The sequence below is a fragment of the Acinetobacter sp. BSP-28 genome (genome assembly GCF_044130285.1).
GTDB lineage: Bacteria > Pseudomonadota > Gammaproteobacteria > Pseudomonadales > Moraxellaceae > Acinetobacter.
This window is the reverse complement of sequence record NZ_JBIQOB010000018.1, coordinates 1-57,671: the sequence shown is the minus strand read 5'-3', so window position 1 is coordinate 57,671 and position 57,671 is coordinate 1. Positions and strand designations below refer to the sequence as shown.

55 protein-coding genes and 1 pseudogene are annotated in these 57,671 nt (G+C 42.6%); 20 read left to right on the top strand and 36 right to left on the bottom strand.

Translation table 11 applies throughout. The features are described from left to right. Window positions 1-611: 611 nt before the first annotated feature. The 3 genes from ACE01R_RS13215 to ACE01R_RS13205 form a co-directional block, all read right to left on the bottom strand. Window positions 612-1,940: a DcaP family trimeric outer membrane transporter gene (locus tag ACE01R_RS13215; RefSeq protein ID WP_395551674.1), complete on the bottom strand. Its 1,329-nt coding sequence runs from the start codon at window positions 1,938-1,940 to the stop codon at window positions 612-614. Window positions 1,941-2,048: 108 nt separating this feature from the next. Next, window positions 2,049-3,422 (bottom strand): aromatic acid/H+ symport family MFS transporter, encoded by a 1,374-nt coding sequence (locus ACE01R_RS13210; RefSeq protein WP_395551671.1) that lies wholly within the window; start codon window positions 3,420-3,422, stop codon window positions 2,049-2,051. 299 nt (window positions 3,423-3,721) lie between these two features. Further along, window positions 3,722-4,636: a LysR substrate-binding domain-containing protein gene (locus ACE01R_RS13205; RefSeq protein ID WP_395551666.1), complete on the bottom strand. Its 915-nt coding sequence runs from the start codon at window positions 4,634-4,636 to the stop codon at window positions 3,722-3,724. A 115-nt stretch (window positions 4,637-4,751) separates the two neighbouring features. On the opposite strand from ACE01R_RS13205, the gene ACE01R_RS13200 reads away from it, so the two are divergent. The 12 genes from ACE01R_RS13200 to pcaD all read left to right on the top strand — a co-directional run bounded on the left by ACE01R_RS13200 (window position 4,752) and on the right by pcaD (window position 15,985). After that, entirely contained in the window at window positions 4,752-5,861 is a 1,110-nt protein-coding gene (locus ACE01R_RS13200; protein ID WP_395551665.1) for a muconate/chloromuconate family cycloisomerase, read from the top strand. Window positions 5,862-5,876: 15 nt separating this feature from the next. Then, window positions 5,877-6,167: a muconolactone Delta-isomerase gene (gene catC / locus ACE01R_RS13195; protein WP_395551664.1), complete on the top strand. Its 291-nt coding sequence runs from the start codon at window positions 5,877-5,879 to the stop codon at window positions 6,165-6,167. A gap of 142 nt (window positions 6,168-6,309) precedes the next feature. Then, a complete protein-coding gene (gene catA / locus ACE01R_RS13190; RefSeq protein WP_395551663.1) occupies window positions 6,310-7,230 on the top strand; it encodes a catechol 1,2-dioxygenase in 921 nt (306 codons plus the stop codon). Between the two features lie 81 nt (window positions 7,231-7,311). After that, complete coding sequence (gene benA / locus ACE01R_RS13185) at window positions 7,312-8,697, top strand: benzoate 1,2-dioxygenase large subunit (RefSeq protein WP_395551661.1); 1,386 nt, start codon at window positions 7,312-7,314, stop codon at window positions 8,695-8,697. Then, on the top strand, window positions 8,694-9,185 hold the full coding sequence (benB, locus tag ACE01R_RS13180; RefSeq protein ID WP_395551660.1) for a benzoate 1,2-dioxygenase small subunit: 492 nt from the start codon (window positions 8,694-8,696) through the stop codon (window positions 9,183-9,185). The genes benA and benB overlap by 4 nt, the downstream gene beginning before the upstream one ends. 87 nt (window positions 9,186-9,272) lie before the next feature. Beyond that, complete coding sequence (gene benC / locus ACE01R_RS13175) at window positions 9,273-10,289, top strand: benzoate 1,2-dioxygenase electron transfer component BenC (protein WP_395551659.1); 1,017 nt, start codon at window positions 9,273-9,275, stop codon at window positions 10,287-10,289. A 17-nt stretch (window positions 10,290-10,306) separates the two neighbouring features. Further along, window positions 10,307-11,092, top strand: a complete 786-nt coding sequence (benD, locus tag ACE01R_RS13170) for a benzoate diol dehydrogenase BenD (RefSeq protein ID WP_395551658.1) — start codon at window positions 10,307-10,309, stop codon at window positions 11,090-11,092. Between the two features lie 59 nt (window positions 11,093-11,151). Continuing rightward, window positions 11,152-12,366: a benzoate/H(+) symporter BenE gene (benE, locus tag ACE01R_RS13165; RefSeq protein WP_395551656.1), complete on the top strand. Its 1,215-nt coding sequence runs from the start codon at window positions 11,152-11,154 to the stop codon at window positions 12,364-12,366. A 43-nt stretch (window positions 12,367-12,409) separates the two neighbouring features. Next, window positions 12,410-13,096 (top strand): 3-oxoacid CoA-transferase subunit A, encoded by a 687-nt coding sequence (locus ACE01R_RS13160; RefSeq protein WP_395551655.1) that lies wholly within the window; start codon window positions 12,410-12,412, stop codon window positions 13,094-13,096. 22 nt (window positions 13,097-13,118) lie between these two features. Then, on the top strand, window positions 13,119-13,775 hold the full coding sequence (locus tag ACE01R_RS13155) for a 3-oxoacid CoA-transferase subunit B (protein WP_395551654.1): 657 nt from the start codon (window positions 13,119-13,121) through the stop codon (window positions 13,773-13,775). A 134-nt stretch (window positions 13,776-13,909) separates the two neighbouring features. Continuing rightward, window positions 13,910-15,112: a 3-oxoadipyl-CoA thiolase gene (gene pcaF, locus ACE01R_RS13150; protein ID WP_395551653.1), complete on the top strand. Its 1,203-nt coding sequence runs from the start codon at window positions 13,910-13,912 to the stop codon at window positions 15,110-15,112. 93 nt (window positions 15,113-15,205) lie between these two features. Further along, window positions 15,206-15,985: a 3-oxoadipate enol-lactonase gene (pcaD, locus tag ACE01R_RS13145; RefSeq protein ID WP_395551647.1), complete on the top strand. Its 780-nt coding sequence runs from the start codon at window positions 15,206-15,208 to the stop codon at window positions 15,983-15,985. An 18-nt stretch (window positions 15,986-16,003) separates the two neighbouring features. Here the strand turns inward: pcaD and ACE01R_RS13140 are convergent. Then, window positions 16,004-16,208 (bottom strand): annotated as a pseudogene (locus ACE01R_RS13140) (IS5/IS1182 family transposase); the annotation flags it as partial. A 177-nt stretch (window positions 16,209-16,385) separates the two neighbouring features. On the opposite strand from ACE01R_RS13140, the gene ACE01R_RS13135 reads away from it, so the two are divergent. After that, window positions 16,386-16,985: a hypothetical protein gene (locus ACE01R_RS13135; RefSeq protein ID WP_395551636.1), complete on the top strand. Its 600-nt coding sequence runs from the start codon at window positions 16,386-16,388 to the stop codon at window positions 16,983-16,985. 121 nt (window positions 16,986-17,106) lie between these two features. On the opposite strand, the gene ACE01R_RS13130 is transcribed toward ACE01R_RS13135, so the two are convergent. The 9 genes from ACE01R_RS13130 to ACE01R_RS13090 form a co-directional block, all read right to left on the bottom strand. Beyond that, on the bottom strand, window positions 17,107-18,474 hold the full coding sequence (locus ACE01R_RS13130) for an amidohydrolase family protein (protein WP_395551631.1): 1,368 nt from the start codon (window positions 18,472-18,474) through the stop codon (window positions 17,107-17,109). Window positions 18,475-18,500: 26 nt separating this feature from the next. Further along, complete coding sequence (locus ACE01R_RS13125) at window positions 18,501-19,421, bottom strand: ABC transporter permease (RefSeq protein ID WP_395551608.1); 921 nt, start codon at window positions 19,419-19,421, stop codon at window positions 18,501-18,503. 27 nt (window positions 19,422-19,448) lie between these two features. Beyond that, window positions 19,449-20,543: an ABC transporter permease gene (locus ACE01R_RS13120; protein ID WP_395551604.1), complete on the bottom strand. Its 1,095-nt coding sequence runs from the start codon at window positions 20,541-20,543 to the stop codon at window positions 19,449-19,451. An 18-nt stretch (window positions 20,544-20,561) separates the two neighbouring features. Further along, window positions 20,562-22,160, bottom strand: a complete 1,599-nt coding sequence (locus ACE01R_RS13115) for an ABC transporter ATP-binding protein (RefSeq protein WP_395551597.1) — start codon at window positions 22,158-22,160, stop codon at window positions 20,562-20,564. Between the two features lie 63 nt (window positions 22,161-22,223). After that, window positions 22,224-23,324, bottom strand: coding sequence for a BMP family ABC transporter substrate-binding protein (locus ACE01R_RS13110; RefSeq protein WP_395551595.1), 1,101 nt, complete (start codon window positions 23,322-23,324; stop codon window positions 22,224-22,226). A gap of 400 nt (window positions 23,325-23,724) precedes the next feature. Next, on the bottom strand, window positions 23,725-24,708 hold the full coding sequence (locus ACE01R_RS13105; RefSeq protein WP_395551594.1) for an isopenicillin N synthase family dioxygenase: 984 nt from the start codon (window positions 24,706-24,708) through the stop codon (window positions 23,725-23,727). A 98-nt stretch (window positions 24,709-24,806) separates the two neighbouring features. Continuing rightward, window positions 24,807-25,889 carry a BMP family ABC transporter substrate-binding protein gene (locus ACE01R_RS13100; protein ID WP_395551593.1) on the bottom strand — a complete coding sequence of 361 codons (1,083 nt, stop codon included), beginning with the start codon at window positions 25,887-25,889 and terminating at the stop codon, window positions 24,807-24,809. A 176-nt stretch (window positions 25,890-26,065) separates the two neighbouring features. Further along, a complete protein-coding gene (locus ACE01R_RS13095) occupies window positions 26,066-26,554 on the bottom strand; it encodes a nucleoside deaminase (RefSeq protein WP_395551592.1) in 489 nt (162 codons plus the stop codon). Between the two features lie 82 nt (window positions 26,555-26,636). Continuing rightward, window positions 26,637-27,692 (bottom strand): Rieske 2Fe-2S domain-containing protein, encoded by a 1,056-nt coding sequence (locus tag ACE01R_RS13090; protein ID WP_395551591.1) that lies wholly within the window; start codon window positions 27,690-27,692, stop codon window positions 26,637-26,639. Window positions 27,693-27,960: 268 nt separating this feature from the next. On the opposite strand from ACE01R_RS13090, the gene ACE01R_RS13085 reads away from it, so the two are divergent. Both ACE01R_RS13085 and ACE01R_RS13080 read left to right on the top strand, forming a co-directional pair. After that, on the top strand, window positions 27,961-28,890 hold the full coding sequence (locus ACE01R_RS13085) for a LysR family transcriptional regulator (RefSeq protein ID WP_395551590.1): 930 nt from the start codon (window positions 27,961-27,963) through the stop codon (window positions 28,888-28,890). Window positions 28,891-28,952: 62 nt separating this feature from the next. Then, window positions 28,953-30,305 carry an 8-oxoguanine deaminase gene (locus ACE01R_RS13080; RefSeq protein ID WP_395551589.1) on the top strand — a complete coding sequence of 451 codons (1,353 nt, stop codon included), beginning with the start codon at window positions 28,953-28,955 and terminating at the stop codon, window positions 30,303-30,305. 67 nt (window positions 30,306-30,372) lie between these two features. On the opposite strand, the gene ACE01R_RS13075 is transcribed toward ACE01R_RS13080, so the two are convergent. Together ACE01R_RS13075 and hpxO are read right to left on the bottom strand one after the other, a co-directional pair. Beyond that, on the bottom strand, window positions 30,373-31,260 hold the full coding sequence (locus tag ACE01R_RS13075; protein WP_395551588.1) for an EamA family transporter: 888 nt from the start codon (window positions 31,258-31,260) through the stop codon (window positions 30,373-30,375). 169 nt (window positions 31,261-31,429) lie between these two features. Next, a complete protein-coding gene (hpxO, locus tag ACE01R_RS13070) occupies window positions 31,430-32,587 on the bottom strand; it encodes an FAD-dependent urate hydroxylase HpxO (protein WP_395551587.1) in 1,158 nt (385 codons plus the stop codon). Window positions 32,588-32,799: 212 nt separating this feature from the next. Here hpxO and alc point away from each other — a divergent pair, with 212 nt between their 5' ends. Together alc and ACE01R_RS13060 are read left to right on the top strand one after the other, a co-directional pair. Continuing rightward, window positions 32,800-33,807 carry an allantoicase gene (alc, locus tag ACE01R_RS13065; RefSeq protein ID WP_395551586.1) on the top strand — a complete coding sequence of 336 codons (1,008 nt, stop codon included), beginning with the start codon at window positions 32,800-32,802 and terminating at the stop codon, window positions 33,805-33,807. 11 nt (window positions 33,808-33,818) lie between these two features. Beyond that, complete coding sequence (locus tag ACE01R_RS13060; protein ID WP_395551585.1) at window positions 33,819-34,316, top strand: ureidoglycolate lyase; 498 nt, start codon at window positions 33,819-33,821, stop codon at window positions 34,314-34,316. Window positions 34,317-34,374: 58 nt separating this feature from the next. Here the strand turns inward: ACE01R_RS13060 and ACE01R_RS13055 are convergent, their stop codons facing one another. From ACE01R_RS13055 to ureE, 14 genes are all read right to left on the bottom strand, one after another. Beyond that, entirely contained in the window at window positions 34,375-35,088 is a 714-nt protein-coding gene (locus tag ACE01R_RS13055) for an outer membrane protein OmpK (protein ID WP_395551584.1), read from the bottom strand. A gap of 125 nt (window positions 35,089-35,213) precedes the next feature. Beyond that, the gene (locus ACE01R_RS13050) at window positions 35,214-36,572 is read right to left on the bottom strand and encodes a nucleobase:cation symporter-2 family protein (RefSeq protein ID WP_395551583.1); all 1,359 of its coding nucleotides are present in this window, start codon (window positions 36,570-36,572) and stop codon (window positions 35,214-35,216) included. 31 nt (window positions 36,573-36,603) lie between these two features. Beyond that, window positions 36,604-36,924 carry a hydroxyisourate hydrolase gene (gene uraH / locus ACE01R_RS13045; RefSeq protein WP_395551582.1) on the bottom strand — a complete coding sequence of 107 codons (321 nt, stop codon included), beginning with the start codon at window positions 36,922-36,924 and terminating at the stop codon, window positions 36,604-36,606. Continuing rightward, window positions 36,921-37,424, bottom strand: coding sequence for a 2-oxo-4-hydroxy-4-carboxy-5-ureidoimidazoline decarboxylase (gene uraD, locus ACE01R_RS13040; RefSeq protein ID WP_395551581.1), 504 nt, complete (start codon window positions 37,422-37,424; stop codon window positions 36,921-36,923). The genes uraH and uraD overlap by 4 nt, the downstream gene beginning before the upstream one ends. 142 nt (window positions 37,425-37,566) lie before the next feature. Continuing rightward, window positions 37,567-38,529, bottom strand: a complete 963-nt coding sequence (gene puuE, locus ACE01R_RS13035) for an allantoinase PuuE (protein ID WP_395551580.1) — start codon at window positions 38,527-38,529, stop codon at window positions 37,567-37,569. A 122-nt stretch (window positions 38,530-38,651) separates the two neighbouring features. Then, complete coding sequence (locus tag ACE01R_RS13030) at window positions 38,652-39,521, bottom strand: DUF2971 domain-containing protein (protein ID WP_395551579.1); 870 nt, start codon at window positions 39,519-39,521, stop codon at window positions 38,652-38,654. 119 nt (window positions 39,522-39,640) lie between these two features. Next, window positions 39,641-41,341: an urease subunit alpha gene (gene ureC, locus ACE01R_RS13025; protein WP_395551578.1), complete on the bottom strand. Its 1,701-nt coding sequence runs from the start codon at window positions 41,339-41,341 to the stop codon at window positions 39,641-39,643. Window positions 41,342-41,374: 33 nt separating this feature from the next. Beyond that, the gene (locus ACE01R_RS13020) at window positions 41,375-41,686 is read right to left on the bottom strand and encodes an urease subunit beta (RefSeq protein WP_395551577.1); all 312 of its coding nucleotides are present in this window, start codon (window positions 41,684-41,686) and stop codon (window positions 41,375-41,377) included. Between the two features lie 9 nt (window positions 41,687-41,695). Then, the gene (ureA, locus tag ACE01R_RS13015) at window positions 41,696-41,998 is read right to left on the bottom strand and encodes an urease subunit gamma (RefSeq protein ID WP_291357286.1); all 303 of its coding nucleotides are present in this window, start codon (window positions 41,996-41,998) and stop codon (window positions 41,696-41,698) included. Window positions 41,999-42,218: 220 nt separating this feature from the next. After that, window positions 42,219-43,094 carry an urease accessory protein UreD gene (locus tag ACE01R_RS13010; protein ID WP_395551576.1) on the bottom strand — a complete coding sequence of 292 codons (876 nt, stop codon included), beginning with the start codon at window positions 43,092-43,094 and terminating at the stop codon, window positions 42,219-42,221. Window positions 43,095-43,131: 37 nt separating this feature from the next. Next, window positions 43,132-43,698 (bottom strand): HupE/UreJ family protein, encoded by a 567-nt coding sequence (locus tag ACE01R_RS13005; protein WP_395551575.1) that lies wholly within the window; start codon window positions 43,696-43,698, stop codon window positions 43,132-43,134. Window positions 43,699-43,712: 14 nt separating this feature from the next. Continuing rightward, a complete protein-coding gene (ureG, locus tag ACE01R_RS13000; RefSeq protein ID WP_291357280.1) occupies window positions 43,713-44,327 on the bottom strand; it encodes an urease accessory protein UreG in 615 nt (204 codons plus the stop codon). An 81-nt stretch (window positions 44,328-44,408) separates the two neighbouring features. Further along, the gene (locus ACE01R_RS12995; protein WP_395551574.1) at window positions 44,409-45,074 is read right to left on the bottom strand and encodes an urease accessory protein UreF; all 666 of its coding nucleotides are present in this window, start codon (window positions 45,072-45,074) and stop codon (window positions 44,409-44,411) included. Further along, window positions 45,061-45,543: an urease accessory protein UreE gene (ureE, locus tag ACE01R_RS12990; RefSeq protein ID WP_395551573.1), complete on the bottom strand. Its 483-nt coding sequence runs from the start codon at window positions 45,541-45,543 to the stop codon at window positions 45,061-45,063. Before ureE ends, ACE01R_RS12995 begins: the two co-directional genes overlap by 14 nt. Before the next feature lie 248 nt (window positions 45,544-45,791). On the opposite strand from ureE, the gene ACE01R_RS12985 reads away from it, so the two are divergent. Next, window positions 45,792-46,496 (top strand): phospholipase D family protein, encoded by a 705-nt coding sequence (locus ACE01R_RS12985; RefSeq protein ID WP_395551572.1) that lies wholly within the window; start codon window positions 45,792-45,794, stop codon window positions 46,494-46,496. 85 nt (window positions 46,497-46,581) lie between these two features. Here the strand turns inward: ACE01R_RS12985 and urtE are convergent, their stop codons facing one another. The 6 genes from urtE to ACE01R_RS12955 form a co-directional block, all read right to left on the bottom strand. Continuing rightward, the gene (gene urtE / locus ACE01R_RS12980; protein WP_395551571.1) at window positions 46,582-47,280 is read right to left on the bottom strand and encodes an urea ABC transporter ATP-binding subunit UrtE; all 699 of its coding nucleotides are present in this window, start codon (window positions 47,278-47,280) and stop codon (window positions 46,582-46,584) included. 10 nt (window positions 47,281-47,290) lie between these two features. Further along, window positions 47,291-48,109, bottom strand: coding sequence for an urea ABC transporter ATP-binding protein UrtD (gene urtD, locus ACE01R_RS12975; protein WP_395551570.1), 819 nt, complete (start codon window positions 48,107-48,109; stop codon window positions 47,291-47,293). Continuing rightward, window positions 48,106-49,179 carry an urea ABC transporter permease subunit UrtC gene (gene urtC / locus ACE01R_RS12970; RefSeq protein WP_395551569.1) on the bottom strand — a complete coding sequence of 358 codons (1,074 nt, stop codon included), beginning with the start codon at window positions 49,177-49,179 and terminating at the stop codon, window positions 48,106-48,108. The genes urtD and urtC overlap by 4 nt, the downstream gene beginning before the upstream one ends. 4 nt (window positions 49,180-49,183) lie before the next feature. Beyond that, complete coding sequence (urtB, locus tag ACE01R_RS12965; RefSeq protein ID WP_395551568.1) at window positions 49,184-50,824, bottom strand: urea ABC transporter permease subunit UrtB; 1,641 nt, start codon at window positions 50,822-50,824, stop codon at window positions 49,184-49,186. A gap of 99 nt (window positions 50,825-50,923) precedes the next feature. After that, entirely contained in the window at window positions 50,924-52,207 is a 1,284-nt protein-coding gene (urtA, locus tag ACE01R_RS12960; protein WP_395551567.1) for an urea ABC transporter substrate-binding protein, read from the bottom strand. A 388-nt stretch (window positions 52,208-52,595) separates the two neighbouring features. Continuing rightward, window positions 52,596-54,794, bottom strand: a complete 2,199-nt coding sequence (locus tag ACE01R_RS12955) for an OsmC domain/YcaO domain-containing protein (RefSeq protein ID WP_395551566.1) — start codon at window positions 54,792-54,794, stop codon at window positions 52,596-52,598. A 418-nt stretch (window positions 54,795-55,212) separates the two neighbouring features. Here ACE01R_RS12955 and ACE01R_RS12950 point away from each other — a divergent pair, with 418 nt between their 5' ends. Both ACE01R_RS12950 and ACE01R_RS12945 read left to right on the top strand, forming a co-directional pair. Continuing rightward, window positions 55,213-55,671, top strand: coding sequence for a hypothetical protein (locus ACE01R_RS12950; protein ID WP_395551565.1), 459 nt, complete (start codon window positions 55,213-55,215; stop codon window positions 55,669-55,671). Window positions 55,672-56,148: 477 nt separating this feature from the next. After that, on the top strand, window positions 56,149-56,589 hold the full coding sequence (locus tag ACE01R_RS12945; RefSeq protein ID WP_395551721.1) for a DUF2147 domain-containing protein: 441 nt from the start codon (window positions 56,149-56,151) through the stop codon (window positions 56,587-56,589). A 154-nt stretch (window positions 56,590-56,743) separates the two neighbouring features. Here the strand turns inward: ACE01R_RS12945 and ACE01R_RS12940 are convergent, their stop codons facing one another. After that, window positions 56,744-57,082, bottom strand: a complete 339-nt coding sequence (locus ACE01R_RS12940; RefSeq protein ID WP_395551564.1) for a hypothetical protein — start codon at window positions 57,080-57,082, stop codon at window positions 56,744-56,746. Between the last annotated feature and the right edge of the window lie 589 nt (window positions 57,083-57,671).

Sequence of the window (57,671 nt, the reverse complement as noted above, 5' to 3'; positions counted from 1 at the left end):
TTTTTTGAAAAGCCTGATGAACCTAAACCATGACACTATGGTGGTGGTCGGCCAGTTGTAAATTGGCTATTATTCGAATGAGTAATATAAAGATAAACGAAAAATAACTCCGCTTACAGCTTCATTCGCACTCTTGAATACTTTTAAATTCATAAAATAATTTATCATAAGCCGAATAGCCCCCAAAATTCTAGCCAGACATAACCATCTTTTGGACTGCAACCACTCTACTAGACAAATTTTGTCTATTCTTTTTGTACAGGAGAAAACTTCATAAAGAAGAGCGAGATATCCAAAAGTGAAAACACTGTTATCACGTGGCCTTACAAGCCTGCCAGAGTAAAATATCCGTTTAGCCTTGAATATAAGTCAGCAATTTAAGATGAAGAAGATATGTCGAGTTTAAAAGATTGCTCGTGCTGGCTATTACGCCAGGCTGCATGAGCCCGAACCGGACAGAACTATGACAGATGAAGCAGTCAGGACAATTGATTCGGTTTACTGATTTTGCTTATGGTACCCGTGATGGCATTTATACTTGTTAATGGGAAATTAGACATAAAAAAAGCCTGACTATAGGTGATATAGTCAGGCTTGTGATTTACGGGCAGTTAGAAATTATAGATTGCAACCGCATTTAAACGATTGTCTTCACCTGTTTTACTGCCATTTGGTGCTGCACCAAACGCTTCACGTTCGCCATAGACATATTCAAGGCCAAAACTTAAAGGCTTGGTTGGGCTATAGAAAATATTTGCCCATGCCTGCCAAAGTTCTTTGTTGGCTTTGGTTTTATCCGCAAGAGCATCAATATAGTTTTGGTCTTCATCAAAACTCATATAGCCATAGCCTAGCGTGCCATGCACTTTGTCACCGAATTTTTGCGTGATTCCTAGCATGATCGAGTCAAATTCACTTTGAACCAGACTACCATCCGTCTGAGCAATTACACCGCTATTGGTAAATGATACAAAGCTGCTATCGCCTTTCACATGGTAGTAATCGGCTTTTAGGGTTGTACCTGGCACCACATCATACTTGGCACCCACACCTACACCCCATGCCATTTCTTCTTCAGAATTGACACGCTTTTCATGGCCCATGGCACGTGCGCTGACGTTCAAGCTATCGGTAAATTGATGGTTTAAACGCGCAGTTAATGCAGGCAAGCGCTGGCTGATTGAACTATCTTTAGGGTCTTCAGCTGCAACGACTAAATTGGTTTGTGGATTAAATTTAGTGGTATAACGAACTTGCGGTGTACGTTTTACAGCACCACCGACAAATGCTAAAGCATCAATCGTTTCTGGCATATAATCTGGAATGGCAAAGTTTGACCATGTTTGACCCATTAACCAGTTGCCATAATTTAAGTAGGCATGACGAATACGTAAGTTATCGAGGTTAGCTCCACCCAAGAAATCTACTTCGATTTTACCTTTTACGTCTTGGTCACCCACAGGGCTTTTGAAATCTAAACCTAAACGTGTTGCAGAAAGCGTTGATCTTAAACGATCACTTTGTTCTATATTGCCTTCAAGCGGTACGCTGTTAATTTGATTATACGGCATATCTTTAGCACCGCCTTCTGCCTGATAAGAGGCATCTAAACGCACATTACCATATAAATTAAACTCGGCACCTTTGGCAGTTTTCAGTACAGGTGTTGCCGTAGCCACAGGCGCTGGGCGTTGAACCGCAGCAATAGCAGTTGCAGTCTGTGCATTTTGTACTTTTTGCTGCTCAACCAAACTGCGTAAAGCCTGAACTTCCTGTCTAAGTTGTTCAATTTCATTTTGCTGTTGGGTTTGTGCTTGAGCTGCAACACTCATACCGCCCATGCTTAATGCAATCATGCTCATCATGAGCGTACGCTGCATTGTTGGTCGAACCATTTTAAATTGTAAATCAGTTGTTTGGGTTAATGTTTTCGCGTTCATCCTAAACTCGCTTGTTGTTGTGCAATCAAATTCTAGCAACAGATCACCATCGCTTACGATGGCGATCTATATCATTGTTGATAGTAAATTAATGGAAAGGTAAAGAAATTATTGGGTTGCTTTTTGTGCTGCTGGATTGTTGTTCGCACCAGACTCTGTAAGCGCTTTCGCATCTACAGAAGCTTTTAAGTTCACCATGAGGATTGCTAACGCTGCAATTACACCTGGAATCGCAATAGCAAAGAAGTTCATTTGGTGAGGTAAATTCATGGTTAACAATGCACCTGTCAATACCGGTCCAACGATTGCACCGATACGACCGATACCTGACGCCCAGCCCATACCTGTAGAACGTACAGTTGATGGGTAGTACTGTGCTACGAAGGTATATAACAAGATTTGTGAACCAATCGTTGCTGCACCTGCTACTGCAATTAAGGTATACAACACGATTTGTGGGCTGTTGAAACCAAGTAAAATCAACGCTGCCGCACCGCATACAAACATAATCGTGAGTACTTTTTTGATATGGAAACGGTCAGCCAATGCACCACCACCAATCGCGCCAATCATGCCGCCAATGTTCAAGGCAAACAGGAAGATCATACTTGCACCAAGTGAGTAACCTGCTTGGATCATGAGTTTTGGTAACCAGCTGCCTAATGCGTACACCATCAATAAGCACATGAAGAATGCAATCCAGAACATGAAAGTACTGAAACTGCGGCCTTGCTGGAATAATGCTTTGAGTGGAGCTTCGTCGCCTTTTAACACGTCATTAAGGACAAATTTCGTATCCTGCTGAATGTTCAGTTGAGGCGCAATTTTCTGGATAATGCCATGCGATTTTACGGTCTGATTTTTCGCGGTTAAATACATCAACGATTCAGGCAGGAACATCCAGATAACCGGCAAAAGTAATAATGGAGTACCGGCAAGAAGGAACATGATTTTCCAGCCAAACTGCGGTACCAACCATGCACCCAATAATGCAGAGGACATTCCACCAATTGCATAACCACTAAACATCAGGGCAACGAGCGTGCTGCGGATACGTTTTGGTGCATATTCGGTCATGAGGGCGACCACGTTTGGCATTACACCGCCAATTCCCAAACCGGCCAGGAAGCGCAGAATACCGAACTCCGTAGGGTCGCTGGCAAAAGCACCTAAAAAGGTAAAGCCACTGAAAAGTGTTACACAGATCATAATGGTTTTTTTACGGCCAATTTTATCGGACAGGGTTCCGAAACTCATGGCACCAAACATCATGCCAAATAATGCAGTACTGGCCAGTAAACCCGCCTGTACGGTATTGAGTGCCCACTCCTGCATTAACAAGGGTAGCGCCACTCCATAGATCACCAAATCATAACCGTCAAAGATAATGATCATGAGGCACCAAAATAAGACGCCCCAATGAAATCGGGTAAATTTTGCTTCATCAATCAGCGTATTTATATTTACTTTATTTGTAGACATCTCCACCTCCTTACTGTGAAGTTCTGTTTGTGTGATCACAATGCAGAAGATGCGAAAAAATGTCCAAAACCGATTGCATATATATTCATACCTTAAAAGTTGAGTGTTCATTTCTTGAAATGGGTGGAATACTTTAAAGATATCTGCAAAAAATAGAGTTCAGCCTGGCTGATTTTTTAGTCCTTATTTAAAAAAAAATGCAGACCATCACCCCAATTAGGATGAGTCTGCATAATGGAATGCTGCTGAAAATTTTCAGTTAATTCAGCCAGGAATTTGCAATAAATGCCGGTCGATATTCAGATTAAGCTGCGGTCATAAGCAATGGCTTCCAGGTCATAGACCTGATAAATACAGTCAAACAGCGAACGGATATGTTCACTTTCATCCATGCTGCGGATGGCCAGAAAGATGGGACTAACCGCGGCATCATCCAGCAAGGGAATATAATGCAGATGTGGTAACTGAATGGTTTTGGCACTTTCCGGAACAATACAGATACCTTCTCCAGCAGCCACCAGACCCAAAGCCAGCTGGATCTCACGCACTTCCTTCAAGCTTTTCGGATCGAGGCTATATTCTGAAAACAGCGATCTGACCTGGGTAGAAAAATTCGGTTTGGGATGGCTGGGATACAGAAACAGGTTTTCATCAACAATATCTGTCAGGAATACTCCCTTTTGCTTTTGCACGAGCGGATGGCTGGAATGCATGGCCACCATCAGCGGCTCTTCACGCAACAGGATGCGCCGGACCGCCGGATCGGAAATTCTTAGACGACCAAAACCGACATCTATGCGGCCTTCTTTCAAAGCCTGAATCTGCTCTTTGGTGCTCATCTCAATCAGTTCAATTTTTAAATGCGGCTGCTGCTGGCGAAACAGATAGACAATTTTGGGCAATAAACCATAGAGCAAGGAACCGACAAAACCCATAGTGACTGTCTTTTCAGCCATACCTACACGTTGAGTCATGGCTTTAATTTCTTCGGCATTAGACAAAAGTTTAACCGCATGCTGATAGAAGAACTGACCGGCCTCCGTAGTCAATAATGGCCGGCTACCACGCTCAAAAAGTAGTATACCTAGTTCAGCCTCAAGGTTCTGTATCTGGCGGCTTAAAGGTGGTTGAGCAATAAACAGTTTTTCTGCCGCCTTGGTGAAACTCTGCTCTTCTACAACTGCTACAAAATAGCGTAAATGTCTCAGTTCCATAATCATTCATACCTTTAAAGCATATTAAAATGCAAATTTGATCTTAGACAGCCAATAACTATTCTTTTAAGGTATACCACAAGACAAGCATAAAGCAAGATCGAGAATTTTAAAGATGTACAAATCCATAGAAACGTTGCTGGTTGAAATCCCAACTATCCGTCCACACAAGATGGCGGTGGCAACGATGCAAACTCAAACTCTAGTACTGGTCAAAATCACCACAGAAGATGGTGTGATTGGTTGGGGTGAAGCCACCACAATTGGCGGCTTGGGCTATGGGGAAGAAAGTCCTGAAAGTATTAAAACCAATATTGAAACCTATTTTGCACCGTTATTAAAAAGCCTTGCCGGTCTAAATATTGCTCAAACCTTTGCCGCAATTAAACGCAACATCAATGGCAACCGCTTTGCCAAATGTGCGATTCAGACTGCACTCCTGGATATTCAAGCCAAGCGTTTGGGCCTCCCCCTCAGTGAACTGCTTGGTGGCCGTTTACGTGACAGTGTACCAGTACTTTGGGTATTGGCGTCAGGTAATACTGAAAAAGACATTGCTGAAGCACAGAAAATGATTGAGGCAAAACGTCACAACATTTTCAAACTGAAAATTGGCTCACGTGCAGTCGAAGCCGATGTTGAACATGTATTAGCGATTAAACAGGCGCTTGGAAAAGATGTTTCCATTCGTGTCGATGTCAACCGTGCCTGGTCAGAGTTAGAAGCCATTAAGGGTATTCAGCTGTTGCAAGATGGTGGTGTGGATCTGATCGAACAGCCTTGTGCGATTGACAACATTGATGCCATGCAGCGTCTGACCCGTAGATTTGATATTGCGATTATGGCTGATGAATCTTTGATGGGTCCTGGTACCGCTTATAAGCTGGCTAAAACCAATGCAGCGTCTGTCTTTGCAGTAAAAGTGGCTCAGTCTGGCGGTTTACTGGAAGGCTGTGATGTTGCCACTGTGGCTAATCTTGCCGGTATCGATTTGTATGGCGGCACCATGCTGGAAGGCCCAGTAGGCACGATTGCCTCTGCACATACCTTCTCGACTTTTGCCAATTTAGCTTATGGAACCGAACTGTTTGGACCACTGCTACTGACCGAAGAAATTCTAAAAACACCACTGCAATACCAAAACTTTGAGCTTGCTGTTCCAAAAACAGCTGGCCTCGGTATTGAGCTGGATGAAGACAAAATTGACAACTTGCGTCGAAAGTAATTAAAGGAGTTTCCCATGCTTTTCCAAGTACGAATGGATGTAAATATTCCACTGGATATGCCAGCGGAAAAAGCCAACGAAATTAAGGCCGTTGAAAAAGCCTATTCACAAGATTTACAGCGTCAAGGCAAATGGCGTCATATCTGGCGCATTACTGGCCAGTACTCAAACATCAGTATTTTTGATGTTGAGAGTAATGAAGAACTGCACAACATTTTACAGGGTCTTCCGCTCTACCCTTACATGAATATTGAAGTGATGGCTTTAAACCGTCATCCCTCTTCTGTTCGTGAAAATGATAGCTGATAAATAAATTGGGAAGGGAATAAAGTTTATTCCCCTTCTGTAAAGCAACACCAAATGGTAATTCAACATGGACTGTGGCAGCCAGTGCTCTCAAACACTGAGAGACTAGCCACCCAAAAGCATACTTCCAAGGAGTAACAAAATGGATCGTCAAACCATTGAAAATGTAGTTAAAGCTTGTAACGTGGACACCTCAGAAGGTCCAGTAAATGCACGTGTACAACAGGTGCTGGTGCGTTTGGTTACAGATTTGTTCCAAGCGATTGAAGATCTAGATTTAAGCCAGTCTGAAGTTTGGAAAGGTATTGAAACCATTATTGATATCGCAAAAGCTGACGAATTTGCATTGATGGGTTCTGCAGTAGGTCTTGAACACTTCCTTGACTTGCGTGCTGATGAAGCTGACGCGAAAGCAGGTTTAACGGGTGGTACGCCACGTACTATTGAAGGTCCTTTATATGTTGCTGGCGCACCTGAATCAACAGGTTTTGCTCGCATGGATGATGGCTCTGAAGAAGGCAAAATCCCGACGCTTATCATCGACGGTACAGTAACTGATACTGACGGCAACATCATTCCGGGTGCTAAAGTTGAAGTATGGCATGCAAACAGCCACGGCAACTATTCATTCTTTGATAAGTCACAAAGCCACTTCAACCTGCGTCGTTCAATCTTTACAGACGAAAAAGGTCAATACACTGCGCTTACTACTATGCCTGTAGGTTATGGCTTAAACCCTGAAGGTCCACTTCAAGGCGTATTAAACCAGATCTCTCGTCATGGTCAACGCCCTGCTCACGTGCACTATTTCATCTCTGCACCGGGCTTCCGTAAATTAACTACTCAGTTCAACATTGAAGGCGACAAATACCTTTGGGATGACTTCGCATTCGGTACACGTGAAGGTTTGGTTGCAGAAGCTGTTGATGTTACTGATGAAGCTGAAATCGCACGTCGTGGCTTGAAAGGTCCTTTCAAACACATTCAATTCAACGTCGTTCTTCAACACGATAAAGAAGGTGCACCTTCTACTGAAGTTGAACGTCGCCGCGCAAGCGCTTAATAAGCTCATGATAAGGAACCGAGATGTCAATTTAATGACATCTCGGTGACTTCCCCAAATTTGGAAAGTCGGAGAACGGACATGCCACGTATTCCTGTAATTAACACTAGCCATCTCGATCGCATCGATGAATTACTTGTTGAAAACTATGAAACAGGTGAATTCAAGCTTCATCGTTCAGTATTCACAGATCAAGCCTTATTCGATTTAGAGATGAAATATATCTTTGAAGGCAATTGGGTTTACCTGGCACATGAAAGCCAAATTCCGAATAATAACGATTTCTATACCACTTATATTGGCCGTCAACCAATCATCATTGCACGTAACCGTGCAGGTGAATTGAATGCCATGATTAATGCCTGTTCACACCGTGGCGCACAATTGTGTCGCAACAAGAAAGGCAATAAAGCGACTTATACTTGCCCATTCCACGGTTGGACATTTAACAACTCGGGTAAATTGTTAAAAGTTAAAGATCCTTCTGATGCAGGCTATTCAGACTGCTTTAACAAAGATGGTTCTCACGATCTTAAGAAAGTGGCACGTTTTGAAAGCTATAAAGGTTTCTTGTTTGGTAGCTTAAACCCAGATGTTCCATCGCTAGAAGAATACCTTGGTGAAGCGACTAAAATCATGGACATGATTGTAGGTCAGTCTGATCAAGGTCTTGAAGTTTTACGTGGTGCTTCTACCTACACTTATGAAGGTAACTGGAAGTTAACTGCTGAAAACGGTGCCGATGGTTACCATGTGTCTGCAGTACACTGGAACTATGCTGCAACGACTCAGCAACGTAAAGAAAAAGAAGCCGGTGACAACATTCGTGCCATGAGTGCCGGTTCTTGGGGTAAACAAGGCGGTGGTTCTTACGGTTTCGACAATGGTCACATGTTACTTTGGACCCAATGGGCGAACCCTGAAGACCGTCCAAACTTCCCTAAAGCAGAGGAATATACCGAGAAATTCGGTGCTGCAATGGCGAAATGGATGATCGAGCGTTCTCGTAACCTGTGTATTTATCCAAACGTATATTTCATGGATCAGTTCGGTTCACAAATTCGTGTCCTTCGCCCGTTATCTCCAAGCAAAACTGAAGTGACCATTTACTGTATCGCCCCTGTTGGTGAAGACAAAGAAGCGCGTTCACGCCGTATTCGTCAGTATGAAGACTTCTTTAATGCTTCAGGTATGGCAACTCCAGATGATTTGGAAGAATTCCGTGCATGTCAAGCTGGATATGCGGGTATTGCGCTTGAATGGAATGATATGAGCCGTGGTGCAAAACACTGGATTCAAGGTCCAGATGAAGCAGCCAATGAAATTGGTTTAAAACCAAAACTTTCAGGAATTAAAACTGAAGACGAAGGTTTGTATCTTGCACAGCATGAACACTGGTTACATCTAATGAAAGAAGCGATTACTTCTGAAAAAGAACTTGCTGCAACTGAAGGAGAAAACGCATGAGCGCGATTACTTTAGAAAATATTGCTCAATTCCTCTACAAAGAAGCTCGTTTTCTGGATGATGAGCAATGGGATGACTGGTTACAGTGCTATGCCCCATCAGCAGAATTCTGGATGCCGTCTTGGGATGATGATGACAAACTGACTACAGATCCTCAGTCTGAAATCTCTTTGATTTATTACCCTGACCGTCAAGGTTTAGAAGACCGCGTGTTCCGTATCAAGACTGAACGTTCTTCTGCAACCATGCCGGATACCCGTACCAGTCACAACATTTGCAATATTGAAATTGTTGAACAAAACGGTGATCAAGTGACTGTGCGTTTTAACTGGAATACTTTGAGTTTCCGTTATAAAACCAATTACAGCTACTTCGGTATGTCACGTTATGTGATTGATTGCTCAAGCGAGCAGTTCAAAATCTTGAACAAATACGTGGTTCTCAAAAATGATTATATCAATCAAGTGATTGATATTTATCACCTCTAAGACTGTATTTACAGCAAGGTAAACCCTTCAGCCAGGGAAATTTGGCTGAAGGGCTAAGTTTCAAAGATTTATATAGGATATTCAGCCATGTCAAACCACAATGTTGCACTTCAATTTGAAGATGGCGTTACACGTTTTATTTCTGTTGCTCAAGGCGAGACTCTGTCTGATGCAGCTTACCGTCAAAAGATCAATATTCCTTTGGACTGCCGTGACGGTGCATGTGGAACGTGCCGTGCATTTTGTGAATCAGGTACTTATGACATGCCTGAAGAAACTTATATTGAAGATGCATTAACTCCTGAAGAAGCAGCTGAAGGCTACATCCTAGCTTGTCAGTGTAAACCGACTTCAGACGCAGTATTCCAAATTCAAGCTTCATCAGAAGTCTGCAAAACTGAAATTCATGAATTCCAGGGTACGCTGGCTCGTGTAGAAAACCTGTCTGACTCTACCATTACATTTGATATCCAGTTAGACGAAGGTCAACCAGACATTCACTTCCTGGCAGGTCAATATGTCAATGTCGGTATTCCAGGTACGACAGAAACCCGTTCTTATTCATTCAGCTCTAAACCGAGCAACCGTTTAACCAGCTTTGTGGTACGTAACGTACCAAACGGCAAAATGAGTGAATTCTTAAGTGCCAATGCCAAAGCTGGTGACAAAATGACCTTTACCGGTCCATTTGGCAGCTTCTATTTGCGCCCGGTTAACCGTCCTGTGTTGATGCTGGCTGGCGGTACAGGAATTGCACCATTTATGTCGATGCTCCAAGTTCTGGAAGAAAAAGGTTCAGAACATCCAGTGCGCCTGGTGTTTGGTGTAACCAATGACTTTGACTTGGTAGCCATTGAAAAACTGAACGAACTGCAAGAAAAATTCCCGTGGTTCGAATACCGTACAGTAGTGGCTAACCCTGAATCTGCGCATGAACGTAAAGGCTATGTGACCGGTCATATCGAAAACGAATGGCTAAATGGTGGTGATGTTGATATCTACCTGTGTGGCCCTGTAATGATGGTAGAAGCCGTGCGTGGATGGCTAGAAGCAGAAGGCGTAAAACCTGCAAGCTTCCTGTTTGAAAAATTCTCTGCAAACTAATAGAGGGAATTTATTCAATGTCCAATCGTCAAAGATTTGAAAATAAAGTCGTGATCGTGACCGGTGCCGCACAGGGCATCGGGCGCGGTGTCGCGCTGCAAGTGGCGAGTGAAGGCGCTCAAGTGGTGATGGCTGACCTTTCCCCTTATGTGGAAGAGGTTCTGGCTGAAATTGAAGCGACTGGCGGTGATGCTATTACCGTTAAAGCCAATCTGGAAACTTTTGCCGGTGCCCAGTCAGTAGTTGCAAAAGCGCTAGAAACCTACGGCCGTGTGGATGCCCTGATCAACAACGTCGGTGGCGCGATCTGGATGAAACCTTTCGAGGAATTTTCTGAAGAGGAAATTATCAAGGAAGTGAATCGTTCACTGTTCCCGACGCTGTGGTGCTGTCGTGCAGTTCTTCCGGAAATGATTAAAAATCAGAAAGGTACCATTGTAAACGTATCTTCTATTGCGACACGCGGCATTAACCGTGTGCCATATTCAGCATCCAAAGGTGGCGTGAACGGTTTAACCGCTTCCCTCGCCTTTGAACATGCCAAAGACGGCATCCGTGTCAACGCAGTCGCTACCGGTGGTACCGAAGCACCGCCACGTAAAGTACCGCGTAATGCCAATCCACTGACTGAATCTGAAAAAGAATGGATGCAGCAAGTGGTTGATCAGACGATTGACCGTACTTTCCTAGGACGCTATGGCACGATTCAGGAGCAGGTCAATGCGATTGTATTCCTTGCTTCCGATGAATCATCTTATATGACAGGTACGGTGGTACCGGTTGGCGGTGGAGATCAGGGCTAGGTCCTGATCATCACGATTTTTGACAGGCTCATGGTTAGACGCAAGGAGGCACATCACCAATGAATACCCTGTTTCAGACATTAAAAAATGATTGGTCAATTTCAGCGACTGTTGCAGGATTTTTAGCAGTGTTGATTTCCTATTCAGGACCACTGATCATTTTTTTCCAGGCGGCACAGCAAGCCCAGGTTTCCCCAGACATGATGATTTCATGGATTTGGGGAATTTCTATTGGTGCTGCGCTTGCAGGTATCTTTTTATCAATTAAGTACAAAATACCTGTAGTCACCGCTTGGTCTGCGCCCGGAACTGCTCTACTGGTCACGCTGTTTCCCGATATTTCACTGAATGAAGCGGTTGCTGCCTATATCACCTCTGCTGTGGTGATTTTTTTCATTGGCATCAGCGGTTATTTCGACAAGTTGCTGTCCTGGATTCCCCAGGAAGTGGCTGCCGGGATGATGGCGGGAATTTTATTGCAGTTTGGTTTAGGGCTGTTCACGGCTACCGATACCATGCCCTATATTGTATTTGGAATGTTGGCGGTATTTTTGCTGGCCAAGCGTTTCAGTCCACGCTATGCCATGGTCTGGGTGCTGGTCGCAGGTGTGTTTTTAAGCATGCTGCTGGGCAAGATTAATCCGGTCACGGCAGATTTCAGTCTGGCCATTCCGCAATTTATTGCACCAGAATGGACCTGGAGTTCAACCCTGAATCTGGCCCTTCCCCTTATTCTGGTCAGTCTCTCTGGCCAGTTTTTACCGGGAATGGCAATCGTCAAAATCAGTGGTTATGACATGCCAGCCAAGCCGATTATCAGTGCGACCAGTATTGCCTCGCTTGCAGTGGCCTGTGTGGGCGGTATTACCATCGTATTGGCATCTATCACAGCTGCTTTGTGTCTGGGTAAAGATGCCCATGAGCTGAAAGAAAAGCGTTATATCGCCGGTGTCGCCAATGGGCTTTTTTACATTTTAGGCGGCTTATTTGCTGGCAGCATTGTCATGCTGTTCAGCCTGATGCCCAAAGAATTGATTGCCGCTTTGGCTGGACTGGCATTGCTTGGCGCAATTGCCACCAATATCACTGTTGCCATGGGCAAGGAATCACAACGTGATGCAGCACTTATCACCTTTTTAGCGACTGCTTCCGGCATGCATTTCTTGGGGCTGAGTTCAGTCTTTTGGGGGATTTGCATTGGCCTGGTAGCGCATTTTCTGCTGTCACAGAAAAACCGTAACGCAGTTCCCGTCATAGCATCAGATTCAAAATGAGTTTAAAGACATCCATCAGTTTAGGATATGTAAGGACCAGATTATGATAGATAAAAGTTCATTATCATTGAAAGAAGCACTCTCCCAGATCAAGGACGGTTCAACCATCATGATCGGTGGTTTCGGTACAGCGGGTCAGCCTGCTGAACTGATTGATGGTCTGATTGAATTGGGCATCAAAGATTTAATTATTGTCAACAATAATGCCGGTAATGGCGACTACGGTCTGGCGAAACTGCTTAAAGCCGGTGCCGTTCGTAAAATCATCTGTTCTTTCCCGCGCCAATCTGACTCTTGGGTATTTGACGAACTCTACCGTGCCGGAAAGATCGAACTGGAACTGGTGCCACAAGGTAACCTGGCTTGTCGTATTCAGGCGGCTGGTATGGGCTTAGGTCCCATCTACACCCCAACCGGTTTTGGTACCTTGCTGGCTGAAGGCAAACCGACCATGAACTATGAAGGCAAAGATTACGTGCTGGAAAATCCGATCAAGGCGGATTTTGCCTTGATCAAGGCACATCAGGGCGACCGCTGGGGCAACCTAGTTTACCGCAAATCTGCGCGTAACTTTGGCCCGATCATGGCGATGGCGGCAGATATCACGATTGCACAAGTATCAGAAGTGGTTGAGCTGGGTGCACTGGATCCTGAGCACATCATCACCCCGGGTATTTTTGTTCAGCACCTTGTTGCGGTTGGCGCAAAACAACCTGAACAATCTGCATAACTGTCACGTGAAGGAGAACATCATGAGCTATAGCAAATTAACACGTGATCAAATCGCTGAACGTGTAGCACAAGACATCCCAGATGGCGCCTATGTCAACCTAGGCATTGGCTTACCGACTAAAATTTCTAACTATCTGCCTTCAGACAAAGATGTGTTCTTACACTCTGAAAATGGCTTATTGGCTTTTGGCCCGCCTCCTTCTGCCGGTGAAGAAGATCCTGAACTGATCAACGCCGGTAAGGAATTCGTGACCCTGCTTAAAGGCGGTGCCTTCTTTCATCACGGGGATTCCTTCGCGATGATGCGTGGCGGTCACCTGGATATCGCGGTACTGGGTGCTTTCCAGGTGGCTGAGAATGGTGACCTGGCCAACTGGCATACCGGTGCACCAGATGCCATCCCTGCGGTGGGCGGTGCGATGGACCTGGCTGTTGGCGCGAAGAAAGTTTTTATCACCACAGACCATGTAACTAAAAAAGGCGAGCCAAAGATTGTGGCTGAACTGTCTTATCCAGCCACTGGCCTGAAATGTGTGGATCGTATCTATACCGACCTCTGCGTGATTGATGTCACGCCTGAAGGAATGAAAGTGCTTGAGAAAGTTGAAGGTCTGTCATTTGAAGAATTACAGTCAATGACCGGTGCCAAACTGATTGATGCGACTCAATCAAATTAAGGGGAAGTCCCTTCTTTATTAAAGGAGGGATTTAGGGAGGATTTGAGGAATAAAACTACTTCATTAAATCCCTCCCGACCTCCCTTTAAAAAAGGGAGGAGTTTTCTTCTTTTAAATATGTGAGCAAATATACAATGAAAAACGCATATATCATCGATGCCATCCGTACCCCATTTGGCCGTTATGCAGGTGGTCTTGCCCCTGTCCGTGCTGATGACCTCGGTGCACTGCCAATCAAAGCCTTGATGGAACGCAATCCATCGGTGAACTGGGAACAAGTTGATGACGTGATTTATGGCTGTGCTAACCAGGCTGGTGAAGATAACCGTAACGTCGGTCGTATGTCTTCACTGCTTGCAGGCTTGCCTTATCAGGTGCCAGCAACGACCGTGAACCGTCTGTGTGGTTCATCTCTAGATGCTGTAGCCATTGCTGCACGTGCGATTAAAGCAGGTGAAGCAAATCTGATTATTGCCGGTGGTGTGGAATCCATGTCTCGTGCACCTTTTGTGATGGGTAAATCTGAATCTGCTTATGGCCGCAGCCAGAAGATTGAAGACACCACCATGGGCTGGCGTTTTATCAACCCGAAACTGAAAGAAATGTACGGCGTGGAAACCATGCCGCAAACTGCTGAAAATCTGGCGGAACAGTTCAACATTAACCGTGCCGATCAAGATTTGTTTGCTTTAACCAGCCAGCAACGTACCGCTGCTGCACAAGCCAAAGGTTTCTTTGCCAAAGAAATCGTTCCTGTGGTGATCCCGCAGCGTAAAGGCGATCCAGTCGTTGTCGATACTGATGAACATCCACGTGCAACAACACCAGAAGCTTTAGCCAAACTCAAACCTGTAGTTAAAGCAGATGGTACGGTAACGGCGGGTAATGCTTCGGGTATTAACGATGGTGCAGCAGCTCTTTTAATTGCTTCGGATGAAGCAGTTGCTCAATATGGTCTGAAACCACGTGCCAAAATTATTGGGGCGACAGTTGTGGGTGTTGAACCGCGTATTATGGGCTTTGGTCCTGCACCTGCTATCAAGAAATTATTGGCACAAACCGGTTTGACCATTGAACAGATGGACGTGATCGAGCTGAATGAGGCTTTTGCTGCTCAAGCACTGGCATGTACACGTGACTTAGGCATTGAAGACGGTTCAGAGAAAGTCAATCCAAACGGTGGTGCAATTGCATTAGGCCATCCACTGGGTGCTTCGGGTGCGCGTCTGGTGACAACCGCACTCAACCAGCTTGAACAAACCGGCGGTAAATACGCTCTTTGTTCAATGTGTATTGGTGTCGGTCAAGGTATTGCTTTGATTATTGAACGTGTCTAACAGACTATTAAAAATATAAACCTCCTCCCTGAATGTAGATTCAAAGTACTGCTTTGAATCAAATGCAAGAAAGGGAGGTCGGGAGGGATTTTAATGCCAACTTTTACATCTAACGATGCCCAGATTAATTATCAAACCTTTGGTGATGCATCTAAGCCAGCCTTGATTTTTTCTAATTCACTCGGCACCAACTATGGGATGTGGCAAAAACAATTTAATCACTTCAAACAGGATTATTTTGTGATTTGTTATGACACTCGCGGTCATGGTGCATCTTCTGCCCCACAAGGTCCTTATACTTTGCAGCAACTTGGGCAAGATGTAGTTAATCTGCTTGATCATTTAAATATTAATAAAGCCTCTTTCTGTGGTATTTCAATGGGTGGTTTGACCGGTCAATGGCTTGCTATTCATTATCCACAACGCTTTAATCACGTGATTGTCTGCAACACCGCAGCCAAAATTGGTCAGGAACAGGCCTGGAATGAGCGTGCCGCATTGGTACGTGAACAAGGCCTACAACCAATCGCTTCTACCGCAGCATCACGCTGGTTTACTGAACCCTTTATCCAAAGCAACCCAACAGTAGTTGAAAATCTTCAAAACGACTTGGAAGCTGGCAGCAGCGAAGGTTATGCAAGCTGTTGTGAAGCTTTGGCTAAAGCGGATTTACGCGAACAGATTAAAACAATTTCTGTGCCGGTACTGATTATTGCGGGTCAGCAAGACCCGGTGACTACAGTTGCAGATGGTCAATCAATGCAAGACAGCATTGCTCATAGCCAGCTGTTTGAAATCAATGCCTCGCATATTTCCAACGTGGAACAACCTGAAGAATTTAATCGCCTCCTGCAATCATTTTTATCTGAATGATTAGGATTAGTTAACATTTCATAATGGCAGCCAAATAAAGATACAAGCTAAAGTAATGAAGCTTTCATTGTTCTGCTTTAGCTTGTCATCACGTAATGTAATTGCTCTAAAATGTTTAAGTTATGCAAATGTATTTCCACTCAATATCTTATTTTATTCAATGCCCGTCCATAGGATTATTATTTGAGTAAGTATTCGATTTCTTTATAATATTGGCTTTAGTTTAAGTTTTCTTGCAGGACTTTGCCCTGAGCTCTTAATAATAATTGAACAATCTGTTTGGATGATTTATTCAAATCACTAAAGATTTTACAGCATATCTTTTTATGTTTTCTTGAAATCGTCTACACACAACCTCATCTTAAATATTAAGGCTTTATATTTTAAAGTGAGTACAATCATGACTCCTGAACAACGCTTGCAAGCCGTATTAGCCCAATCAAAACAACATGATGATGAAAAATCTCTGCGTTCAAAGCTGGAAAATAATTTGATCGTAATTAGCCATGAACTCAAAGAACTGGCAGATAGACTTGAAGAACATGTAACCGATCTGATATTCATCGAAATGGATAAATTTTTAGAACCGCAAGGCTGGAATTCAGAATTTATTAATGCCAAAAATAAAAGATACAGCCTAAATGATAAAAATATTTATATCAGCGCACTAAAACCTGCCATTGGAAAATTTCTCTTTGTGATCAAGCATGATCTATTTGACAGTACGGAACATCATATTGAAGCATGTTTTAAAGATAGTACGACTTTAAGCCATTTCAAAACCGCAATGCAAGGTGGTGATATTAAAAATGATATACCAATCAAAGCACTTGAAGAGTGGTTAAAGGGCTTACAGTCAACCCTGCAAAAGTTAAAAATAGAAACTGAAAAGCTTCAAGCTGATGGTTTGACTTATGAAGTCATTAAGGTGGGCCAAATTCACCATAAAAGACTCCCTAACTTTATTGAAGCATTTTTATCCGTGTTGGAAAATAGATAAATGATTTTGAAGATGTTTCTGACCCGAGTTAAACATAAGATAAATAAAAATCAGTGGATACACTAAAATGTCAAAGGGATCATTCAGGATGTAAATGATCCCTTATTTTTAACAGATAATACTAAGAGCGCTGCAATTCATTGACCACAGTTCCCTGCTCTGACAGCCATTTGTCACGGCGTCTGAATAACGCAGGTGCTGCCTGATTGACCTGATCGATTAAGGCCTGCATATCTGCATGCACCAGTTTGCGGTTTTCCACCACCACTTGCCCATTGACCATAGTCATATGCACATCTTGGCCTTGTACCGCATGCACCAGATTGGTATGCAAATTGAATAAGCGTCCTTGATCGATCAAAGGCGTCATTCGAGGCGTCGCCATATCAACAGCAATGATATCGGCCAGTTTACCTGCTTCAAGCGATCCAATCTGATGCTGCATGCCCAGTGCTTTTGCACCTGTCAGCGTTGCCATTTGACAGACTGACCATGAATCTAGTGCTGCGGCATCTAAATTGGAAAATTTGGCCAATAAAGAGGCAGTTTTCATTTCCTCAAACATATCCAGATTATTATTTTCTTTTTCACCATCCGTACCTAATCCAACCGCAATGCCATGATGCAGCATTTCGGTAATAGGTGCCGCACCTGAAGCCAATTTCATATTGGAGATGGGATTATGTGCAACGCCAACATCATAATGCTTAAGAATTTCAATCTCGTCTGAATTGGCCCAGACACAGTGCGCCAACAGACATTTCGGAACATCAAACATGCCTAAACGTTCGAGCGTCTGGATGGGGCGAATGCCATAGCGTCTAAGGTTTTCTTCGACATCAAACTGGCTTTCATTGCTATGGGTGTGAAAACCGGTCTGATAATCCTGACAAAGTTTCTGAATACGGGCCAAGGCCTTTTCTTCTGCATAAAACAGATGTTCCAGACCGACCCAGACATTGATTCGTCCAGCTGCGCCTTGATGCCATTTTTGAATCAGGGCTTCATTGCTATTTAAGGTTTCAAAATAGTGATGATCAGGATGTTCTGCCACATAAGGCACCAGTACCGCGCGGATGCCAAGTTGCTCTGCTGCTTCGGTACTGCCATCCATATAGCGCCACATATCCACGATGGTTGTGGTTCCTGAAAGCAGCGCTTCGGCATAGCAGAGATAAGAAGCTATTTTGGCATCTTCAGGCGTTAAAACTCGGTGCATGGGATCGATAAACTGCTGCAACCAGTCCCAGACAGGCAAACCTTCGGCGGTGCCTCTTAACAGACCTGAATGACAGTGGGTATTGATTAAACCCGGCATCAGTAAGCTGTTCGGATATTGGCTCACTTCTACATGGGGATATTGCCGGCTTAATTCTTCCAGCGTACCGACCTGCTTGATATATGCACCCTCAATTAAAATTGCTCCATGGCGAATACAATCCAGTGCCGAATTCATGGTCAGGACATAATCTGCAGTCATGATTTTCATTGTCATATTTCCTCTGCTTTGTCCAGTTAAGGGCTAAACGTCTTACCCAGCGAAGCAGGCAAATTCAGTTTCAGTAGTTTTTTATCACGTGAAATGATCACCAGAACCAAAATCGTTGCGATATAGGGTAATGCTGATAAAAATTCATTCGGAATATTCAGTCCTAGTGCCTGAGCATGGAATTGCAAAATGGTGACCCCGCCAAATAAATAGGCACCCAGCATTAATCGGGTTGGTTTCCATGCGGCAAAAACGACTAAAGCAATGGCAATCCAGCCACGTCCGGCAACCATATTTTCAATCCACATCGGGGTATATACGGTTGAGAGGAAAGCCCCGCCAATTCCTGCCATAGCGCCGCCAAAAAGAACAGCACCATAACGAATCGCCAAAACGTTGTAGCCCATGGCATGCGCACTTTCTGGCGATTCGCCTACTGCTTTCAGCAATAATCCCAAACGGGTTTTGGCCAATACCCACCACACCACAGCGAATGCCAGAATAGATAAATACACCACATAGTTTTGCTGAAATAAAATTGGACCAATAAAAGGAATATCAGCCAGTCCAGGGATATTTAAGTTTTGTAATCCAGGCAATGCAGTACTCACATAATTCTGCCCGATAAAAGCCGAAATCCCGATCCCAAAAATGGTCAAAGCCAGACCGCAGGCCGACTGATTGGTGCTCATTGATAAAGTAAAAAAGGCAAAAATCAGTGCCATCAAGCTTCCAGCCAGTCCTCCCATAAACAAAGCACTTAAGACACTGGCATCATATTGACTAGCAAAGGCAAAACCGGCAATCGCACCGACCAGCATCATCCCTTCTACGCCCAAATTAATCACGCCTGTACGTTCTGCAACAAGTTCGCCTAAACCTGCAAATATCAATGGAGTCGCTGCGGCCACAGTACCGGCAAGAATGGCTGTAATTTCTATACTCATCTCTGGTTATCCTTTTTATTTACAGCATTAAACCGCTGGTTGAACAGTTTCAGCGGGTGGCTGCTTCTTCTTGGCGAAACGGTAGCGATTTTCAATCAGCGCATCTGAAGCCAACAGGAAAAACAGCAATAAACCCTGGAAAATACCGGTAATGGCAACAGGAAGCTGCAACTGCATTTGTGCCAGTTCACCACCCAGATAAATCAGCGCCATCAGCAAGCCCGACAATACAATGCCAATCGGGTTTAAACGGCCCAAATAGGCCACAATAATTGCGGCATAACCATAGCCCGGAGAAATATTCGGATTGAGCTGGCCAATCGGACCTGCCACTTCACAAATCCCGGCAATTCCTGCCATCAATCCGGAAATCCCTAAACTGAACCAGATGGCTTTTTTGGACGAAAAACCGGCATATTGGGCCGCCATAGGCGCTTGACCACTGACTTCTAATCTATATGCGCTGACACTTTTACGAATAAATATCCAGAACAAAACCACAGCTAACATGGTCAGAAAAATAGAGGCATTGACCCTTGTACCCTCAATCACATAGGGTAAAACCGCACTTTCACTAAACATCACCGATTGCGGAAAATTCATGCCGTCCGGATCACGCCACGGCCCATTCACTAAATACATGAGCAGAAAAAATGCCACATAGTTCATCATCAAGGTGGTCAGGGTTTCTTCTGCATTAAAATGAGTTTTTAATAGTGCTGGAATCAGCCCCCAAATCGCACCACCGACTGCCCCCATGATGATCATCAGCGGTAAAATCCACCAGCCCATCTGTTCAAAGAATAAGATCGCAATACCACCACCAAAGATGGCACCCATGGTCAGCTGTCCTTCGGCGCCAATATTGAATAATTTGGCACGAAAACCGACCGCCAGACCCAAGGCAATCAAAATCAATGGACTGGCTTTAATCAGTAGTTCACTCAGGTTATAGGCACTACTGAGCGGCTCGATAAAGAAAATATACAAAGCCTGAAGCGGATTAACCCCAAGCATTAAAAACAGCAGGCTACCGACACAGAGCATGGCCAATAGCGCAATAAAGGGAGACAGCCATTTCATAAGTTGAGAAGGATGTTCTCTAGGTTCGAGTAAATGCATCAAATCACCTATTCTTCTCTAAACTGAAATTGGTTGTATTTCAGTTGCAGCCTGAGCGACTGCATTGTTATTGATTCCAGCCATTAATAAACCGATTTCTTCAGCATTGGTGTTATGGGTGGCAATCGATTCAGACAATTTGCCGCTGGCCAGTACACAGAGCTGATCGCTGATTTCAAAGAGCTCTTCCAATTCTTCGGAAATCACCAAAATGGCCACTCCCTGACGCGATAGATCAATCAAGGTCTGGCGGATAAACATGGATGCCCCAATATCAACCCCCCAAGTCGGTTGGGAGACAATCAGCACTTTCGGGTTTTGTAGAATTTCCCGGCCTACAATAAATTTTTGCAAGTTACCGCCAGACAAGCTGCGTGCTTCTGCCTGCGGACCGGCTGCCTTGACATTAAACCGTTCAATGCAATGTGCAGCAAAGGCTTTAGTTTTTTCAAAATTGATTAGTCCAAAATGGCTTAAACCTTGGCGAAATGCCGTGAGGAAGGCATTTTGCGACAAGCTCATATTGGGCACTGCACCACGTCCCAAACGCTCTTCCGGAACAAAGCCCAAGCCGAAATCACGACGTTCACCTGCATACAGTCTGGAGACATTTCTGCCTTCAAACAGGATTTCGCCCTGATCAGTCAGCCTTTCGCCCGATAGCAATGCCAGCAATTCCGCCTGACCATTGCCAGAGATTCCGGCAATACCGGTGATTTCACCAGCTTTTAATTGCAGCTCTATATTGCTTAAAGACACTCCAAAGGGATCATCAGATGCATAATTGAGTTGCTTGACTTGCAGCAAGACACTTTGTTCACCTGAAAATGCCGAGTGTTGATAGGTCGGAAGTTCACGTCCAATCATGAGACGGGCCAATTCACTGGTGCTTTTTTCATTCGGTTTGACGTGACCAGTGACCCGACCATTTCTTAAAATGGTGGCTTCATCGCACAGCTCTTGTATTTCATGCAGTTTGTGGCTGATGTATAGAATCGATACCCCTTGCGAAGCCAGCAGTTTCAGGGTTTTAAACAGCTGTTTCACCGCTTGTGGAGTCAAGACCGAAGTCGGTTCATCTAAAATAATCAAGGACGGTTGCTGCAATAGACAGCGGATAATTTCGACACGTTGCCGCTCACCAACGGACAGCGAATAGACTTCACGGCGCGGATCTATCGGCAGGCCATATTGTTCTGAAACTTCGACAATTTTTTGTCTGAGCTCAGCAAGGTCGTATTTTTCATCCAGCCCCAGCAGAATATTTTCCGCAACGGTTAAAGTTTCAAAGAGTGAAAAATGTTGGTACACCATCCCGATGCCAAGCTTGCGCGCGGCAGCCGGGTTTTCGATGCTCACCTCTTTGCCATTCCAGATGATCTGGCCCTGATCTGCCTGTGTCGCCCCATAAATAATTTTCATCAGGGTGCTTTTACCGGCCCCATTTTCACCTAAGATGGCATGAATTTGCCCAGCCTGAACTTTAAGATCAATCTGATCGTTGGCTTTTAGCGAATTATAACTTTTACCAATATTGACCAGTTCCAGGCGTGAAACGGTCAGTTCTACAGCCTGTTGTACGTCAACATATGTCGCATTATCGGATAAGTCATTCATAGACAAGCTCGAAAAAATGAAAAAAGAAAGGCATGAATGAAAAGCTCATTCATGCCATCTGATTTATTTAGGTAAAGCACCTTCTACGCCTTTGACGTAGTAATTCATTTTGCCTAGCTCTGCATCAGACAAAACTTTACCTTTCGCAATTACCAGACTGCCATCCTGTTTATATAAAGGTCCCTGGAATGGATGCAGCGAACCTTTATGAATTCCACTTTGTACATTTAAGGCAGACTGTTTCACTTTGGCTGGCACTGCAGGACCAAAGTTTTCAATTCTCACCGCATCCTGTTTAATGCCGTACCACATTGCACTTGGCTTCCAGGTTTTTTGCGCAACTTGCTGTAAGACTGGCGTATAGATTTTTTCCCAATGCAACACTGAAGCTGCCAAGTGTGCTTTAGGACCAAACTTGCTCATGTCTGAGTCCCAACCAAAGGCATAAACGCCTTTTTGCTGTGCAGCTTGGACAACGGCTGGTGAATCGGTGTTTTGCATCAGCACATCAGCTTTCTGTGAAATCAGCGCCAAAGCTGCATCACGCTCTTTACCCGGGTTAAACCATGAATTGACCCAGATCGCTTTGGTTTTGACTTTAGGATTGACACTTTGCGCGCCCAAAGTATAGGCATTGATGTTACGTACTACTTCAGGAATCGGGAAAGAAGCCACGACACCCAGGGTATTGGTTTTAGTCGTTTGCCCAGCAACCACACCTAACATGTATGCACCTTCATAGGTGCGTACATCATAAATCCCCAGATTTTTGCCCTGCTTGTAGCCAGTTGCATGCATGAAGACGGTATTTGGAAACTGTTTGGCCACCTTTTCCATCTGGTTCATATAACCGAAAGAAGTGGCAAAAATCACTTTGTTGCCCTGCTGCGCCAGATTACGGATTACACGCTCTGCATCTGCAGTTTCTGGCACATTTTCAATATAAGAAGTTGTGTATTTTCCAGCCAAGGCTTTTTCTGTTTTGATACGCCCCTGGTCATGTGAATAAGTCCAGCCATGATCACTGGTTGGGCCAATATAAACAAAGGCCGCTTTGTCAGCCGCATGTGCCAGGCTGATAAAAGATGTCCCCAAAACAGTTGCTGTACTTAATGTCAGTACAAGTTTTTTAAACTGTGATTTAAAGCTGATTTTTTTTTGCATAAAACTGCTCCATTATGAATGGTGTATTTCTAATTCAAGCAATAACAATGAATTAGAAATGTGAAATTTGAACATCGGTTTAATTTTTCTGTTCACTTTCTCTTAAATAGCAAGTTCTATTCCAAAATTGATAAAAATTAGAACATAAACATCACGTTCTGTTTTTTAGAACAAAAATATTATTTTTTATTTATAAAATACAAAATCTTACGTTTTAAAGTTCTTTTATTTTTCTCATTTTTTTTATTTTCAATTTGATTAAAAAGCAAAGCTACTCGATCAGCCAGCAGAAATGCTTTTTTTTAGCGCAGGCAGAATATTCACAGTTCAATAATGATAAAAAAAAGCCCAAACTTGTTCGAAATTGGGCTTTTTTATTTCTGAGTCAGTTTTTCCGTGTTTAAATTTTTTCTAAAACCTTTTGTTCTTCTGCATTTAAGGAATAGGCTTTCATGTACATTTCTTCCATGTGTTCCCCTGCGGTGCATGGCTTATAACGGTAACTTTCCATCTCTTTGACTGTGCCAGGCAAGGCATAAATATGGGTCATATAATTTGGACCATAAAAGAAAGGAATCGAATAACGCGATTTTCCGTCTGCATACATATTCCGTACCCGGTGTGGATTAGATTTAAATAAATCGTTACTCCAACGTGGAATCAGGTCACCTAAATTGACGACAAAAGTACCCTCAATAGGTGGTGCAGTGACCCAGTTTCCATCTGGAAAGCAAACTTCCAAACCACCACAATTATCTTGCGCCAAAATCGTAATTGAACCCCAATCTGTGTGCGCACCGACACCAAAGCTGTTTTCATCGGCATCTGCTGGATGAGGCGGATAGCGCAGCATTTTCAAGGTCATCATGGGATCATGACAACATTCATCAAAATAATGCTCATCCAGTTCCAGAGATAAAGCCAGTAACTGCATAATGCGCTTTGCCAGCAGGCTCAGTTCTGCAATATATTCCTGACAGTATTGCTCCATTTCAGGTACTTCACTTGGCCATTGATTAATACCATAGCCTTGATATTTGGCTAACACATAGGGATGGTCATCACTATAAGTTTTACCGCAATAGAAACCTTCCTTAATATCCGGCTTGGCGTTGTAATCTGACTTTTGTGCAGACAACTGTTCAAACCCCAAATGACTGGCATTCAGGCTTTGATCATATTTCAGTTTAGTGTTTAAAGGCAGGTCAAAAATCTGTTTGCATAGTGCAAATTGACGCTGAATTAAAACTGGATCAATGCCATGATTTTTGACATAAAAGAAACCCGAACTGGTTGCAGCTTGGCGCAGCAGATGCACAACCTCATTGACCTGTTTAGATCCAGCAGCCAAAGCGCCGCTTAAATCAATCACTGGAATGTTCATAGGACAATATAACCTCTATTAAATCAGTGTGCTATTTCAAAAAAATAACCCTGAATTTAAAATAAAATGAGTAATTTGCATTTAATTACGCAGTCTGGTTATTTAGGAAAACTTCCTTCTACACCTTTGACGTAATAATTGGTTTTCGCTAAATCTGCATCTGTTAATGAATTGCCTTTTGCCACAAGCAAGCTACCATCCTGTTTATAGATTGGACCAGTGAATGGATGCAAACTGCCTTTTTGTAGTGCATTGCGCACGGCAATTGCTTTGGCTTTCATTTCAGGTGTGGTGGATGGGCCAAAATTTTCAATGTTCACTGCGCCTTGTTGAACCCCATATTTAATTGCCGACGTTTTCCAGGTTTTGGCCGCGACTTGTTTCATAACTGGCTCATAAATTTTATCCCAATGCAGCACCGCTGCTGCCAAGTGCGCCTTAGGACCAAATTTACTCATGTCCGAGTTCCAGCCAAAAGCATAGACGCCCTTTTGCTGCGCAGCCTGTACCACTGCCGGCGAGTCGGTATTCTGCATCAACACATCGGCTTTTTGTGCAATCAGCGCTAACGCCGCTTCACGTTCCTTGCCCGGGTTAAACCAGGTATTTGCCCAGATCACTTTGGTTTTCACTTTAGGATTGACACTTTGTGCGCCTAAGGTATAGGCATTGATGTTACGTACCACTTCAGGAATCGGAAATGATGCGACTACACCAATGGTATCGGTTTGAGTTTTTTGTCCTGCCACTACACCCAGCATATAAGCACCTTCATAGGTACGCGTTTCATATACACCCAGGTTTTTAGCTTGTTTGTAGCCGGTTGCATGCATAAATACGGTATTTGGAAACTGCTTGGCGACTTTTTCCATCGCGTTCATATAGCCAAATGAGGTACCAAAAATGACCTTATTGCCTTGCTGTGCAAGATTACGGACCACACGTTCTGCATCTGCAGTCTCGGGTACATTTTCAATAAATGTGGTTTGATATTTACCGGCCAAGGCTTTTTCTGCCTTTACACGGCCTTGTTCATGTGAATAAGACCAGCCGTGGTCACTGGTGGGTCCCAAATAGATAAAAGCCGCTTTTTCTTTGGCTTGAGACTGACCAGGAATCAGTACGGCCAAACTGCCTAAAACCAGAAAGGCGTTCCCCAAAGTTTTCTTTTTTAAACTCATTAATGCAACTCCATCTATATTTTTTCAAAGAGAATGTTTTAAAAATATTTAAAATCAGTCTGAGTGAAGCAATTAATATTCCAACTGAATGAAAATGAATATTTTTAAGTTAAATATTTAAAAATCTTTTATTAAATTAAAATCTATTTAAAAACAGCAATGCATAAAAAAATTGATTATCTTCTCGACCAAAACCCATTTTGCAATTGGGCTATTTCATCTTCCAGTTCAGACACTGGACCAATCAGTTCCACCTCTTTTTGGCAATGGGAAAATACATAGGGAGAGGACACACTCATCGTCGGGTTTTCATCATGATTTCCGGTACAGGCCAGCAGTTTTTCTTCGGTCATGCCATACACAACGCGGCCAATATTGGCCCAATAAATCGTGCCAGAGCACATACAGCAAGGCTCTACTGCTGTATATAAAGTACATTGCCATAAATATTCAGGCGGATAGTTGGTGGCTGCAATACGTGCCAGGGTAGATTCGGCATGGTTGACCGTATCAATATTACATTGGGTCAAAAGTACTGTTTCATGATCCGGAGCCACCAGAACTGCACCAAAAGGATGATGCCCTAAACTGATGGCACGTTTACCCACCTCATTGGAAAGTTTCAGGAATTTAATGATTTGCGCTTGGCTCGGACTATTTATCATTGGTAATGCTCATTAATATAAATTTTAAAGTGTGCTTAAAATAAAAAAGCACCTGCTATATAAAGGTGCTTTTTTTAAATATTTAAACGATATAGCGTTTACTTAACCCCCACTCGGCCAATATACGGCGGTAAGTGGTAGATGAACGATCTGCTTCAAAATGGGCTTCCATACTGATATCCAGTGGCAATTCTTCTGGCTTTTGGCTTTCCACCATCTCCTGATCTTCTGCAAAAATTTGTGCATTAAAATCATACACTGCCTGTAAATCTCCGGTGGTGTCGAAGTTACGGGTCAGCGGCACAAATAGTCGGGTTTTATTATGGGAGACCGGACAGCACGCATTTAAAATTTTTAAAATGCCATCATTGGGGAAATACACTTTCAATGTCGCAGAAAATGGCGGATAGACATCAAATTCACGGGTCCACATAAAACCTTCCGGCTCTAAATGTTGTAGACCATGCGGATAGTTGCTGACATTGGAAATGTAGATGCTTTTTAAACCGTAGTATGTACGTTCGGTATGGTACTTCGGCACCACCTGGTTTTCACGGTCTGCAAATGCCTGATGATGCACCCAGGCAAAGTGTGCAACATCAATAAAGCCTTCCAGCTGACGGCCACTGGAACCATTAATATCCACAAATGGCGGCAAAATGGTCTGATGACCTTCCGCATCCCAAGTTTCCAGCACCGGGAAATTCGTCTCGCTTTGATCACGGTTAAATAGACTGGTCCAAATCAGGCCATATTTTTCTACAACAGGAAATTTGGTCAGGCTAAAACGCTCAGAGATTTTTGTCAGTTCTGGCTGAGCCGGAATTTTCGAGCATTTGCCTTCGGTATTGTAATGTAGTCCATGATAAGGACAGACCAGCTCTTCTCCTTGTACCCAGCCTTTGGTTAGTGGGACACCACGGTGCGGACAGATATCCCGGGCCAAATGGATTTGCCCGCTCTCGGTTTTATACAGCGCCATTTTCACATCCAGCAATATGACTTGCTGTGGTGTGCTACTGACGTCCTGAATACGTGCAACCGGATACCAGTACTGTGCCAAAATATTCCAGTCAGAGGGATCAAACGCACTACCATGTGGTTGAGTAAATAGATTAAGTACTGGTATGGCGTTCATATAAAATCCTTCTTTTCAATTTCGTGGCTAAGCCTTTTCAAGGTCAAAACTCTGACCTTTAGCTTTAACTTGTATTTGAAATTAAATGAATTTTTAGCATTCTGTCTATTAGAATGTTTCGTACTTCTTATTCTAAAAATTAGAACACTTAAGGTTGGCTGAAATGTTTTAGCAGACTAAAAAGTGTGAATTTGGCATAGAACTCGCATAGTAAGAACTATCATGCGCTATAAAAAAGACAGTTAGGCAGATTTGCCCCAATACCTATATGAATACACCCTTTTCACGTTTTTCCGAATATTTTATTGCGGTCGCCAAAACTGGCAGCCTGCGCAAGGCAGCCGATCAGCTATTTATTTCAGTTTCTGCGGTACATCGTCAAATCGCGCTGGCTGAAGAAGATTTGGGCATCATCTTGTTTGAGCGTTTGCCGAATGGCTTAAAGCTGACTCTGGCAGGTGAATTGCTCTATGCCGACCTGCTGAAATGGCAAAAGGAGTTTCAACATACCCGTATCCGCTTTGATGAAATTCAGGGGCTGAATCGAGGCACCATCGAATTTGGCCTGATCTCGGCTTTAAGCGATGGTTTTATCATGCAATCCATACAGTACATGTATGAGAATTACCCCTGGATTCATTTTAATATTCGGGTGGCAGACAGCGAAATTATTGCCAAAAAAATTATGGATGCCGAACTTGATTTTGGATTAATTTTAAATCCCAAAGCACATCATCATCTGGAAGTGATCCATTTTCTGGAATTACCGGTCGGTTTTGTCATGAGCAATGATCATCCGCTGGTGCATGCTGAAAAAATCTATTTTTCCGATACCTTAGGCGACAACCACTTTATTCCCTCGGAACCGCTGATTATTCATGATTATGTGCAGGCCCTGTATAAGCACCATCAATTTATTCCGGCCAGAAAAACCGAATCTAATGATATCCGGCTGATGAATGCCCTGATCCAGAAAAATTTAGGTATTGGCATTTTAAGTTTTTTAGATGTCTTGCCCTATCTGGAACGCAAAGAATTGGTATTCAAGCCGATTCTGGAAAAAGGTCTGCATCCACTGACCATTGCTCTTTGTGTTGCTCCGAAACGGCAAATTTCCAGAGCATCGCAATTAATGATTAAAGATATAAGTGAACAGATGGAAGCGCTAAAACAGCAAGTTCCTATGTTTTTAGCCTAAAATATATCAGTTGGTATAACTCTTGCTTTTTTAAATGAAATTTCAATGATTAAGGCAATGTTATGTCAACAATCTGGATTAAACATCCACTGGCAATTTTTACTGGCAATCAAAGTGATGCACGCGGTGGTCTGGTCATTCAATCGGGAAAAATTGTTGAACTGGTGGCATTAGGACAAACGCCCATTACGCCCTTTGATGAAACATTTGATGCCAAGAATCTGGTGATTTTGCCTGGCCTAATCAATAGCCATCATCATTTCTATCAAACCTTGACCCGTGCCTGGGCACCCGTGGTGAATGCGCCGCTTTTCCCCTGGCTTAAGACGTTGTATCCGGTATGGGCCAAGCTAAATCCGGAACAACTCTATCTGGCGACGCAAGTGGCTTTGGCTGAATTATTGATGTCCGGCTGTACTTTTGCGGCAGATCACCATTATTTATTTCCCCAGCAACTGCATGATGCGATTGATATTCAGGTACAGGCTGCGGAAAGTTTAGGTATCCGTGTCATGCTGACTCGAGGTTCGATGAGCCTGGGTGAAGATCAAGGCGGTCTGCCACCGCAGCACACGGTACAGGATATGCAAACCATCTTGCTCGATTCGGAAAGGCTGATTTCGAAATATCATGACCGCGGTGCAGATGCGATGGTGAATATTGCCCTTGCACCCTGTTCTCCTTTTTCGGTCACACAGGAAATTATGCGTGAAAGTGCCCAACTGGCGCAGCAACATGATGTGCGGCTGCATACCCATCTGGCGGAAACTCTGGATGAAGAAAAATTTTGTCTGGAAAAGTTTGGCATGCGCACAGTCGATTATCTGGACAGTGTCGGCTGGTTAAATCATCGCACCTGGCTCGCGCATGGCATTCATTTCAATGCCGATGAAATTCGCCGTTTAGGTACAGCGCAAGTAGGCATCTGTCATTGCCCGCATTCCAATATGCGTCTGGCTTCCGGGATTTGTCCAACTGTGAATTTAATACAGGCCGGTGCAAAAATTGGTTTGGGTGTGGATGGTTCAGCCTCTGGAGATGCATCCAATTTAATTCTGGAAGCGCGTCAGGCGATGTATCTGCAACGTCTGAAATATGGTGCTGAAGTGATTACTCCTGAACTGGCCCTAGGCTGGGTGACTAAAGGTTCGGCACAATTGCTGGGTCGAGATCAGCATCTGGGGGAAATTGCCCCTGACTTTCAGGCGGATCTGGCGTTTTATACGCTGGATGACATCAAATTTTCAGGCAGCCATGATCCTGTTGCAGCACTGTTGCTCTGTGGCGCAGAACGTGCAGAACATGTCATGGTTAAAGGTAAATGGGTGGTCAAAGACCAACAGGTCCTGGGACTTGATATGGATAAATTATTGGCTGAACATCGTCAGGCCGCAAAAGATTTATTAGCTGCTTAAGCGATGAGCTCTAGGTATCTTAGTCATTGAAATGATGATTAAGATACAACTTGTGACTCCAATCGAACTAGGCCCAAATCACCAGTATGGCGGCAATCACCACCAGTAATAATCCCCAGTGCTCTGCTTTGGCCAGTTTTTCCTTAAAGAAATAGGCAGAAATGAGCAAGCTAAACAGGATTTCAATCTGTCCCAGTGTTTTGACAATCGCAACAGATTGCATGCTCATGGCGGTAAACCAGCCTAAGGAAGCGATAAAACTACAGACACTGACTTTAAAAGTCAGCCCTATTCTTTCCCACATCGCCTTTAAGGTTTGACGACTAAATAAACTTAAATAGATCAGCATACTGATACATTGAAAGCTAATAATACTGACCAATACCCATGCCGCCCGATGAATAAATGGCAGTTGCGGTAGCTCCAAACTGGCTTCACGCACCAATAAAGAGGTAATGGCAAAACATAATCCACTGCCGATCCCAATCAATAAAGTCGGCAGGGAAAGTTTTTCTATTCTTGGCCCTTTACTGAGTAAAAATACGGCAAGTCCACCCAAGGCAACTCCAAACCAGGCCAGTCCGCTTAACTGATCGCTCAATAATGAAGCACCAATCAGCGCAGCCAAAATGGCTTCACTTTTCGCCAGTCCCACCCCAATGGCATAATTTTTTTGTTTAAAAAGCTGCACCATCAACGCTGTTGCCGCAATCTGGCTGATCCCGGCAACTACAATGTAAATCCAGAACCTTGGAGTAAAAGTAATGGCAGTCTGGATAGGCTGGTAATGATATAAACCTGTCAGGTAAATGAGGGCAAAAGGAAAACCGAAAAGAAAACGTGCCAGAGTCACACCATAGACATCTACAGTCGTACTGAGCTGCTTTTGAAACGCATTACGCCAAGCCTGCATAAATGCAGCCATAAGGGTAAAGAGAATCCATGTAGATGCCATCACTTGACCTGTTTTAAGCGCTAAAGTGCAGTAATGTACTCCTTCAGCACTGAATTGACGAATCTTTTTCCATGAAAATGGTTATTTCTCCCAAGTACGTTGAGTCATTTTTTATAATAAAAAACCCTTCATCAGGAAGGGTTTCTAAACAAAAAACTGAACTCAATAATTAATCTAATGGATTGCCAATAATATTGCTGATAATGCCTTTCATAATATGCGGCCCCTGTTCTTTTCTTAATTCTTCATACCATTCTTTGGTCACCACTTCATCTTTCATATGGGTCACATCACAGCGTTTTCGTGCGCGTAGCACCAGCTCATTGGCGCGTTCATTACGTTTATTTTGATAACGCTTTAAAGCATCCTGTAAACCCAAGGTATTAATTTGTAAGGCACGAGCCAAATAAATCGCATCTTCCATGGCCTGGCAGCCGCCCTGCCCAATATCTGGCGTTGTACTGTGTGCCGCATCACCGACAATCACCACACGGCCTTTATAAAATTGGGCAAAAGGTTCAATGTCATGAATTTCTACACGGTTGGTTTTTTGTTCATCTAAGGCATCAATCAAGTGCTGAACTGATGCACACCAGCCATTAAAATAATGTTTCAGTAAAGTTTTATATTCAGCTTTATTGTTTTCTAAACCCACCGGTAATGGCACATCAAAGAAGAAATAGAATTTTCCGTCTGCAACCGGCATTAGCGAAACACGTTTACCCTCACCGACAAAAGTCGTCCACTGGTCTGCCGGAGAAAGATGATCACTGATTTCAACCAGGCCATTCCAGTTGACATAACCCGCATAACGACGTGAAACCTGTTCACCCAATACATAAGCTCGCGTAATCGAGTGGGTTCCGTCGGCACCAATCAATAATTCGGTTTTAATTTCGCTACCATCGGCAAATTCAACCAGTACCCCATTCTCCTGTTCCTGTAGTGAGACCATTTTTTTACCCAGTTGAATATCATCACGGCCAAACTCATCCATCAGCATATTTTGCAAGTCGGCACGTGCCACCGGATAAGGACGCTGCCCGACTTCTTCAATCAAGGGTAATAAACTGAACTGGGTCATGGTATCGCCCGTCAAACCATCCATATACGCCAGCTGATCCATCTGACCGCCTAGCTTGGCAACCTGTTCAGTCAGCCCCAGGTAATTCAAACACTTCACACCATTGGACCAAAGCGAGATGGCTGCGCCGACAGGTAAAATTTGTTCTGCTTGCTCATAGATGGTGACCTGATGCCCAAACTTTTTTAGTGCAATTCCCGTGGTCAATCCACCCATGCCTGCACCAATAATTGTAATCTCCATCTATTTTCTCCTCTGAATATATTGTTTCTGCTCCTTAAAAAGCTAAAAGCGTGCCATTTTCGAAAAACATGCACCGATTTTTTTCAAAAGTTGGCACAAGCTGTGCATCAACATGGATGTAAACACGAGTTTTTATAAGGCTTTAACTTAGATTTTGGCTGTTTTATAAAAATTAATATTCACGTTATTCATAATTTGAATGGAAAATAACTATGGCAACATTAATTGCACCTATTTTTGATCTTCCTGTGCATATACAACAACTCACCAACTTGGCAGATAGCAGAATTGGTGCAGAAGTACTTGAATGTTCAGATGATTTTTTTGCTGAAGCAAATCGAATGTTGCAATTTGATGCCCCCATTTTTGTAGAAGACAAATTTGATAATCATGGCAAATGGATGGATGGATGGGAAACCCGCCGTAAACGTCATGCCGGCTATGACTGGGCTATTGTTCAGCTTGGGGTAGCGGGAACCATTCAAGCGCTGGATATTGATACCACTTTTTTTACCGGGAACTATCCGGCATCGGCTGCGGTCGAAGCCTGTTATGCACCAAATGGTGACTTAAGCACTGCTACCTGGCACTTAATTTTACCAAATAGTAAATTAGGACCCGGACAGCATCATATTTTTGAGGTCTCCTCAGAGCTGGTATTCAGCCATGTGCGCTTAAATATTTTCCCGGATGGTGGTGTCGCCCGATTTAAAGTCTATGGTGAAGTTAAGATTCAGATTCAGGATAGGGATCAGGTACTGGATCTGTTAGCTCTTGAAAATGGTGGTCGGGTGATTGCCTATAGCGATGCACACTTTGGGCATCCACGTAATCTGATTAATCCAGGTCGTGGCATAAATATGGGTGATGGTTGGGAAACCAAACGCCGCCGTGAACCCGGTTTTGACTGGTGTATTCTGGCTTTAGGCCAAAGCGGTTCAATTGAAAAAATTGATATTGATACGGCGCATTTTAAAGGCAACTACCCTGCACAAGTTTCTATACAGGCGATTTATATTGAAGATGCGACCGATCAACAACTGATTCCGCAAAGCATGTTCTGGCCATATCTTTTAGAAGCACAAGATATGCAGATGGATCATATTCACAGCTTTGTAGAGGAAGTTTTACAGCATGAGAAAATATCGCATATTCGCGTGAACATGATTCCGGATGGCGGGATTAGCCGTATCCGTTTATGGGGAAAAACTGCAAGATAAATGTGAATATTATGACAATACTGACTATAAAAATTCAGCCTTTAACTGCAAAAAACTTTGCGCCTTTTGGTGAAGTCATTGCATGTCAAGGCAACGATTTTTTTTATATTAATGAGCAACAGACTGAACGTTATCATGCACTGGATGAAGTGGAAACCGATGCAAAAGTTGGGTTAAGTATTTTCAAAAATATTCAATCTACCCAAGTGCCTTTTGAAATTTCCATGTTAGAAAGGCATCCGTTAGGATCACAGGCCTTTATCCCTATGCAGGGTCAGGCTTTTTTGATTGTTGTTGCACCAGCACTGGATGCTGCAAAGCCCGATCTGAATCAAGTTCAGGCCTTTATCAGTGATGGTTCACAAGGGGTCAATTACCATGCCGGAACATGGCACCATCCTTTATTGACACTGGAAGCACCCAGTGATTTTGTGGTGATTGACCGGATTGGGACTGGCCCAAACTGCGATGTTTATTCTTTTCCACATGTCATTTCCATAGCGTATTAAAGCAATAAAAAAGCCCTTGGACACAAGGGCTTTTAAAATAGTTCTGTAATATGCTTAATTAGAAATGATATTTCACTAAAGCACTCACGTTATTTTCATCTGCATTTGGAATGCCAAATTTATTGTTCCATATTGAGTGTTCGATACCCAGATACAAATTCGTATTTGGAGAAATGTGTTTACCTACATTCCATTTCCACTGTGTGGTCCAGTTCATCTCGCTATCATGATCATCTTCTTCTGTTGACCAATCCAGGAAGCCATCAACCAAAAATTCTTCAGTTCCCAGTTTAAATGGAACACCATAGGTCAAGGTTAACTGGTAGTCATCATCAACATTTTCATTATTTGCACGATACAGGTTGATGCTGGCATAACGGAAATATGGAATATCCAGATCAAAACCTACACCATACAAGAAGTTATCAAAGCCTTCTCCACCTTCCCAAGTGGTCGAAACCAACACATCTTTTACTGGGCCAAACGCAAGTTTTTGACCTGTTACTTCGCCCAAACTTAAACGCGGGGACAATTCAAAATAAGTTGATTTAATATCATCTGTACCACGCATGCGGTCAACAAAGAAGAATACGTCTGCATATTTAATTTTTGCCGTATATTCAACAGTTAAAGTAGTTTGCTTTTCGTTTACTACTTCATAGTTTTCGCCATAAAGACCACTCAGACTGAAATCTTGCCAAATCGGTTGTGCTTGTGCGCCAACAGCAGCACTTGCCAATACAGTTGCAGTGAATAATTGTGTTAATTTCATAGAAGTTTAGCCCCAAAAAAGGAAAAATAGTTACAAGATTGATAAAGCAAAATCGAAGCCAAGTTTTTTAATTTTTGATAAAAAAAGCCCATGACATACATGGGCTTTGTATACATTATTGAATGTTAATGCACTGACTCGACAATCTTCTTGGTTGTAACTGTATTTTTGGATTTAAAAATACTCAAATGATTAAACAGAATATTCAAAATAATCGCCATCAAACAGGTAGAGCTAATGCCGGAGTGGAACAGGGTTTGAATCCATTTCGGAAAATTGGCATAGAATGAATGGTCAATGATCGGAATCATCCCGGCTGCAATGGCAGTCGCGACAATAATCAGGTTCTTTTGCTCGTTATAATCAATTTTTGCCAAGGTACGAATACCACTTGCAGCCACTGTTCCAAATAGCACCAAACCTGCACCACCAAGTACCGGTACAGGAATTGCTGCAATTAAACGCCCCATAATTGGCAATAAACCAAGTACCACTAAAATCATGCCGCCAGCTGCAACCACAAAACGACTTTTGATGCCAGTAATGGCAACCAAGCCTACATTTTGCGCAAAGGCACTTTGCATAAATGAACCAAAAACTGGTGCAACCGCACTGGACAGCATATCGGCACGTAAACCATTGGAAATACGTTCTGAATCTACTTTGGTTCCAACAATTTCACCCACAGCAATAATATCTGCCGTGGTTTCAGTCATGATCACCAGAGTCACAATCAGCATGGAAATGATGGCGGTCAATTCAAAAGTTGGCATGCCAAAAGCAAATAGGCTTGGAAACTGCACCCATGCACCATTGCCGACTTTACTAAAATCGCCAAAGCCCATCAGATAAGCCAGTACTGAGCCCATCACAATAGCCAAAAGAATCGATAAACGACGGATAGAAGCATTCTTGGTCAGGTTCAAACAGATCACAATGCCCAGCGTCAACAGCGCCAATCCAATATTTTCCACACTTCCCCATTCAGGGGCATTCTTATTGCCGCCCATCATCCAGCGAACAGCGACAGGCAAGAGTGATAAGCCAATAATCGTAATCACACAACCCGTCACGACAGGTGGGAAAAAGCGAATAATCTTGGAAAAATAGGGAGCCAGAAAGAAACCGATCAGTGAGGCAATAATCACCGCACCATAAACGGCAGATAAGCCACCGCCTGTAGTCACAATTGCGACCATCGTCGCCACACCGGCAAAGGAAACGCCTTGTACCAGCGGCAATTTGGCTCCGATATATTTTATGCCTATGGTTTGTAATATCGTTGCCAGACCACCGACAAATAAGGCGGCTGCAATCAGCAAACCAATGTGCTGCGCAGATAAACCTGCCGCGGTACCCACAATTAATGGTGGTGCGATAATTCCGCCATACATGGTTAATACATGTTGTAAGCCATATGCTGCACTTTTTCCTGCGCCTAAATATTCATGTTCTGGTGAAATGATTTTGCTTTCTTCAGTCATTCTTTTTCTTCCCTCAAATCAAAAAATTAAATTAGCTTCCGCGATATGTGGAGTACGCAAATGGGCTAATCAGTAAAGGAATGTGATAATGCTGTGATGCATCTTTGACATAGAAATGGATTACGGTTTTAGGAAAAAAGGTTTCCAGTTCTAAAGCATCAAAATAAGCAGAAGTGGCGAATTCAAGGCTATATGCCCCGCTATTGAATTCGGTTAGACCAAAATCAGTCACCCGACCATCGACATTGGTACTTGCTTCACCGAGTAAGCTGCCCTCTGCATTGAATAATTTAATCAGCACATTGGCTGCCGGCTTACCTAAGTTAGTATCTAAAATATGTGAACTAATCATGCTTGCAGCTCCTGAGCTAATCGGAGTAAGGCAATTTCAGCCAGTTGATGATGGACAATACGCTTTTCAGTTTCAGGATCATTTAAAAGACGGTATTTTAGGGCTTGAAGAACTTCTTCACTGTTTAGACCGAATGCTTTAATCAGGAAGATGTAGCCATATTTCTTTTCATAGGCGATATTGCCCTTGAGTAAAGCCAGCTGGGTTTCTTCATCTGTGGTAATAGAGGACTGTTCACGATTTGAAAAGTTTTTTTCGACCTCACTCAATTCAGCCTGTGCTTTTTTTTCGCCTATGCGTGGATGTTTATCTAAAGCTGTTTTGATGTCATCCCAAGTCCAGGTCTTTGCTTGTTGTTTTGCAAAGTCCATAGCCTCTTCAACCGAGGCATAAGGACGATTCGCTGAAAGCTGTTCCGACCAGCTCGGTATTTGCACACAGTGCGCTAAAAAGGTAATGGCATCTTGTTGAGATGCTTTATTAAATTCAACGAGTTGCACTATTAAATCGCCTAAAATATTGAATGTTTGTTCAAAAGTAATTTTGCAATATCAGTGCCAGATTTTGTTTTTCTGCATTTTTTATAAATGGGATAAATAAAAAAAGAGAAGCTAAACTTCTCTTTTTAAAAAATTTTATATCTTATAATGCATGGTTTTTATACCAGTGCTCGGCAATATCGCCACGGCGGCAAATCCAGACGTTGTCGTAACTTTGAATATAATCGAGGAACTTTTGTAGTGCCTTAAAGCGTCCTGGTCGCCCTAAAATACGACAATGCATGCCGACCGATAGCATTTTAGGTTCAGTTTCACCTTCAGCATACAGCACATCAAAGGCATCTTTTAAGTATTGATAGAATTGTTCCCCACTGTTGAAACCGCCCGGTGAACTGAACTTCATGTCATTGCTTTCTAAGGTATAGGGAATGATTAAATGTGGACGTGTTGCACCATTTTTATCAGTCAGATTGCTCCAAAATGGCAGGTCGTCGCCATAGTAGTCACAGTCATATTTAATCTGCGGAAATTCGGCTAATAATTTTCGGGTATTCGGGCTATCGCGACCGGTATACCAGCCGATTGGCGCTTGGCCAAACAGGGTTTCGAGTACACTTATGGCCTGATCCATGTGCTGTCGTTCAAGTTCGATGGGCATGTCCTGATAATGCAGCCAGCGCTGTCCATGAGAAACCACGTCATAATTGGCTTCTTTAATCGCTTCAACAATGTAGGGATTTCGCGCCAGCGCCATGCCCACACCAAAAATGGTCATGGGTAAATTGCGTTTTTTAAACTCGTTATGAATGCGCCAGAAACCTGCACGTGAGCCATATTCATACATGGAATCCATAGACATATGTTTAGCTGGGAAGCTTGCTGCCCCAATAATATCGGAAAGGAACTGTTCTGAACCTGCATCGCCATGTTCTACGTGGTTTTCCCCGCCTTCTTCATAGTTCAATACAAATTGAACCGCGACACGAGCGCCATTTGGCCATTCTACTTTAGGTGGTTCACCATGATAGCCAATTAAGTCTCGTGAATAGTCTTGTTGTTGAATTTGGTCAATCAGGTCTTGCCCGCGTAAGTATGTTGCTGTCACATCCATTTCCTAATGTGTTATATCAAACAGTAAAAATTAGGAAAGGATTAAGCAATTTATGCGCCACAACAGAAATTTCATGGCTATAAAAAATAACACTACTATTTTGTCTTTACGAAAATCTAACTATTTAAGAATGCAGCTAAAGTTTTAGTTTTTTTATCTAGAATTGGGTGATTTGGAACTGTAATTTTAAAACTATTTGGTTTTAAAACAGCTTGATAGATTTTGATATTTTGTTGAAATTCATAATTATAATAATTGACTGATTCTATAAGTTTATTTTTATTTGGATCCTGATCAGTCAGTTTGGCACCTAAAATAACTGAAGAAATATAATCCGCGGGAATTACTTTTAATAAAGAATTAAAATTGTTTGGATCATAGTCATGTGCAAGTGTTCTAAATTCCTTTTCATATGACCAATCCGTAGATTTTACTAAATATTGGTTGGTCACAAAATGTATCATTTTTTCACTATTTACTGGATCAAAAATTTTCAAGGGATTCGATATCTCTAAAGGAATTTTCGGGAATTCATCCTGATATTTTACTGGTTGTACATTAAATGCATTATGCACCCATGCAAGAGTTGGATGTGGAATTTTAAATTCAACCAAAAATCCTTTATGACTTTGAGCATAATGAGACCACATGAGCATATTTAATGGATTATTATTAAAACAAGTTACACTCAAATTGGCTCTTATAGCTGTAGAAAAATGTTGCTGTAAAATTTTCTTGAAATCATTCGGTACATCATCGAACTCTATAGATGCCATACAATCATATGGATCATTAAAATTATCTGGATGTGTGAATTTTAATTGAAGTTTTCTAAACAAATTTAGGACATAAAGATTATGATCAAAGCTTAGATGTTTATAAATATAATAATATTGCTCGTCACATTTAATATCTTCGAACTGTTTTTGATAATTAGATTTTAAAGTTTCTTGAAAAGCAGCAAGTAAAATTTTTTCAAAATCCATAGCAAAATAACTGTTTATTTTTTAAAAATTTATCATTTTAATTCCCCATTTAGCAATCCCTCCTAACCTCCCTTTAATAAAGGGAGGAATTTCCCCTTTGAAAAAGGGAGCAATGGGATTTAAAACAAGAAATATCGCTGCGCCATCGGCAGTACTTCCGTAGGTTCACAGGTCAAATGCACACCATCTGCACGAACCTCATAAGTTTCGGGATGCACTTCCATCAACGGACAGTAACTATTGTGCTTCATGTCCTTTTTCGTGATCTGCCGTGTGTCTTTACATGGCGAAATCAGCTTTTTTAAGCCTAATTTTTCATGCACGCCATCATCAATAGCGACTTGCGACAGGAAGGTAATGCAGGTGTTATGCACCCCACGCGGATAAGCCCCAAACATCGGACGGTAATGCACAGGCTGTGGTGTTGGAATAGAAGCATTAATATCACCCATCGGCGCAGCTGCAATCATGCCACCTTTAATGATCATGGACGGTTTAACACCAAAGAAAGCCGGTTTCCAGAGGACCAAATCGGCCAGTTTACCTTCTTCAACCGAACCAATTTCATGGCTTAAACCATGGGTAATCGCAGGGTTAATGGTGTATTTGGCGATATAACGTTTCACCCGATTGTTATCTTTATAAGGCGTATCACCTTCTAAAGCTCCGCGTTGTACTTTCATTTTATGTGCGGTTTGCCAGGTACGCAAAATCACTTCACCCACGCGACCCATCGCCTGTGAGTCTGATGACATCATGGCAATTGCACCCATATCCTGCAAAATATCTTCCGCAGCAATAGTTTCACGGCGGATACGGCTTTCTGCAAATGCCACATCTTCGGCAATAGAGGGATCCAAGTGATGACAGACCATTAACATGTCCAGATGTTCATCAATGGTATTGATGGTATATGGACGGGTCGGATTGGTTGAAGATGGCAAGACATTTGGCTGCCCAATGGCTTTTAGAATATCAGGTGCATGTCCACCACCTGCACCTTCAGTATGATAGGTATGAATGGTACGGTTTTTAAAAGCCGTCAAAGTTTCTTCTAGAAAGCCACTTTCGTTTAGTGTGTCTGTATGAATCGCGACTTGTACATCGAACTGATCGGCCACAGTTAAGCAGTTATCAATCGCTGCTGGTGTTGAACCCCAATCTTCATGCAGCTTTAATCCAACCACACCGGCTTTAATTTGCTCTGCAATCGGTTCAGGCTGGCTTAAATTCCCTTTACCCAATAGACCAATATTCATTGGCAAATCATCTATGGCTTGTAGTATGGTGGCAATATGCCAAGGACCTGGTGTTACTGTGGTCGCTGATGTTCCGGCTGCAGGGCCTGTACCGCCACCAATCATGGTAGTAATACCTGACATCATGGCAGTTTCTACCTGTTGCGGGCAGATCCAGTGAATATGGGTATCCACCCCGCCTGCAGTGAGAATTTGGCCTTCACCGGCAATCACTTCAGTGGCAGCCCCAAGCGGAATTGAAATATCTGGTTGAATATCCGGATTACCAGCCTTGCCAATTTTCCAGATCCGGCCATTTTTTAAGCCGACATCGGCTTTGACAATACCCCACCAGTCAATAATGAGTGCATTTGTAATGACAGTGTCAGCCACTTCAGATGACAAAAGTTGTGATTGTCCCATGCCATCACGAATTACTTTTCCGCCACCAAATTTGACCTCTTCGCCATAGGTCGTGAAGTCCTGTTCAACTTCAATAAATAATTCGGTATCGGCAAGACGGACACGGTCCCCGACCGTCGGTCCAAACATTTCGGCATAAGCACGACGTGACATTTTCATGATTTATAAACCTTTATAATTCTGATGCGATTTTTATGAATCGAGCTTACCCATTACCCGGCCTGCAAAGCCATAAACTTCACGTTTCCCGGCAAGTGCCACCAATTCCACATCACGCTTTTGACCCGGTTCAAAACGGATGGCTGTCCCCGCTGCAATATTTAAGCGGAAACCTTTGGCCTGCTCACGGTCAAACTGCAAAGCATCATTGGCTTCAGCAAAGTGAAAATGTGAGCCGACCTGAATAGGACGGTCACCGATATTGGCTACGGTAATCTTTAAGGTTTCACGCCCGACATTCATTTCAATGTCGCTATCTGGTGTAAAAATTTCCCCAGGAATCATATGCCGCTCCTACACAATCGGTTGATGGACAGTGACCAGCTTTGATCCATCCGGAAATGTCGCTTCGACTTGCACTTCAGCAATCATTTCAGCAATGCCATCCATCACATCATCACGGGATAGCAATGTCGTGCCGTAATGCATCAATTCGCTGACGGTCATGCCGTCACGCGCACCCTCAAGCAATGCAGCAGAAATATAAGCAATCGCTTCGGGATAGTTCAGCTTTAAACCGCGTGCTTTACGACGTTCTGCCACCAAGCCCGCAGTAAAAATCAGCATTTTGTCTTTTTCTGTTGGATTGAGTTCCATATCTCTTTCCTAATCTATATCAATGTATTGAATGCAAAATGTGTGCAAGATTCGATATTTGGTGTTCTCCCTCCCTTTGGGATGAGAGACAATGTCTCGCAAGGAGGGATTAAATACGTTAATGCCCTCACCCCAACCCTCTCCCATAGGGAGAGGGAGATTGATTACAAAATTTATTCCGGAAACTTTCCCTCTCCTACCAGGAGAGGGAATAAAAGGATTACGTCCGCCAAATTCTTGGAAATGCTTCATCCAGATCAAACCAGTAGCGTCTTAATCGGGCACGTATGGCTGCAAAACCATCATGACAGTGACGTACATCATCACCTAAGAATCTGGCACAAATGACATCACCCAATACGGTTAAAGTAATCGGTACATCCATGCGCATGATCAGTTCACGAGTCAAATCAATATGTGCTTCCAGATGAACACTTGCACGATATTTTTCAGGCGGCACAGCCCAAAAACTGCCCATCACTGCATGACCATCCATGCCTAAACATGAATTCAGCCAGCGGTCATCACCCTTAAAATTTAAGCTATCTGCAACCAGAAGCTTGTCATTTCGCCATAGCTGAAAACGGTTTTGATAAGCCCCTTGTACAAACTGTTCATCACGTGCCTGCCGCCCGATCACCAACATATCCCAACCGATAAAACTGGCTGCAACATCTAAATGGACGATTGTTTCAGAACTGGCATTGGCACCATCAAACAGCATGGTTTCCTGCGGCAACCATTCAAAAACCGCATGATCATTTAAACGGATATGAATGTGCTGAAAAGCCTGCTTGCCATTGGTTCGATACCATTTTCCTGCGCCCGGCGTGGTCACCAAGGCATGGGCATTGGCATCCACCTGCATATCGAAAGTCAGATGATCACCACCGGCTATACCTGCTGGTGGGTGCACGATAATGGCATGACAAATGCCATTGGTTTCAGGCCATAACATCTTTTGGATGCGTACCGGACCATGATGCTTGCGGTGCTGCAATATGGTCCGCGCAGTCTGCTGTTGGGCCTGAAAACCCATTTCCAAACGTGCGTACCATAAATTCTGGTTCATGCTTCTTTCTGCAAGGTCATGCATCAAACAATTAACTCAGCATCAAAATTATTAAACAGTGTTAAGCCAGACCAATCACGGCGACAACCGCTGCCAGACCGCCAATAATTTGCTTGCCATAAGGCACATATTTATTCACGAATGCACCAAGAGCTAAGCCGATGCCATAGATCAATGCCATCGCTGTAACCATGCCGATAATCAGTAAAGATACATGTCCAGCTTGACCGAGTTCGCTGCCATGCGCCACGCCGTGGAAGTTGGCTAACAGTACCGCTGCCACAGGTAAGACCTTGCTGGATTTGCTCCATAAAGCTACAGCTACAAATACCAGTGAAGCAATAATGCCTGACTCCGCCAGTGAGGTGGATAGCATGCCTTCAGCACCCAACGTAAAGCCTGCAATCATGGCTGCTGCCAGACCCATTAGACCTGCAATTTTCCAGCGCTGATTTGCTGTCCACATCAATACCCCAAAAGCAATTGCCATCATGAGATGATCTAAACCAGTAAAGGGATGCATGAAGCCCGCCCAGAATCCGCTATGATGATCATGCCCCGGATGAGCCATTGCCAGCATTGGTAAAGCGGCAAATCCCGCAACCAGTAAGTGTTTAAATAAACGCATAATGAATTTCCCCTTTAAGACTTAAATAAACCTTGTTTTTCGATAAAGCTGATAATGTCGTTCAAGCCATCCTGAGTTTTCATATTGGAAAATAAAAATGGTTTATCGCCACGCATACGCTTCGCGTCCTGATCCATCACTTCAAGGCTGGCTCCGACCATTGGCGCCAAATCTGTTTTATTGATAATTAATAAGTCTGATTTGGTAATGCCTGGTCCACCTTTACGCGGAATCTTTTCACCACCCGCCACGTCAATCACATACAGGGTTAAATCGGACAATTCAGGACTAAAGGTTGCAGCCAGGTTATCGCCACCACTTTCAATAATAATCAGCTCCAGACCATCAAACTTTTCACACAGATCATCAATGGCAGCCAGGTTAATGGAGGCATCTTCACGAATCGCGGTATGCGGACAGCCACCTGTTTCCACGCCAACGATACGTTCTGGCGACATCGCTTCATGACGGGTTAAAAAGTTCGAATCTTCTTTGGTGTAAATGTCATTGGTGACTACTGCCATATTGTATTTTTCACGCAGTGCAAGACATAAATTCAAGGTTAAAGCGGTTTTACCTGATCCGACTGGACCGCCAATTCCAACGCGTAATGGACTACGTTCTGACATGTTGATTTCCTTTTTTACATTTTCTTGGCACTATTTTTTAAAGTGCTTTTTAATCTTTTTACTTATGTTCTGATCTGAAAATTAAGACCGGAATAAGCGTGAATACTGGGTTTCGTGCGACATGCTCAACATGGCATATTGCGGTAATGCGCTGCTGATCTCGTGATCTTCCAAAGCCAATGCAGCCTGCACCGCTGCAGGAATTTGCTGATGCAATTGCCATAAAATTCGCTGTCCGCTCATCTGCCCCAGCGGAATGGTTTTAACTGCCGCCAACACCTGATTTTCCAGTACGGTAAAACTATAGGCCGTTAATACATCAGCAAGATCTAGCCCCAACTCACCACATAAATGTGCATAGACCGGCACAAATCCCAGCTGCTTTTTCACACTTGGCGTTTGTTTCAATACATCTCTAATCCATGCATTCAAAGAAAATGCCAATTGCTGCGATTCAGCCAATAACTCTTTGGATTCGCGGCTGGCACGATAGAATTCTGCCCAATGCTGAAACTGTTCAGCATCATCAAAAGTTTCAACCAGACGCTTGAGTACCGGTAATTCAAAGCGGACCAGCAACATCTCCAGCACTTCATGAAAATAGCTCACGCAAGAGGCTTCATCGTGCAGCATGCCTTTTTCAATTGCGCTTTCTACCCCTTGCGAATAACAGTACGCTCCAATCGGCAGTGCCGTTGAAGACAAAGTCAGCAAGCTGAGCAGTTGTGATGCATTAGTGATGGACATGATGTAAAGCCTTGATTGGGCTTAAACGGTGATCATGTTGATGCTGGGCATAGGCGCCGCTTTCTGGTTCAAAAGGGTGCATCACTTCTTTCACTTCAAGGCCTAAACCCTGCACCATTTCGGCCAGTACATGATCTGGTTCAAAGTAAAGTGCTGAAGGTGTCAGCATCAAGGGGACATGACGATTTCCCAAGTGATAAGCTGCTTTTAATAAGTCGAAACTATTGTCTGTCATGACCTGCATGAGTTTTTCAGGCTTGGCATCTACACGAAGAATTTCACCCTGTTCAGTTGCAATAAAAGAACCACTGCGCAAAATTCCTGTACGCGGCAAATCTGCACCAATATCGATGCCATTATTTAAAGTTGCACGAAAACGGCTCTTTTGGCGTGTATCAAATGTGAGTTCCAGAGACTCAAAATTGCGTTCAGATGCAATGTTTTCCAAACGCTGCGTATAAATTTTCATAACTACCCTATGGATGTTTATAAATTCATCATTTGTTCCAAATTGAGACCAAATGTTTTTTAGAATTAAAAATTTGCATCAAAATAAAGCAGTTATCGTGCCAACTTGTTTTATCAGATGTTCTAAAGTTATATGGAAGGTAAAAGTCTGAAGTTTTTTAATTGAGCGTCTATAAGTCAAATTATTTTCTTGATTCAAAAATTTAAGCTAATATCTCTACAACTATTAAATAAGAATATGAGGGATACATGGCAAAATTTTTGAATACAAGCGGAACAAATTTCTTTTTAGAAGAACTTATTAAAAATGCCAAAGAACGTTTAATTTTAATTAGCCCATATTTACGTCTCAATGATCGCATTAAAGAACTATTAGAAGACAAAGACCGTCTTAAAATTGATATCCGTATTGTTTATGGAAAAAGTGATCTGCACCCTGACGAAATTAAATGGATGCAAAAACTGGATTATGTACGTCTGAGTTTCTGTAAAAATTTGCATGCGAAATGCTATTTGAATGAATCTGAGTGCATTATTTCAAGCTTAAATCTTTATGAGTTTAGCCAAGTTAACAATAATGAAATGGGGATTCTGATCCGTAAATATGAAGATAATGATGTGTTTAAAGAAGCTTATGAAGAAGCACAACGGATTATTCGTATTAGTGACGAAGTTCGTATTACATTGGATGAAGTAAAAGCAGAATCTCTCCCAATTGAAGATAATAAATCCGAAGAAAATACCGCTTTCACAAAACTGACTACAGCGAAGCTGGCAGCAAAACTTGGCTTAAAAACAGCGGACACTTTTGAAAAATTAATTACAAAAGGCTATCTGACACTAAATGAAAATGGAAAGCACTTTTTAACTGATGAAGGCAAATCTGTGGGTGGAGAATTCCGTACTGGTCAATATGGCATGTATTTTTTATGGAGTGAAAATACAGAGATTTAACAGTATTTATAAATCCCTCCAAACCTCCTTTTTAAAGGGAAACTTCTTTCCCTCTCCCTTTGGGAGAGGGTCAGGGAGAGGGAATTTAAATCGCCACTAACTCCCGAATCCCTTTTTCAGGCATTTCACTTCCCATACCTTGAGCAATCACCTGCCCGCGTGCCATGACGGTATAGCCATCTGCGAGCTCTTCAGCGAAATCATAGAACTGTTCTACCAGCACGATTGCCATTTCTCCACCATCGGCAAGTTTACGAATCACCTTACCGATATCCTTAATGATCGATGGCTGAATGCCTTCAGTCGGTTCATCCAATATCAATACCCGCGGTTCAGAAGCAAGTGCCCGGGCAATGGCTAATTGCTGTTGCTGACCACCGGACAAATCCCCACCTCGACGATGTTTCATCTCATACAGCACCGGGAAAATTTCATAAAGATGCTCGGGCACTTTACGCGTTTTCGCACCTTTAAATTTCGCCATACCAATCAGGATATTTTCCTCGACCGTTAAGATCGAAAAGATATCGCGTCCTTGCGGCACGTAAGCCAAACCTGCACGGACACGCTGTTCCGGACTGAGTTTGGAAATATCCTTACCATCCAGCAAGATCTGACCAGACTTAATTGGCAAAATGCCCATTAAACACTTGAGTAGCGTGGTTTTTCCTACGCCGTTACGGCCAAGCACCACCGAACATTCACCGACAGGCGCATGAAATGACACATCACGTAGAATGTGACTGCCACCATAAAACTGATTTACATCTTTTACTTCCAGCATCAGTCACTCCTTAACGCCCGAGATATTTTTCAATGACATCTTCATTGGCTTGTACTTCGGCCAATGTCCCTTCGGCTAAAATCGCCCCTTGGGCCAATACCGTAACTTTTTCACTGATGGTATCGATAAAGCTCATGTCATGTTCGACCACAACAAGGGTATGATTTTCCTTAAGTTCTAAACACAGCTCGGCAGTCCGTTCAGTTTCAGCATCGGTCATACCTGCTACAGGTTCATCCAACAAAATCAGTTTTGGACGTTGCATGAGTAACATGCCAATTTCTAGCCATTGCTTTTGACCATGCGATAGTAAACCAGCAGGTTTGTTGATAAATTCCTGCAAGCGGATTTGCTGTAAAGATTCATCCAGAGCATTTTGTGCATCGGGATCAAGCTTGCTGAAAAAGCTCTTCTTCACCCGTTTATCTTTCGGTGCGGCTAAGAGCAGATTTTCCATCACCGTAAAATTTTCAAACACGGTCGGTTTCTGAAATTTACGCCCGATCCCCGCTTCAGCAATTTCCTCGGTACTCATTTTCGCCAGATTATAGGTCTGGCCAAAAAATGCAGAACCTTCAGTAGGCCGGGTTTTACCGGTAATCACATCCATTAAGGTGGTTTTACCGGCACCATTTGGCCCGATAATGCAGCGCAGTTCCCCTTCTTCGATATACAGCGATAAATCATTTAGGGCACGGAAAGCATCAAACCAGACACTGACTTTTTCCAGATACAAGGCAATGCCATGACTAAAGTCCGGGCCTTGTTCTTTCAGTCGACCATAACTTTCAGAAGCATGGCCGCCATGAGGTTGTAGAATTTCACTCATTCGCTACGCTCCTTTTTAAAACGGTCAAACAAACCAATTACACCTTTAGGCAGGAAAATGGTGACCACAATAAATAACGCTCCCAGAATCAATAGCCATGCTTCCGGATAAGCCACAGTAAAGTAAGTTTTTACAGTATTGATCAGACCTGCACCCAAAATCGGACCGATTAGCGTACCGCGCCCACCTGCCGCCACCCAGACTGCCATTTCAATCGAGTTCACCGGGTTCATTTCACTGGGGTTAATAATGCCGGCTTGTGGCACATATAAGGCCCCTGCAATCCCTGCGATCACCGCAGACAGTACCCAGGCTGAAAGCTTGTACCATAGCGTGCGATAACCTAAATATTGCAGACGGTTTTCACTGTCACGAATGGCACCGAGCACTCGACCATAAGGTTTATTCATCAAATGGCGTAGGCCAACAAAACACAGTAATAGCACCAAGGCGGTGATAAAACACAGACTGGCACGCATGGGTGCAGAGGTAATATCCATGCCTAAAATAGTTTTAAAACCGGTAAAGCCATTATTTCCACCGAACCCTGTTTCATTGCGGAAGAATAAAAGTGCCGCAGCAAAGGTCATCGCTTGGGTGATAATCGAGAAATAAACGCCTTTGATTTTTGAGCGGAAGGCAAAGAAACCAAAAATAAAGGCAATTAATCCTGGCACCAACACCACAAGAATCATTGCCCACCAAAAGTGATTGGTTCCGACCCAAAACCAGGGTAATTCAGTCCAGCTCAAAAAGCGCATAAAGTCAGGTAGGCCATCGCCTGCGGATTGACGCATCAGGTACATGCCAAAGGCATAGCCGCCCAAAGCGAAATACAAGCCATGCCCCAAACTTAAAATACCGGCATAGCCCCAGACCAGATCAAGTGCCAAGGCAACTAAAGCCAGGCACATGATCTTGCCGATCAAGGTGATCCAATAGGCAGAAAGATGTAAGGCGGAATCTGCGGGCAATAAATGTAGCCACGGCAAAGCCAGTAAAATGGCAAAACATACGGAAATAGCAATTGCGCTATGAGGCTTATCTGACAGTAATGATGTGATTTTCATAGGCTTACTCCACAAAGCGTCCTTTCAGGGCAAACAAACCTTGTGGACGTTTCTGAATAAACAAAATCACAAGAACCAAGAGAATAATTTTTGCCAGTACTGCTCCCATGCCAATTTCCAGCACGGTACCACTCACGCCTAGACCAAGTGCTGCAAGCACAGCTCCCCAGACTTGACCAACCCCACCAACCACCACGACTAGGAAAGCATCAATAATGTAGTTTTGACCGAGGTCTGGCCCGACATTACCGACTTGAGCCAAGGCACAACCGGCAAGACCAGCTAGACCCGACCCCAGACCAAAGGCCATCATGTCAATGCGGCTAGAACGAATGCCCACTGCACGCGCCATTTGACGGTTTTGGGTTACGGCACGAACAAATAGACCAAAACGGGTTTTATTGAGCAGATAAACCAGAAGCAGTAATATAGCAACTGTGAATACAATGATGGCAATCCGGTTATATGGCAGCATCAGGCTAGGCGTAATCGAAATTCCGCCAGAAAGCCAGGAAATATTCGACACTTCTACGTTTTGTGCGCCAAAGATCATCCGGACCAGTTGCATCAGGATCAGACTGACCCCAAAAGTTGCCAATAAGGTTTCCAGTTGACGGCCATATAAAGGACGAATCACGGTACGTTCGATCAGCATGCCAATGACTGCGCTGACTATAAACGCCGCAGGAATTGCCGCAATTAGATACCAGTCCACCAGACCACTGAAATGGGACTTAAAGAAAGTTTGTACCACATAGGTGGTATAAGCTCCAATCATGATCAGCTCGCCATGCGCCATATTAATCACACCGAGCAGTCCATAAGTAATCGCCAATCCAAGTGCTGCAAGCAATAAAATGCTGGCCGTACTGAATCCTGAAAATACATGTCCGGTCCATTCACTGGCTTGAATCCGGGTTTTGATACTGCTTTGGGCAGCTGTTAATGCCGCTTTAAGATCGGGATGTAAATTTGACTGGCTCAGCTCTTGCTCCACCAATGCCAATACATCTGGGCGATTAGATTCTTTTAAAACTTTTGCCGCCTGAATTTTGACCACTAGATCATCAGACTGATAATCCAGACGAGCTTTTAACTGTGCAAAACGGGCTTTAACACCCTTATTTTTTTCATTTAAATACAGCTGGTTGATAGCTTTTGCATCCAACTCGGATAAGTTATTTTCTAAGATATCAATTGCTTCAATACGTTGAGAGGCTTCTTCTGAATTTAATTTCTTTTTTGCCTGACCAAAGGCCAATGCCTTGCTTAAGGTATTTACCAAAGTGACTTGGGATAAATCTGACGGCCAGGTTTCAATGGCTTTATGAGCTGGGTAACTGAACAGTTTGTCTTCTGCTTCCAGAATATAGGTATTGCCTGCACTATCGGTATAAAGCTGATCTTTTTCTACAAATTCGGCCAGTTGATTAAGCTGTTCAATACTGGATGGCCATTGATTAAGCAAGGCACGACGCTGGGTAAAATCGCCACGGACAAATTGCTGAATCGCATCTTCTGTAGGACTAACTTGAGTCTTATGCGCTGTTTCTATTGTCGTTTGAGTTTCAGCATGAGCTATGTTGAGCCATAGGCACTGACTCAAAATCAAAAATATAATCGTGAAATTTAGGCGAGTGAACATTCGTGTCCTCCCTATTTATATATAAATGTAAAGCTGCCCCAAACGGGAAATGAAAATCAAGAAAAAGCCTGCTACCAACGCAGCAGGCTAAAGAGAACATTATTTAGGAATATATGGGCTCCAAGGCTCAGCTGGAATAGTTTTTGGTGTCTTGTAGACCACATCAAACTGGCCATCACCACGAATCTGACCAATCATCACCGGTTTATGTAAATGATGGTTGCTTGCATCCATTTGCAGCTTATAACCTGAAGGTGCATCAAAAGATTGTCCTGCCATTGCTTCACGGACTTTATCCACATCGGTCGAACCGGCTTTTTCAACCGCCTGTTTCCACATGTTTATGCCGACATACGTTGCTTCCATCGGGTCATTGGTGACAAACTTGTCTGCATTCGGCAATTTGTATTCCACCGCATACTGTTTCATTTTGCCGATAAATTCAGTATTTTTCGGATTTTTAACCGACATGAAATAGTTCCATGCCGCGAGATGTCCGACCAGTGGCTTGGTATCAATACCGCGAAGTTCTTCTTCACCCACCGAGAACGCCATTACTGGAATGTCTGCAGCTTTAATGCCCTGGTTACCCAGTTCACGATAGAATGGTACGTTGGAGTCGCCGTTGATGGTCGAGATCACTGCCGTTTTCTTACCCGCAGCAAATTTTTTCACATTGCCTACAATGGTTTGATAGTTACTATGCCCGAATGGCGTGTATTCTTCCATAATGTCTGTATCAGCAATGCCTTTAGACTTCAGGAAAGCCCGTAAAATTTTATTGGTAGTTCGAGGGTAGACATAGTCTGTACCTAACAAGACAAAACGTTGTGCCTTACCACCTTCTTCGCTCATCAGGTATTCAACAGCTGGAATCGCTTGCTGGTTAGGTGCCGCACCTGTATAGAAAATATTTTTAGACTGCTCCTGACCTTCATATTGCACTGGATAGAACAATAAGCCATTCAGCTCTTCCACTACAGGCAAGACAGATTTACGCGAAACTGAAGTCCAGCAACCAAAAATGACGGCAACTTTGTCTTGGGTAATCAGCTGACGTGCTTTTTCAGCAAAAAGCGGCCAGTCGGATGCAGGGTCAACCACGACAGGCTCTAATTTTTTCCCCATCACCCCGCCCTTGGCATTAATTTCATTAATGGCCATCAGCGCTGTATCTTTTAAAGAGGTTTCTGAAATAGCCATAGTCCCTGACAGTGAGTGTAGAATCCCCACTTTAATGGTATCGCCAGTTGCAGCAGCTTTGGCTTCACTTGCTGGTGCTTCTGTCTTTTCTGCCGGTTTAGAGCAACCAGTCAATACCAAACTCCCCATCATTGCTACAGCAAGTAAACTTTTTGAAAACTTTTTTTGTTCGACTTTCATGTACTTCTCTCTTTAGGCTTTTCTTAGAAAATTTGAGAGAAGCTATTCAAATAGTGTGCCAATATTTATTTTTTAAATTAAGCTATTGTATTTATTTAAATATTTAAAATTTATAAAACTATCATTTAAATCCTTCAGCGCACCAAAACAATCTATGTGCTCAAATAGATGAGAGATCCATCCGTAATTACAGCTAAAATTGATACAGGGCTTATACAAAATGCCCGATTTATGATCATCTCTTCAGCTTATTTCAGGTCTCTGATTCAATTGTACAAAAATGATTGTTCTAAGCTACATACAATAAAAAACGGCTTAATCATGATGATTAAGCCGTTTTTTATTTATATCCGCATGGGCAAAAAGACTTGAGTTAGCCTCAATAACTTTACTTCAGCAAAGATTTGCCGCGCGCCATATGCAGTTTTTTGTAGCTGTCGATCAGACGTAAATGACGGTCTAAACCTTCAAGTTTCATGCTGGTTTCAGTTAGGCCATAGAAACGGATACTGCCGTCCATCGAGCCAATTACCGCATCCATACGCTCATCACCAAACATACGGCGGAAATTGGCTTCGTAATCATTCAAGTCCATGTCATCATCAAGTTCTACTTCTAGAACCACGTTCATGCACTGATAGAATAAGCCACGCTCAACGGTATTGGTGTTGTACTGCAGGAAGGTTTCCACCAGCTCTTTGGCTTCTTCAAACTCTTGCAAAGCAATATAAATGAGCAGTTTTAACTCTAGAATGGTGAGCTGGCCCCAAACGGTATTGTCGTCAAACTCGACCCCAATCAAAGTGGTAATGTCGGTGTAATCATCGACTTCAACTTCTTCTAGACGTTCAACCAAAGCGACCAGCTGGTCTTCATCTAAACGATGCAGGTTCAGGATATCTTCACGGAACAATAATGCCTTGTTGGTATTATCCCAAATTAAATCTTCAACCAGATAAATTTCCGAATAATCAGGAACCAAAATACGGCAAGCGGTTGCACCTAAATGCTCATACACTGCCATATATACTTCTTTGCCCATATCTTCGAGAATGCCGAACATGGTTGCGGCTTCCTCAGCATTACTGTTTTTACCTTCGTCAGTGAAGTCCCACTCCACAAACTCATAGTCAGACTTGGAACTAAAGAAACGCCATGACACGACACCGCTAGAATCAATAAAGTGCTCGACAAAGTTATTCGGCTCGGTTACAGCGTTACTGCTGAATGTCGGTTTAGGCAGATCATTCAGGCCTTCAAAACTACGGCCTTGGAGCAATTCAGTTAAGCTGCGCTCGAGAGCCACTTCCAATTTTGGATGTGCACCAAAAGAGGCAAATACACCACCAGTACGTGGGTTCATTAAGGTTACGCACATTACCGGATACTTACCGCCCAAAGATGCATCTTTAACCAGTACAGGGAAGCCCTGTTCTTCCAGACCTTGAATGCCTGCCACAATGCCTGGATATTTTGCCAAGACATCTTCAGGTACATCTGGCAGTGCAATTTCACCTTCTAAAATTTCGCGTTTAACGGCACGTTCGAAAATTTCAGATAAACACTGGACTTGTGCTTCCGCCAAGGTATTCCCTGCACTCATACCATTAGAGAGATATAAGTTTTCAATCAGATTGGATGGGAAATAAACCGTTTCACCATCTGACTGACGCACAAATGGCAATGAACAGATACCGCGCACAGTATTACCCGAGTTGGTATCATACAAATGTGTGCCGAGCAGTTCATCATCAGGGTTATAAATTTCTAAGGTGTATTCATCCAGAATTTCTTTTGGCAATTCACCATTTGGTCCTGGCTTGAACCATTTTTCATCCGGGAAATGTACAAACTCCGCATTGGCGATGTCTTCACCCCAGAACTGGTCGTTATAGAAGAAGTTACAGTTCAAGCGCTCAATGAATTCACCCAAGGCCGAAGCCAAAGCGCTTTCCTTGGTCGAACCTTTACCGTTAGTAAAACACATTGGAGATTGTGCATCGCGAATATGTAAAGACCACACATTCGGTACAATGTTGCGCCATGATGCGATTTCAATCTTCATCCCCAAGTTCGCCATAATGCCAGACATATTGGCAATGGTTTCTTCTAAAGGCAGATCTTTACCGGGAATATAGGTGCTGCTTTCCGAAGCCAAGCTCGGCATCAGCAGGGCTTGTGCATCGGCATCAATGCTTTCCACTTCTTCGATCACAAATTCCGGACCGGTTTGGATCACTTTCTTAACCGTACAGCGATCAATGGAACGCAAAATGCCTTGGCGGTCTTTTTCGGAAATATCGGCTGGTAGTTCAACCTGAATTTTAAAAATCTGCTTGTAACGGTTTTCAGGGTCTACAATATTGTTTTGCGACAAACGGATATTATCGGTTGGAATATCACGCGCTGCACAGTACACCTTTACAAAGTAAGCGGCACATAAGGCTGATGACGCAAGAAAATAGTCGAATGGACCTGGCGCTGAACCGTCGCCTTTATAGCGAATGGGTTGATCGGCGATTACCGTGAAATCATCGAACTTGGCTTCTTGTCGAAGGTTGTCAAGATAATTGACCTTAATTTCCATGCTGGCACCTAAATATTTTTATGTGTCAGTGCAACACATAAAAATCAAAAAAAATAAAATATAAGCCGAATCAGGGATAAGAAATTGACTTAAGAAATAGTGTGACTAGTGTCATGCGTGCAGCATCCCGAACGACTGACCCTAGAAATGATGGACAGTATTATAGAGTGATTTTGTCTGATGTTCTCTCCTATTTATGAAAAATGCTTAAAACAGGATAACTTGTATAGAAAGTGAAAGTTAGATCAAATAATTAAATTAATAGATTGAAATATATCAATTTATTTAGGTTTTAGTGCTAAAATGTGTTTTAGATAAACAGAAGTTAGAGAAAGGTTGGAAAAACCACTTTTTCTCTGTGACTTAATTTATATAAATCAATATTTTTAAAAATTATACATACTGGAAAAACATACAAATGGGCATTGCTGTTTTCTGTCTAATTTTTGGTTTTATGGTGGGCTACTTATTTAATGATACCCAACATAAAAAGGAAAAACTTAAAGTAAAGGCATCATCAAAAACCCGAAATGTCTATTTATTAAGCTATAATGAAAGACAACGGGCAAAAATAAGATATCTCAGTGATGCAGATAGAATCCGAGAGTTAAATTTGCTTTCACAAAATGAAAGTAAATTTATGCGATTATTACAACACCAATTTTTAGATCATCAATTAATTATCAAAGACAGAAGATTTTATATAGTAGATCAGGACAACTACCCAATTGCGATATTTGAATATCGCGATGGAAGCAAAGAATTAAAAGTTAAAGATTCTGAAGATGGATTGCCAGTATTTTTATACAAAGCAATTCTCTCCAGTGAAGCAATTGCAGAAGATAAATTATCACTCACATCGAAGAAAGTAGCATAACAATATATCTTTACCCAATTTAACTTTAACCTTTACCATGAATTGCAGACCATCAAATTGCGCCTAGAGAACTGACTCTATTGGATTTATTATGCATTATAACTGATTTCTAAACAGCCATGTTGTTAAAGATAAGCTCGCTCCCGTCATCCTTAGCATAAGAACAAAACTTTTTTAAGCTGACTAAAATGATTTGCAGGCTCCAACTTTATAATCTTAAATAGGCTCAACTATTATTTATTCATTTTGTTATGATTTTAGAGAAATAGGATAAAAAATGTACCCCAACTCAGAATTCAAAACATAAATCCATGAAAAATCCACAATAATTACAATATTTTTTAGCATCGTTTTATCTGAACATGGTGCTTCGATGCATTTTGTAGCTGTTGAAGTCAGAGATCAGATCGATATTAGATCTGTTTCTTTTGGCTTCGACCTGAATAAACGCTTACTCAAATCAGTTGAGGTCTAATGATGATAAAAACAACATTCAGTATATTGGGACTATCTCTCGTTTCTACGCTAGCTCTAGCCTCCGACCCCTTACATGGCAGTAAGTGGAAAACTATTGATGATGAAACAAAAAAACCTTTATCCATTGTGCAATTTACAGAAAACTCTCAAGGTGTGCTCTCTGCAAAAATTATTCATGTATTGGAGGGAACTGAAGGTGAAAAATGTACCAAATGCAAAGGGAAATTTTATAACAAACCGCTTAAAGGCGTGCAAATTGTATCTGGTCTGAAAAAGGCTACTCACAATAGTTATGATGGCGGAAAAATTACCGATCCTAAAAATGGTAAAACCTATAGCTTCAATGCCAAATTATCCCCAGATGGCAAAACATTAAGTGGTCGGGGTTATATTGGTATTTCCGCGTTGGGTCGAAGCCAGACTTGGTTACGTATCAATTAACAAGGTTAAATTAAATCAAATAAAGGCGACTTCAATCAGTCGCTTTTATTTGCAAATGTGACATTTCCCATTCAACAACGCGGCTACAAACCTTAGTCCTCTCTTGCCCTGAGATTGTTGGCATGTACTTGCGACACACTTAAATCGGTAACAATCATTCATCAGCTACTTTAAGTTGATAACCCATTTTTTCAGCTTCATTTAAGACATTACTTTTTACCTTAAAAACTACCATTTTCCCATCTTCAGCTCCACATAAAGTGATATGCATCATTTGATCCATACCAATTTCAGCAGCAAAAACTTTAATATTTGCCTGCTCTAATTCATGTTTAAGTTGCTGAAGCTGATCATTGGCATTAACTTCCGAACACTGCTTGGTTCCTAATGACTTTGTAATCATGATAAAGGGCGTTTGATCTGTACTATGAGTTTGACATCCCCCTAACCCAAATAGCGCCATTACGACAAAACATATATGTTTCTTGATCATGCTGATTCCATCCATAACATCTCTAAGGCAAAGATTATAAAAAATGTTTTTATCTCAATATTAATTTATCCGTCTTACACCTTATTGTGAAAAATTTATAAATAAAATCAATTAAATATGGTAAATATATGACCTTTTAATTACCATTAAACGTACCTGAAACTATAAGAGTTTCTAACTTCAAAAATCCACCTTCCATTACTGGGATTTCATAAAAAATGAGTTTATCAAACTGGATATTCATATAAAAATAAGCGTGTATAAGTAAAAAAAAAATTATTCAAAAACACATCATTTATTTTGCATATTCATGCTTCTTATCCTGTGTAAATATATTATATGAATTTAACTGGGTTTTATAAGATTCACGTTATAAGATCTTTAAATTAAAAAATTATTTATTTTATTAATATTTTGAAAAAATATTTCAAAATAATACCAATTCAACACTCAAAGTTAATATATTTTTCATTAGATCTCTTTCATAAATCAAAAAATGACCACCTTTTTGATTGATATTTTCACTCTAATTTTCTTAGCATTCGTGCATAATCTGCGGATGAAATACATCAATTCAAAGAAGCTTTCT

Excerpts from the sequence above, each read along its gene's own strand:
- alc (WP_395551586.1), top strand. The coding sequence starts at position 32,800 with ATGGCAACATTAATTGCACCTATTTTTGATCTTCCTGTGCATATACAA.
- ureA (WP_291357286.1), bottom strand. The coding sequence starts at position 41,998 with ATGGAACTCAATCCAACAGAAAAAGACAAAATGCTGATTTTTACTGCG.
- benB (WP_395551660.1), top strand. The coding sequence starts at position 8,694 with ATGAGCGCGATTACTTTAGAAAATATTGCTCAATTCCTCTACAAAGAA.
- benE (WP_395551656.1), top strand. The coding sequence starts at position 11,152 with ATGAATACCCTGTTTCAGACATTAAAAAATGATTGGTCAATTTCAGCG.
- ACE01R_RS12985 (WP_395551572.1), top strand. The coding sequence starts at position 45,792 with ATGGCAAAATTTTTGAATACAAGCGGAACAAATTTCTTTTTAGAAGAA.
- ACE01R_RS13060 (WP_395551585.1), top strand. The coding sequence starts at position 33,819 with ATGACAATACTGACTATAAAAATTCAGCCTTTAACTGCAAAAAACTTT.
- ACE01R_RS13005 (WP_395551575.1), bottom strand. The coding sequence starts at position 43,698 with ATGCGTTTATTTAAACACTTACTGGTTGCGGGATTTGCCGCTTTACCA.
- urtB (WP_395551568.1), bottom strand. The coding sequence starts at position 50,824 with ATGTTCACTCGCCTAAATTTCACGATTATATTTTTGATTTTGAGTCAG.
- ACE01R_RS13100 (WP_395551593.1), bottom strand. The coding sequence starts at position 25,889 with ATGAGTTTAAAAAAGAAAACTTTGGGGAACGCCTTTCTGGTTTTAGGC.
- ureC (WP_395551578.1), bottom strand. The coding sequence starts at position 41,341 with ATGAAAATGTCACGTCGTGCTTATGCCGAAATGTTTGGACCGACGGTC.
- ACE01R_RS12950 (WP_395551565.1), top strand. The coding sequence starts at position 55,213 with ATGGGCATTGCTGTTTTCTGTCTAATTTTTGGTTTTATGGTGGGCTAC.
- ACE01R_RS13115 (WP_395551597.1), bottom strand. The coding sequence starts at position 22,160 with ATGAATGACTTATCCGATAATGCGACATATGTTGACGTACAACAGGCT.
- ACE01R_RS13010 (WP_395551576.1), bottom strand. The coding sequence starts at position 43,094 with ATGCATGACCTTGCAGAAAGAAGCATGAACCAGAATTTATGGTACGCA.
- urtA (WP_395551567.1), bottom strand. The coding sequence starts at position 52,207 with ATGAAAGTCGAACAAAAAAAGTTTTCAAAAAGTTTACTTGCTGTAGCA.
- ACE01R_RS12995 (WP_395551574.1), bottom strand. The coding sequence starts at position 45,074 with ATGTCCATCACTAATGCATCACAACTGCTCAGCTTGCTGACTTTGTCT.
- benC (WP_395551659.1), top strand. The coding sequence starts at position 9,273 with ATGTCAAACCACAATGTTGCACTTCAATTTGAAGATGGCGTTACACGT.
- ACE01R_RS13200 (WP_395551665.1), top strand. The coding sequence starts at position 4,752 with ATGTACAAATCCATAGAAACGTTGCTGGTTGAAATCCCAACTATCCGT.
- catC (WP_395551664.1), top strand. The coding sequence starts at position 5,877 with ATGCTTTTCCAAGTACGAATGGATGTAAATATTCCACTGGATATGCCA.
- ACE01R_RS13095 (WP_395551592.1), bottom strand. The coding sequence starts at position 26,554 with ATGATAAATAGTCCGAGCCAAGCGCAAATCATTAAATTCCTGAAACTT.
- ACE01R_RS13120 (WP_395551604.1), bottom strand. The coding sequence starts at position 20,543 with ATGCATTTACTCGAACCTAGAGAACATCCTTCTCAACTTATGAAATGG.
- ureE (WP_395551573.1), bottom strand. The coding sequence starts at position 45,543 with ATGAAAATTTATACGCAGCGTTTGGAAAACATTGCATCTGAACGCAAT.
- ACE01R_RS13205 (WP_395551666.1), bottom strand. The coding sequence starts at position 4,636 with ATGGAACTGAGACATTTACGCTATTTTGTAGCAGTTGTAGAAGAGCAG.
- hpxO (WP_395551587.1), bottom strand. The coding sequence starts at position 32,587 with ATGGAGATTACAATTATTGGTGCAGGCATGGGTGGATTGACCACGGGA.
- ACE01R_RS13075 (WP_395551588.1), bottom strand. The coding sequence starts at position 31,260 with ATGGCATCTACATGGATTCTCTTTACCCTTATGGCTGCATTTATGCAG.
- ACE01R_RS13105 (WP_395551594.1), bottom strand. The coding sequence starts at position 24,708 with ATGAACATTCCAGTGATTGATTTAAGCGGCGCTTTGGCTGCTGGATCT.
- ACE01R_RS13020 (WP_395551577.1), bottom strand. The coding sequence starts at position 41,686 with ATGATTCCTGGGGAAATTTTTACACCAGATAGCGACATTGAAATGAAT.
- ACE01R_RS13130 (WP_395551631.1), bottom strand. The coding sequence starts at position 18,474 with ATGAAAATCATGACTGCAGATTATGTCCTGACCATGAATTCGGCACTG.
- ACE01R_RS13210 (WP_395551671.1), bottom strand. The coding sequence starts at position 3,422 with ATGTCTACAAATAAAGTAAATATAAATACGCTGATTGATGAAGCAAAA.
- pcaF (WP_395551653.1), top strand. The coding sequence starts at position 13,910 with ATGAAAAACGCATATATCATCGATGCCATCCGTACCCCATTTGGCCGT.
- ACE01R_RS12940 (WP_395551564.1), bottom strand. The coding sequence starts at position 57,082 with ATGATCAAGAAACATATATGTTTTGTCGTAATGGCGCTATTTGGGTTA.
- ACE01R_RS13155 (WP_395551654.1), top strand. The coding sequence starts at position 13,119 with ATGAGCTATAGCAAATTAACACGTGATCAAATCGCTGAACGTGTAGCA.
- benA (WP_395551661.1), top strand. The coding sequence starts at position 7,312 with ATGCCACGTATTCCTGTAATTAACACTAGCCATCTCGATCGCATCGAT.
- urtC (WP_395551569.1), bottom strand. The coding sequence starts at position 49,179 with ATGAAAATCACATCATTACTGTCAGATAAGCCTCATAGCGCAATTGCT.
- catA (WP_395551663.1), top strand. The coding sequence starts at position 6,310 with ATGGATCGTCAAACCATTGAAAATGTAGTTAAAGCTTGTAACGTGGAC.
- ACE01R_RS13135 (WP_395551636.1), top strand. The coding sequence starts at position 16,386 with ATGACTCCTGAACAACGCTTGCAAGCCGTATTAGCCCAATCAAAACAA.
- ureG (WP_291357280.1), bottom strand. The coding sequence starts at position 44,327 with ATGTCAGAACGTAGTCCATTACGCGTTGGAATTGGCGGTCCAGTCGGA.
- ACE01R_RS13050 (WP_395551583.1), bottom strand. The coding sequence starts at position 36,572 with ATGACTGAAGAAAGCAAAATCATTTCACCAGAACATGAATATTTAGGC.
- ACE01R_RS12955 (WP_395551566.1), bottom strand. The coding sequence starts at position 54,794 with ATGGAAATTAAGGTCAATTATCTTGACAACCTTCGACAAGAAGCCAAG.
- ACE01R_RS13090 (WP_395551591.1), bottom strand. The coding sequence starts at position 27,692 with ATGAACGCCATACCAGTACTTAATCTATTTACTCAACCACATGGTAGT.
- ACE01R_RS13125 (WP_395551608.1), bottom strand. The coding sequence starts at position 19,421 with ATGAGTATAGAAATTACAGCCATTCTTGCCGGTACTGTGGCCGCAGCG.
- ACE01R_RS13085 (WP_395551590.1), top strand. The coding sequence starts at position 27,961 with ATGAATACACCCTTTTCACGTTTTTCCGAATATTTTATTGCGGTCGCC.
- ACE01R_RS12945 (WP_395551721.1), top strand. The coding sequence starts at position 56,149 with ATGATAAAAACAACATTCAGTATATTGGGACTATCTCTCGTTTCTACG.
- urtD (WP_395551570.1), bottom strand. The coding sequence starts at position 48,109 with ATGAGTGAAATTCTACAACCTCATGGCGGCCATGCTTCTGAAAGTTAT.
- uraH (WP_395551582.1), bottom strand. The coding sequence starts at position 36,924 with ATGATTAGTTCACATATTTTAGATACTAACTTAGGTAAGCCGGCAGCC.
- ACE01R_RS13080 (WP_395551589.1), top strand. The coding sequence starts at position 28,953 with ATGTCAACAATCTGGATTAAACATCCACTGGCAATTTTTACTGGCAAT.
- ACE01R_RS13110 (WP_395551595.1), bottom strand. The coding sequence starts at position 23,324 with ATGCAAAAAAAAATCAGCTTTAAATCACAGTTTAAAAAACTTGTACTG.
- pcaD (WP_395551647.1), top strand. The coding sequence starts at position 15,206 with ATGCCAACTTTTACATCTAACGATGCCCAGATTAATTATCAAACCTTT.
- ACE01R_RS13215 (WP_395551674.1), bottom strand. The coding sequence starts at position 1,940 with ATGAACGCGAAAACATTAACCCAAACAACTGATTTACAATTTAAAATG.
- ACE01R_RS13055 (WP_395551584.1), bottom strand. The coding sequence starts at position 35,088 with ATGAAATTAACACAATTATTCACTGCAACTGTATTGGCAAGTGCTGCT.
- urtE (WP_395551571.1), bottom strand. The coding sequence starts at position 47,280 with ATGCTGGAAGTAAAAGATGTAAATCAGTTTTATGGTGGCAGTCACATT.
- benD (WP_395551658.1), top strand. The coding sequence starts at position 10,307 with ATGTCCAATCGTCAAAGATTTGAAAATAAAGTCGTGATCGTGACCGGT.
- ACE01R_RS13160 (WP_395551655.1), top strand. The coding sequence starts at position 12,410 with ATGATAGATAAAAGTTCATTATCATTGAAAGAAGCACTCTCCCAGATC.
- ACE01R_RS13030 (WP_395551579.1), bottom strand. The coding sequence starts at position 39,521 with ATGGATTTTGAAAAAATTTTACTTGCTGCTTTTCAAGAAACTTTAAAA.